This is a genomic window from Pseudomonas baetica (assembly GCF_019733355.1).
Taxonomy (GTDB): Bacteria; Pseudomonadota; Gammaproteobacteria; order Pseudomonadales; family Pseudomonadaceae; genus Aquipseudomonas; species Aquipseudomonas baetica_A.
The window spans coordinates 171,694-226,810 of the sequence record NZ_JAIHLQ010000005.1 but is presented as its reverse complement, the minus strand read 5'-3'; the positions used below and the strand labels follow the sequence as shown (position 1 = coordinate 226,810).

At 59.3% G+C, this 55,117-nt stretch carries 60 protein-coding genes (1 of these 60 cut by a window edge); 37 read left to right on the top strand and 23 right to left on the bottom strand.

Features of this window, described 5'->3' with window-relative positions; genetic code table 11:
- Positions 1 to 46 precede the first annotated feature (46 nt).
- Positions 47 to 703, bottom strand: a complete 657-nt coding sequence (locus K5E40_RS07035) for a methyltransferase (RefSeq protein ID WP_221730250.1) — start codon at positions 701 to 703, stop codon at positions 47 to 49.
- Positions 700 to 1,164 (bottom strand): YbaY family lipoprotein, encoded by a 465-nt coding sequence (locus tag K5E40_RS07030; protein ID WP_221730249.1) that lies wholly within the window; start codon positions 1,162 to 1,164, stop codon positions 700 to 702. The genes K5E40_RS07035 and K5E40_RS07030 overlap by 4 nt, the downstream gene beginning before the upstream one ends.
- A gap of 128 nt (positions 1,165 to 1,292) precedes the next feature.
- On the opposite strand from K5E40_RS07030, the gene nrdR reads away from it, so the two are divergent.
- From nrdR to K5E40_RS06970, 12 genes are all read left to right on the top strand, one after another.
- Positions 1,293 to 1,757 (top strand): transcriptional regulator NrdR, encoded by a 465-nt coding sequence (gene nrdR, locus K5E40_RS07025; protein WP_007910946.1) that lies wholly within the window; start codon positions 1,293 to 1,295, stop codon positions 1,755 to 1,757.
- The gene (ribD, locus tag K5E40_RS07020) at positions 1,754 to 2,887 is read left to right on the top strand and encodes a bifunctional diaminohydroxyphosphoribosylaminopyrimidine deaminase/5-amino-6-(5-phosphoribosylamino)uracil reductase RibD (RefSeq protein ID WP_221730248.1); all 1,134 of its coding nucleotides are present in this window, start codon (positions 1,754 to 1,756) and stop codon (positions 2,885 to 2,887) included. The genes nrdR and ribD overlap by 4 nt, the downstream gene beginning before the upstream one ends.
- A gap of 47 nt (positions 2,888 to 2,934) precedes the next feature.
- Entirely contained in the window at positions 2,935 to 3,600 is a 666-nt protein-coding gene (locus tag K5E40_RS07015) for a riboflavin synthase (RefSeq protein WP_221730247.1), read from the top strand.
- Positions 3,601 to 3,632: 32 nt separating this feature from the next.
- The gene (gene ribBA / locus K5E40_RS07010; RefSeq protein ID WP_221730246.1) at positions 3,633 to 4,724 is read left to right on the top strand and encodes a bifunctional 3,4-dihydroxy-2-butanone-4-phosphate synthase/GTP cyclohydrolase II; all 1,092 of its coding nucleotides are present in this window, start codon (positions 3,633 to 3,635) and stop codon (positions 4,722 to 4,724) included.
- Positions 4,725 to 4,815: 91 nt separating this feature from the next.
- Positions 4,816 to 5,292, top strand: a complete 477-nt coding sequence (gene ribE, locus K5E40_RS07005) for a 6,7-dimethyl-8-ribityllumazine synthase (protein ID WP_003228649.1) — start codon at positions 4,816 to 4,818, stop codon at positions 5,290 to 5,292.
- Positions 5,289 to 5,789, top strand: a complete 501-nt coding sequence (nusB, locus tag K5E40_RS07000; protein WP_221730245.1) for a transcription antitermination factor NusB — start codon at positions 5,289 to 5,291, stop codon at positions 5,787 to 5,789. Before ribE ends, nusB begins: the two co-directional genes overlap by 4 nt.
- Before the next feature lie 18 nt (positions 5,790 to 5,807).
- Complete coding sequence (thiL, locus tag K5E40_RS06995) at positions 5,808 to 6,773, top strand: thiamine-phosphate kinase (protein WP_221730244.1); 966 nt, start codon at positions 5,808 to 5,810, stop codon at positions 6,771 to 6,773.
- Positions 6,770 to 7,273: a phosphatidylglycerophosphatase A gene (locus K5E40_RS06990; RefSeq protein WP_221730243.1), complete on the top strand. Its 504-nt coding sequence runs from the start codon at positions 6,770 to 6,772 to the stop codon at positions 7,271 to 7,273. Before thiL ends, K5E40_RS06990 begins: the two co-directional genes overlap by 4 nt.
- Positions 7,274 to 7,309: 36 nt before the next feature.
- On the top strand, positions 7,310 to 8,047 hold the full coding sequence (locus K5E40_RS06985; protein ID WP_221730242.1) for an ABC transporter substrate-binding protein: 738 nt from the start codon (positions 7,310 to 7,312) through the stop codon (positions 8,045 to 8,047).
- Positions 8,048 to 8,301: 254 nt separating this feature from the next.
- Positions 8,302 to 8,919, top strand: coding sequence for a GTP cyclohydrolase II (gene ribA / locus K5E40_RS06980; protein ID WP_221730241.1), 618 nt, complete (start codon positions 8,302 to 8,304; stop codon positions 8,917 to 8,919).
- Complete coding sequence (locus K5E40_RS06975; protein ID WP_221730240.1) at positions 8,916 to 9,335, top strand: MFS transporter; 420 nt, start codon at positions 8,916 to 8,918, stop codon at positions 9,333 to 9,335. The genes ribA and K5E40_RS06975 overlap by 4 nt, the downstream gene beginning before the upstream one ends.
- Entirely contained in the window at positions 9,335 to 10,135 is an 801-nt protein-coding gene (locus tag K5E40_RS06970; RefSeq protein ID WP_221730239.1) for a cobalamin-binding protein, read from the top strand. Before K5E40_RS06975 ends, K5E40_RS06970 begins: the two co-directional genes overlap by 1 nt.
- A gap of 109 nt (positions 10,136 to 10,244) precedes the next feature.
- Here K5E40_RS06970 and K5E40_RS06965 read toward each other — a convergent pair whose 3' ends face one another.
- From K5E40_RS06965 to K5E40_RS06945, 5 genes are all read right to left on the bottom strand, one after another.
- Positions 10,245 to 12,128 (bottom strand): TonB-dependent receptor domain-containing protein, encoded by a 1,884-nt coding sequence (locus tag K5E40_RS06965; RefSeq protein ID WP_221730238.1) that lies wholly within the window; start codon positions 12,126 to 12,128, stop codon positions 10,245 to 10,247.
- A gap of 139 nt (positions 12,129 to 12,267) precedes the next feature.
- Positions 12,268 to 14,166 carry a 1-deoxy-D-xylulose-5-phosphate synthase gene (dxs, locus tag K5E40_RS06960; protein ID WP_221730237.1) on the bottom strand — a complete coding sequence of 633 codons (1,899 nt, stop codon included), beginning with the start codon at positions 14,164 to 14,166 and terminating at the stop codon, positions 12,268 to 12,270.
- Positions 14,167 to 14,257: 91 nt separating this feature from the next.
- Positions 14,258 to 15,145 carry a (2E,6E)-farnesyl diphosphate synthase gene (gene ispA / locus K5E40_RS06955; RefSeq protein ID WP_221730236.1) on the bottom strand — a complete coding sequence of 296 codons (888 nt, stop codon included), beginning with the start codon at positions 15,143 to 15,145 and terminating at the stop codon, positions 14,258 to 14,260.
- Entirely contained in the window at positions 15,142 to 15,384 is a 243-nt protein-coding gene (locus K5E40_RS06950) for an exodeoxyribonuclease VII small subunit (RefSeq protein ID WP_003228627.1), read from the bottom strand. The genes ispA and K5E40_RS06950 overlap by 4 nt, the downstream gene beginning before the upstream one ends.
- Before the next feature lie 112 nt (positions 15,385 to 15,496).
- Complete coding sequence (locus tag K5E40_RS06945) at positions 15,497 to 16,642, bottom strand: Fic family protein (RefSeq protein ID WP_221730235.1); 1,146 nt, start codon at positions 16,640 to 16,642, stop codon at positions 15,497 to 15,499.
- 281 nt (positions 16,643 to 16,923) lie between these two features.
- Between K5E40_RS06945 and K5E40_RS06940 the strand changes: the two genes are divergently transcribed.
- The 6 genes from K5E40_RS06940 to K5E40_RS06915 are packed head-to-tail and all read left to right on the top strand — an operon-like array spanning position 16,924 to position 27,109.
- On the top strand, positions 16,924 to 17,715 hold the full coding sequence (locus K5E40_RS06940) for a YfaP family protein (protein ID WP_221730234.1): 792 nt from the start codon (positions 16,924 to 16,926) through the stop codon (positions 17,713 to 17,715).
- Positions 17,716 to 17,753: 38 nt separating this feature from the next.
- Positions 17,754 to 19,466 (top strand): DUF2138 domain-containing protein, encoded by a 1,713-nt coding sequence (locus K5E40_RS06935; protein ID WP_221730233.1) that lies wholly within the window; start codon positions 17,754 to 17,756, stop codon positions 19,464 to 19,466.
- Positions 19,451 to 20,101, top strand: coding sequence for a DUF1175 domain-containing protein (locus K5E40_RS06930; protein WP_221730285.1), 651 nt, complete (start codon positions 19,451 to 19,453; stop codon positions 20,099 to 20,101). The genes K5E40_RS06935 and K5E40_RS06930 overlap by 16 nt, the downstream gene beginning before the upstream one ends.
- Positions 20,098 to 24,672: an alpha-2-macroglobulin gene (locus K5E40_RS06925; protein ID WP_221730286.1), complete on the top strand. Its 4,575-nt coding sequence runs from the start codon at positions 20,098 to 20,100 to the stop codon at positions 24,670 to 24,672. The genes K5E40_RS06930 and K5E40_RS06925 overlap by 4 nt, the downstream gene beginning before the upstream one ends.
- Before the next feature lies 1 nt (position 24,673).
- Positions 24,674 to 26,293, top strand: coding sequence for a DUF2300 domain-containing protein (locus K5E40_RS06920; RefSeq protein ID WP_221730232.1), 1,620 nt, complete (start codon positions 24,674 to 24,676; stop codon positions 26,291 to 26,293).
- 3 nt (positions 26,294 to 26,296) lie between these two features.
- Entirely contained in the window at positions 26,297 to 27,109 is an 813-nt protein-coding gene (locus tag K5E40_RS06915; RefSeq protein ID WP_221730231.1) for a YfaP family protein, read from the top strand.
- A gap of 44 nt (positions 27,110 to 27,153) precedes the next feature.
- On the opposite strand, the gene K5E40_RS06910 is transcribed toward K5E40_RS06915, so the two are convergent.
- From K5E40_RS06910 to K5E40_RS06895, 4 genes are all read right to left on the bottom strand, one after another.
- On the bottom strand, positions 27,154 to 28,239 hold the full coding sequence (locus tag K5E40_RS06910; protein ID WP_221730230.1) for a macro domain-containing protein: 1,086 nt from the start codon (positions 28,237 to 28,239) through the stop codon (positions 27,154 to 27,156).
- Entirely contained in the window at positions 28,236 to 28,880 is a 645-nt protein-coding gene (locus K5E40_RS06905) for a DUF4433 domain-containing protein (RefSeq protein WP_221730229.1), read from the bottom strand. Before K5E40_RS06905 ends, K5E40_RS06910 begins: the two co-directional genes overlap by 4 nt.
- The gene (locus tag K5E40_RS06900; RefSeq protein WP_221730228.1) at positions 28,881 to 29,456 is read right to left on the bottom strand and encodes a DarT ssDNA thymidine ADP-ribosyltransferase family protein; all 576 of its coding nucleotides are present in this window, start codon (positions 29,454 to 29,456) and stop codon (positions 28,881 to 28,883) included.
- A gap of 186 nt (positions 29,457 to 29,642) precedes the next feature.
- Positions 29,643 to 30,563 (bottom strand): restriction endonuclease, encoded by a 921-nt coding sequence (locus tag K5E40_RS06895; RefSeq protein WP_221730227.1) that lies wholly within the window; start codon positions 30,561 to 30,563, stop codon positions 29,643 to 29,645.
- A gap of 317 nt (positions 30,564 to 30,880) precedes the next feature.
- Between K5E40_RS06895 and K5E40_RS06890 the strand changes: the two genes are divergently transcribed.
- The 18 genes from K5E40_RS06890 (at position 30,881) to K5E40_RS06805 (ending at position 44,546) form a co-directional block, all read left to right on the top strand.
- Positions 30,881 to 32,131, top strand: a complete 1,251-nt coding sequence (locus tag K5E40_RS06890; RefSeq protein WP_221730226.1) for a site-specific integrase — start codon at positions 30,881 to 30,883, stop codon at positions 32,129 to 32,131.
- A gap of 107 nt (positions 32,132 to 32,238) precedes the next feature.
- The gene (locus K5E40_RS06885; RefSeq protein ID WP_221730225.1) at positions 32,239 to 33,102 is read left to right on the top strand and encodes a hypothetical protein; all 864 of its coding nucleotides are present in this window, start codon (positions 32,239 to 32,241) and stop codon (positions 33,100 to 33,102) included.
- 130 nt (positions 33,103 to 33,232) lie between these two features.
- Positions 33,233 to 33,460 (top strand): AlpA family transcriptional regulator, encoded by a 228-nt coding sequence (locus K5E40_RS06880; protein WP_153367449.1) that lies wholly within the window; start codon positions 33,233 to 33,235, stop codon positions 33,458 to 33,460.
- A 1-nt stretch (position 33,461) separates the two neighbouring features.
- Positions 33,462 to 33,836 carry a hypothetical protein gene (locus K5E40_RS06875; RefSeq protein ID WP_311775942.1) on the top strand — a complete coding sequence of 125 codons (375 nt, stop codon included), beginning with the start codon at positions 33,462 to 33,464 and terminating at the stop codon, positions 33,834 to 33,836.
- A gap of 281 nt (positions 33,837 to 34,117) precedes the next feature.
- Complete coding sequence (locus K5E40_RS06870; protein ID WP_194287925.1) at positions 34,118 to 34,291, top strand: hypothetical protein; 174 nt, start codon at positions 34,118 to 34,120, stop codon at positions 34,289 to 34,291.
- Positions 34,288 to 34,575: a hypothetical protein gene (locus K5E40_RS06865; protein WP_153367453.1), complete on the top strand. Its 288-nt coding sequence runs from the start codon at positions 34,288 to 34,290 to the stop codon at positions 34,573 to 34,575. The genes K5E40_RS06870 and K5E40_RS06865 overlap by 4 nt, the downstream gene beginning before the upstream one ends.
- The gene (locus tag K5E40_RS06860; protein WP_153367455.1) at positions 34,575 to 34,796 is read left to right on the top strand and encodes a hypothetical protein; all 222 of its coding nucleotides are present in this window, start codon (positions 34,575 to 34,577) and stop codon (positions 34,794 to 34,796) included. Before K5E40_RS06865 ends, K5E40_RS06860 begins: the two co-directional genes overlap by 1 nt.
- A gap of 6 nt (positions 34,797 to 34,802) precedes the next feature.
- Positions 34,803 to 35,090: a hypothetical protein gene (locus K5E40_RS06855; protein ID WP_153367457.1), complete on the top strand. Its 288-nt coding sequence runs from the start codon at positions 34,803 to 34,805 to the stop codon at positions 35,088 to 35,090.
- The gene (locus K5E40_RS06850; protein WP_153438700.1) at positions 35,083 to 35,340 is read left to right on the top strand and encodes a hypothetical protein; all 258 of its coding nucleotides are present in this window, start codon (positions 35,083 to 35,085) and stop codon (positions 35,338 to 35,340) included. Before K5E40_RS06855 ends, K5E40_RS06850 begins: the two co-directional genes overlap by 8 nt.
- A 2-nt stretch (positions 35,341 to 35,342) precedes the next feature.
- On the top strand, positions 35,343 to 36,224 hold the full coding sequence (locus K5E40_RS06845; RefSeq protein WP_194289243.1) for a YdaU family protein: 882 nt from the start codon (positions 35,343 to 35,345) through the stop codon (positions 36,222 to 36,224).
- Positions 36,211 to 37,008 carry an ATP-binding protein gene (locus K5E40_RS35375; protein WP_194289242.1) on the top strand — a complete coding sequence of 266 codons (798 nt, stop codon included), beginning with the start codon at positions 36,211 to 36,213 and terminating at the stop codon, positions 37,006 to 37,008. Before K5E40_RS06845 ends, K5E40_RS35375 begins: the two co-directional genes overlap by 14 nt.
- Entirely contained in the window at positions 37,005 to 38,372 is a 1,368-nt protein-coding gene (locus K5E40_RS06835; RefSeq protein WP_153438697.1) for a DnaB-like helicase C-terminal domain-containing protein, read from the top strand. The genes K5E40_RS35375 and K5E40_RS06835 overlap by 4 nt, the downstream gene beginning before the upstream one ends.
- Positions 38,362 to 39,285, top strand: coding sequence for a hypothetical protein (locus tag K5E40_RS06830; RefSeq protein ID WP_311775941.1), 924 nt, complete (start codon positions 38,362 to 38,364; stop codon positions 39,283 to 39,285). Before K5E40_RS06835 ends, K5E40_RS06830 begins: the two co-directional genes overlap by 11 nt.
- A 99-nt stretch (positions 39,286 to 39,384) precedes the next feature.
- Complete coding sequence (locus tag K5E40_RS06825; RefSeq protein WP_153367465.1) at positions 39,385 to 40,014, top strand: helix-turn-helix domain-containing protein; 630 nt, start codon at positions 39,385 to 39,387, stop codon at positions 40,012 to 40,014.
- A gap of 135 nt (positions 40,015 to 40,149) precedes the next feature.
- A complete protein-coding gene (locus K5E40_RS06820) occupies positions 40,150 to 40,845 on the top strand; it encodes a hypothetical protein (RefSeq protein ID WP_221730224.1) in 696 nt (231 codons plus the stop codon).
- Entirely contained in the window at positions 40,838 to 41,572 is a 735-nt protein-coding gene (locus K5E40_RS06815) for a hypothetical protein (RefSeq protein WP_221730223.1), read from the top strand. Before K5E40_RS06820 ends, K5E40_RS06815 begins: the two co-directional genes overlap by 8 nt.
- Positions 41,573 to 41,994: 422 nt before the next feature.
- Positions 41,995 to 42,180, top strand: coding sequence for a hypothetical protein (locus K5E40_RS06810; RefSeq protein ID WP_221730222.1), 186 nt, complete (start codon positions 41,995 to 41,997; stop codon positions 42,178 to 42,180).
- Positions 42,181 to 42,746: 566 nt separating this feature from the next.
- The gene (locus K5E40_RS06805; RefSeq protein WP_221730221.1) at positions 42,747 to 44,546 is read left to right on the top strand and encodes a hypothetical protein; all 1,800 of its coding nucleotides are present in this window, start codon (positions 42,747 to 42,749) and stop codon (positions 44,544 to 44,546) included.
- 78 nt (positions 44,547 to 44,624) lie between these two features.
- Here the strand turns inward: K5E40_RS06805 and K5E40_RS06800 are convergent, their stop codons facing one another.
- The 7 genes from K5E40_RS06800 to K5E40_RS06770 form a co-directional block, all read right to left on the bottom strand.
- On the bottom strand, positions 44,625 to 45,248 hold the full coding sequence (locus K5E40_RS06800) for a recombinase family protein (protein ID WP_153367476.1): 624 nt from the start codon (positions 45,246 to 45,248) through the stop codon (positions 44,625 to 44,627).
- A 209-nt stretch (positions 45,249 to 45,457) separates the two neighbouring features.
- Positions 45,458 to 46,447 (bottom strand): MobV family relaxase, encoded by a 990-nt coding sequence (gene mobV / locus K5E40_RS06795; RefSeq protein WP_221730220.1) that lies wholly within the window; start codon positions 46,445 to 46,447, stop codon positions 45,458 to 45,460.
- Between the two features lie 154 nt (positions 46,448 to 46,601).
- Positions 46,602 to 47,387 carry a lysozyme inhibitor LprI family protein gene (locus tag K5E40_RS06790; RefSeq protein WP_221730219.1) on the bottom strand — a complete coding sequence of 262 codons (786 nt, stop codon included), beginning with the start codon at positions 47,385 to 47,387 and terminating at the stop codon, positions 46,602 to 46,604.
- A gap of 593 nt (positions 47,388 to 47,980) precedes the next feature.
- Positions 47,981 to 49,003 (bottom strand): hypothetical protein, encoded by a 1,023-nt coding sequence (locus K5E40_RS06785; RefSeq protein WP_221730218.1) that lies wholly within the window; start codon positions 49,001 to 49,003, stop codon positions 47,981 to 47,983.
- The gene (locus tag K5E40_RS06780) at positions 49,003 to 49,587 is read right to left on the bottom strand and encodes a helix-turn-helix transcriptional regulator (protein ID WP_221730217.1); all 585 of its coding nucleotides are present in this window, start codon (positions 49,585 to 49,587) and stop codon (positions 49,003 to 49,005) included. The genes K5E40_RS06785 and K5E40_RS06780 overlap by 1 nt, the downstream gene beginning before the upstream one ends.
- Complete coding sequence (locus tag K5E40_RS06775) at positions 49,584 to 49,784, bottom strand: hypothetical protein (protein WP_260455545.1); 201 nt, start codon at positions 49,782 to 49,784, stop codon at positions 49,584 to 49,586. The genes K5E40_RS06780 and K5E40_RS06775 overlap by 4 nt, the downstream gene beginning before the upstream one ends.
- 66 nt (positions 49,785 to 49,850) lie before the next feature.
- A complete protein-coding gene (locus tag K5E40_RS06770) occupies positions 49,851 to 50,450 on the bottom strand; it encodes a hypothetical protein (protein WP_221730216.1) in 600 nt (199 codons plus the stop codon).
- Positions 50,451 to 50,661: 211 nt separating this feature from the next.
- On the opposite strand from K5E40_RS06770, the gene K5E40_RS06765 reads away from it, so the two are divergent.
- A complete protein-coding gene (locus K5E40_RS06765) occupies positions 50,662 to 51,480 on the top strand; it encodes a hypothetical protein (RefSeq protein ID WP_153438012.1) in 819 nt (272 codons plus the stop codon).
- 17 nt (positions 51,481 to 51,497) lie between these two features.
- Here K5E40_RS06765 and K5E40_RS06760 read toward each other — a convergent pair whose 3' ends face one another.
- The 5 genes from K5E40_RS06760 to K5E40_RS06740 all read right to left on the bottom strand — a co-directional run.
- A complete protein-coding gene (locus K5E40_RS06760) occupies positions 51,498 to 52,046 on the bottom strand; it encodes a hypothetical protein (protein ID WP_153438014.1) in 549 nt (182 codons plus the stop codon).
- Positions 52,047 to 52,556: 510 nt separating this feature from the next.
- The gene (locus K5E40_RS06755) at positions 52,557 to 53,303 is read right to left on the bottom strand and encodes a S24 family peptidase (RefSeq protein WP_221730215.1); all 747 of its coding nucleotides are present in this window, start codon (positions 53,301 to 53,303) and stop codon (positions 52,557 to 52,559) included.
- Positions 53,304 to 53,525: 222 nt separating this feature from the next.
- The gene (ppa, locus tag K5E40_RS06750; RefSeq protein ID WP_003205933.1) at positions 53,526 to 54,053 is read right to left on the bottom strand and encodes an inorganic diphosphatase; all 528 of its coding nucleotides are present in this window, start codon (positions 54,051 to 54,053) and stop codon (positions 53,526 to 53,528) included.
- Between the two features lie 112 nt (positions 54,054 to 54,165).
- Positions 54,166 to 54,978 carry a zinc-dependent peptidase gene (locus tag K5E40_RS06745; protein ID WP_221730214.1) on the bottom strand — a complete coding sequence of 271 codons (813 nt, stop codon included), beginning with the start codon at positions 54,976 to 54,978 and terminating at the stop codon, positions 54,166 to 54,168.
- A 4-nt stretch (positions 54,979 to 54,982) separates the two neighbouring features.
- Positions 54,983 to 55,117, bottom strand: partial view of a DedA family protein gene (locus tag K5E40_RS06740; RefSeq protein WP_221730213.1) — the final stretch only. Its footprint extends 516 nt past the window's final position; only the last 135 of its 651 coding nucleotides appear in the window; its start codon lies beyond the right edge, outside the window — the gene reads right to left on this strand; it ends in the stop codon at positions 54,983 to 54,985.

Genomic DNA, 55,117 nt, shown 5'->3' with positions numbered 1-55,117 from the left:
ACCCTGTGGGAGCGAGCCTGCTCCGGGCGGCGTTCCGACGAAGCCTTTAGTCACGCCGCGCGTGGTACAGGCTGACATGCCGAAATTCCTCAGGTTCGGCCAGATCCGGCAAGGTCATCGCCTCCAGCATTTCAATGCGCTCATACAACGGATGGCGAAAGTCCCGAACCCGCGAATCCGCCACCAGCGCTTCGCGGCCACGGCTGAGAAACGCATCGAGCAACGGCAGATTCGCCCGGTCGTACAACACATCCGCCACCAGAATCAGATCAAAGCGATCCGCCTCGGCAAAGAAATCCGTCGAATAACCCATCTGCACGTCATTGAGTTCGGCATTCGCCCTGCACGCGGCAATCGCCAGCGGATCGAGATCGCAGGCCACCACTTCCAGCGCCCCGGCCTTCACCGCCGCAATCGCGGCAATACCGGAACCGGCGCCGAAATCCAGCACGCGTTTGCCGCGTACCCATTCGGGGAACTCGGCCAGATAACGCGCCACCGCCAGGCCGCTGGCCCAGCAAAAACTCCAGTACGGCGGCTCGTGCAGAATCCGTTGGGTTTCTTCCTGGCTGAATTCGCGCGCCATGTTGTCGCCGTCGATCAGCCACAACTGCAAATCGGTGTCCGGCAACGCACAGGCTTTCAGCCTGGCGTCGCCGAGCAGTTCACCCAATGCCTGTTGCAGGTCGAGCGGTGCATTCATGGTGCTTTGACAAATTGCAGTTGGCCCAGTGCCTGAGTGGTCGCCTGGGTAATGGTTTGTGACGGCAGATGCAAAATCAACTGACCGGACTGGCTGGCGCGGCCACGCAATTCAACCCGCGCCCCGGCCGGGAAAGCCTCGGGGTTGAAGCGCACATGGAACGGAAGAATCTGGTTGTTGCCGATCAGGCTGGAACTGGCGAGCAATTGCTGCGGGCGATCCTTCTCATCGATCACCAGCAGCGCCAGTTCGACTTCAGCACCGGCCGGCACGCCTTGCAGGGTGCCGCTCAGTTCCCGTTGATAAGCCGGCAACGGGCCGAGGTCAGCCGCTTCTTTGGCTTTTTTCTGCGCCTGTTGTGGCGCCGGGCCCGGCGTGGGGGGCTGAGGCTTGGGGGCGTCGCTGCCGCAGGCCACCAGCAGGCTGAAAAGACTGAGCAAAACGAGCGGACGTAACGGCATTGGCAGCTCCGGAAAAATGAAATCCATGGATCAAACGATCATGCCCGTCTGTATACCGCAAACCCTATGGCTTGTCTTGCCACGGGGATGCGCTACCATGGCCCTCCCTTTTTTTGTTGCCAGCCACCATGCACTGTCCCTTCTGCGGTGCCAACGACACCAAGGTCATCGACTCGCGTCTGGTCGCCGAGGGCGAACAGGTGCGCCGCCGGCGTGAATGCCTGGCCTGCGGCGAGCGTTTCACGACATTCGAGACGGCCGAACTGGTGTTGCCGCGCCTGATCAAAACCGATGGCAGCCGCCAACCGTTCGACGAAGAGAAACTCCGCGCCGGCATGCAACGCGCCCTGGAGAAACGTCCGGTGAGCGTCGAGCGCCTCGAATCCTCTTTGGTCCACATCAAGCACAAACTGCGCGCCACCGGCGAGCGCGAGGTCAAATCCCTCGTGGTCGGCGAACTGGTGATGGCCGAATTGCAAAAGCTTGATGAAGTCGCCTACATCCGTTTCGCCTCGGTCTACAAACGCTTCCAGGACCTCAACGAGTTCCGCGAAGAGATCGACCGTCTCGCCCGCGAACCGGTGAAAGAATGACCACCGTCGCCGAGCAGGCCATCCTCGACGCCCACTTCATGGCCCGTGCGCTGGAACTGGCGCGCAAAGGTCACTACACCACGCACCCCAACCCCCGGGTTGGCTGCGTGATCGTGCGGGACGGGCAGATTGTCGGCGAAGGCTGGCACGAACGCGCAGGCGAACCTCACGCTGAAGTCCACGCCTTGCGCGCTGCCGGTGAACTGGCCCGGGGCGCCACCGCTTACGTCACGCTGGAGCCGTGCAGTCACCACGGCCGTACACCGCCGTGCGCCGATGCGCTGGTGAATGCTGGCGTTGGCCGGGTGGTCGCGGCGATGCGTGATCCCAATCCGCAAGTGGCCGGTCGTGGGTTGCAGCGTCTGGCCGATGCCGGGATCGCCACCGCAAGCGGCGTACTGGAAGGCGAGGCACGCCGGCTCAATCAAGGTTTTCTGAAACGCATGGAACACGGCTTGCCGTTCGTGCGAGTCAAACTGGCCATGAGTCTGGACGGCCGCACGGCGATGGAAAGCGGCGAGAGCCAATGGATCACCGGCCCGGCGGCGCGTTCGGCGGTGCAACGGTTGCGCGCCCAGGCGGCGGTGGTGCTGACCGGTGCCGACACGGTACTGGCCGACGGCGCGCGGTTGACCGTACGGGCTGAAGAACTGGGTCTGGATGCCGAGCAAACGGCGCAGGCCATGAGCCGTCCGCCGCTGCGGGTGCTGATCGACGGGCGCCTGCGCGTGCCGCTGGATGCACCGTTCTTCAAGGCCGGCCCTGCTTTGGTCGCCACCTGCATGGCGGTCGAGGAGCAATACGCCAACGGCCCGGAATGTCTGATCGTGCCGGGTGATGACGGTCAGGTCGATCTGCATCAACTGCTGGTCGAACTGGCCAACCGTGGCGTCAACGAAGTATTGGTCGAGGCCGGCCCGCGTCTGGCCGGTGCTTTTGCCCAGCTCGGTCTGGTCGATGAGTTCGTGATTTTCATCGCCGGCAAGTTCCTTGGTTCTACGGCGCGTCCGCTTTTGGATTGGCCGCTGAGCTATATGAAGGACGCTCCCGAACTGAAAATCAGCGAAATCCGCGCGGTGGGCGATGACTGGCGAGTCACTGCGATCCCTGTCGTTGCGGCGAGCGTATAATTCCCGGCCATCGCGTTAGCGCTGGCCCAGTTCTCAAGGAGAACCCCATGTTTACCGGCATCATCGAATCCATCGGCAGCATCTGTGCACTGACCCCAAAGGGCGGCGATGTGCGGGTGCACGTCGCAACCGGCAAGCTTGACCTGAGCGACGTCAAGCTCGGCGACAGCATCGCCGTCAACGGCGTCTGCCTGACCGCCGTTGAGCTGCCGGGCGACGGCTTTGCTGCCGACGTCAGCCGCGAAACGCTGGACTGCACCGCCATGAATGACCTGAAAAGCGGCAGCCCGGTCAACCTGGAAAAAGCCCTGACCCCGACCACCCGTCTTGGCGGGCACTTGGTCAGCGGTCACGTCGACGGTGTCGGCGAAATCGTCTCCCGCGCCGACAATGCCCGCGCCGTGGAATTTCGCATCCGCGCGCCGAAGGAACTGGCCAAGTACATCGCCCATAAAGGCTCGATCACCGTCGACGGCACCAGCCTGACCGTGAACGCGGTCGATGGCGCTGAATTCATGCTGACGATCATTCCGCACACCCTGAGCGAAACCATCATGGCTTCTTACAAGCCAGGTCGTCGGGTGAACCTGGAAGTCGACTTGCTGGCGCGTTATCTGGAGCGCCTGCTGTTGGGTGACAAGGCCGCAGAGCCGAGCGCTGGTGGCACGATCACTGAAAGCTTTCTGGCCCAAAACGGCTACCTCAAATCCTGAAGCTCTTAATTTCGAAAGAAGGGGGGTGCCTTGTGGCGCTCAATAGCATCGAAGAACTGGTTGAAGACATCCGCCAAGGCAAGATGGTCATCCTCATGGATGACGAAGACCGCGAGAACGAAGGCGACCTGATCATGGCCGCCGAATGCTGCAAGGCCGAACACATCAATTTCATGGCCAAGCACGCCCGTGGCCTGATCTGTATGCCGATGAGCCGTGAGCGCTGCGAGCTGCTGAAGCTGCCACTGATGGCGCCACGCAACGGTTCCGGCTTCGGTACCAAGTTCACCGTGTCGATCGAAGCCGCCGAAGGCGTGACCACCGGCATCTCCGCCGCCGACCGTGCGCGCACCGTGCAAGCGGCTGCGGCCAAAGACGCCAAGGCCGAAGACATCGTGAGCCCGGGCCACATCTTCCCGCTGATGGCTCAGGCCGGTGGCACCCTGGCTCGCGCCGGTCACACTGAAGCCGCTTGCGACCTGGCGCGCATGGCCGGTTTCGAGCCGAGCGGCGTGATCTGTGAAGTGATGAACGACGACGGCACCATGTCCCGTCGCACCGAACTGGAAGCGTTCGCCGCCGACCACAACATCAAGATCGGCACCATCGCCGACCTGATTCACTACCGGATGATCCACGAACGTACCGTTCAGCGGATTGCCGAGCAGCCACTGGACAGCGAACTGGGCCAATTCAACCTGGTGACCTATCGTGATTCGGTGGAAGGCGACGTGCACATGGCCCTGACATTGGGCTCTGTTTGCGCCGAAGAGCCAACGCTGGTTCGCGTACACAATATGGACCCGCTGCGCGACCTGCTGATGGTCAAGCAACCGGGCCGCTGGAGCCTGCGCGCCGCCATGACGGCGGTTGCCGAGGCCGGCAGCGGTGTGGTGCTGTTGCTCGGTCATCCGCTGGATGGTGACGTGCTGCTGGCGCACATCCGTGAAACCGCTGATCAGGCTGTGGTGAAAAAACCGACCACTTACAGCATCGTCGGTGCCGGTTCGCAGATCCTGCGTGACCTCGGTGTGCGCAAAATGCGCTTGATGTCGGCACCCATGAAATTTAATGCGATATCCGGTTTCGATCTGGAAGTTGTAGAATACGTGCCCTCCGAATAATGACCGGTTGTTTCCGGCCCTGTATTCGCGGCAAATAAATCACTGAGGGGCGCGTAGAAGACGCGTCCCGGCTCTTTAAGAGATCTGACGAATGACCCTGAAGACCATCGAAGGTACCTTCATCGCCCCTAAAGGCCGCTACGCTTTGGTAGTGGGCCGTTTCAACAGCTTCGTGGTTGAAAGCCTGGTCAGCGGTGCAGTTGATGCCCTGGTTCGCCATGGCGTGAGCGAAAGCGACATCACCATCATCCGCGCACCTGGCGCCTTCGAAATTCCGCTGGTTGCGCAGAAAGTCGCTCAGAAAGGCGAGTTCGCAGCCATCATCGCGCTCGGCGCGGTCATTCGTGGCGGCACTCCGCACTTCGAATACGTGGCGGGCGAGTGCACCAAGGGCCTGGCCCAGGTGTCCATGGAGTTCGGCGTACCGGTTGCTTTCGGCGTCCTGACCGTTGATTCCATCGAGCAAGCCATCGAACGTTCCGGCACCAAGGCCGGTAACAAAGGTGCTGAAGCTGCCCTGTCCGCTCTGGAAATGGTCAGCCTGCTGGCGCAGTTGGAGGCCAAGTGATTAGCGACGAAAGCGATCGTTTCAACCCGCGCGAGCCACGTCCAGCGGACGCCGGCAAGCCTTCGAAAAGCGAGAAGCGCCGGGCTGCCCGTCAGTTGGCGACTCAAGCGCTGTATCAGCGTCACATGGCCAGTACCTCGCTGAACGAAATCGAAGCGCAGTTTCGCGTCGATAACGATTTTACCTTTGCCGATGCCAGCTACTTCCACGACATCCTGCACGGCGTTCCGGCCAGCCTGACCGAAATCGACGCCGCGTTGGCGCCGTGCCTGGACCTGACTATCGAAGAGCTCGACCCGGTTGAACTGTGCGTACTGCGCCTGTCCGCCTGGGAGTTGCTCAAACGCGTCGACGTGCCGTACCGCGTGGTCATCAACGAAGGGATCGAACTGGCGAAAGTCTACGGTTCGACCGACGGCCACAAGTTCGTCAACGGCGTGCTCGACAAGCTGGCCCCGCGCCTGCGTGAAGCTGAAGTGAAGGCGTTCAAGCGCTGATTGGCGTTTGAAACGGCTATGGGCGAGTTTGAGCTGATCCGCAATTTCTTCGCCGCCGCGCCTTGTGCGCAGGGCGGCGAAGGCGTTGCACTGGGAATCGGCGACGACTGTGCCTTGCTGGCGGTTCCTCCCGGGGAACAGCTGGCGATTTCCACCGATACGCTGGTGGCCGGCGTGCATTTTGCCGACCCTTGCGATCCGTTTCTGCTCGGTCAGCGCTCGCTGGCCGTTGCGGTCAGCGATCTGGCCGCCATGGGTGCTACGCCCATCGCTTTTACCCTTGCCCTGACTGTGCCGACGGTGACCGCCGATTGGCTGCAAGCCTATGCCCGTGGTTTGAACCGCATGGCGCAGGATTGCGGCGTGGCGCTGGTCGGCGGTGATACCACGCGCGGGCTGTTGAGCCTGACCGTCACCGTATTCGGTCGCGTCCCGGCAGGGCAGGCCTTGACCCGCAGCGGCGCACAACCGGGCGACTTGCTGTGTGTCGGCGGTGAGCTGGGCAATGCCGCCGGCGCCTTGCCGCTGGTATTGGGCCAGCGTGACGCTGACCCCGCTATCGCCCAGCCCTTGCTCGCTCATTACTGGTCGCCACAACCGCAACTGGCCCTGGGTCAGGCGTTGCGCGGCAAAGCGACTTCAGCGCTGGATATCTCTGACGGTTTGCTGGCCGATTGCGGCCATATCGCCCTGGCGTCGAAGGTGCGGCTTGAGATTGAACGCGAGCGTGTACCGCTGTCGGATGCATTAGTCGCGTTTCTCGGGCAGCGTGGCGCCGAACGTGCGGCATTGAGCGGTGGCGATGATTATGTGCTGGCCTTCACGCTACCGCCCGTCGAGTTGCCGACGCTGCTGGCCAATGGCTGGCCGATCCATGTGATCGGTCGCGTGGCGCAGGGCCAGGGTGTGGTGCTGCTCGATCGCGAAGGACATGACATCACCCCGCAAATCCGGGGCTATCAACATTTTCAGGAGTCACCGTGACAGATCACCCGAAACAGGTTCCGGCCGAATTCGTTCCGCCGTCGGTCTGGCGCAATCCCTGGCATTTCCTCGCGTTCGGCTTCGGTTCGGGCACCTTGCCCAAGGCACCGGGCACGTGGGGCTCGTTGGTTGCGCTACCCTTTATCCCGTTGTGGCAGATGTTGCCTGACTGGGGTTACTGGCTAATGCTCGGCATCACCATGCTGTTCGGCTTCTGGCTGTGCGGCAAAGTGGCCGATGATCTGCGGGTACACGACCACGAAGGCATCGTCTGGGACGAAATGGTCGGGATGTGGATCACCCTGTGGCTGGTGCCGGAAGGCTGGTACTGGCTGCTGGCGGGCTTCTTGATGTTCCGCTTCTTCGACATTCTCAAGCCGTGGCCGATTCGCTGGATCGACCGGCATGTCCATGGCGGCGTCGGCATCATGCTCGACGACGTGTTGGCCGGCGTGTTCGCCTGGCTGTCGATGCAAGGGCTGGTTTGGGTTTTCGCCTGAGCCGAGTGCTTGTCAGGGTTAAGTGAGGGACTAGGGATGGCTCGACGCTGGTTGGCGCTGATGGTTTTTGCTCTGCTGGGCACTGTGGCCAGTGCGCAGGAAGCAGCGCATGCGCCAACGGTCATCCATGTGGCCAGCGAAGACTGGGAAGACTACACCGCCGCCGATGGCCATGGTCTGGCCTGGGACGTGCTGCGCAAGGTGTTCGACCCGGCCGGGGTGCAACTGGATATTCGCAGCGTGCCCTACACCCGTTCGATTGGATTGGTGCAGTTGAAGGAAGTCGACGCGCTGGTCGGCTCCTATCGTGATGAGGCCGAGCAAGTCCTGTATCCGCAGTGGAGTTTCGATTCCGACCACATCTATGCGCTGGGATTGGCAAGCAACCCGTCACCGACCCTGGCGGCGTTAGGCAAATATCGCTTGGCCTGGGTACGGGGTTATCGCTACGAAAATTACTTGCCGAACATCAAGCGCTTCAACCAGATCGAGCGGCGTACCGGCATTTTGTCGATGCTCAAGCAGGGGCGGGCGGATTACTACATCGATGCTCTGACCGAGATTGAAGTGGTGATGCGCAGTGCCGCGGATCCTGCGCAGTACCACTATTCGCATCTGGCAGAGTTGCCGCTGTTCCTCGGTTTTGCCGACACTCCCCAGGCTCGGGCGCTGATGGCGCTGTATGACCAGCGTATGGAGCAGTTGGTGAAAAGCGGCGAGTTGAAGCCGATCTTCGAGAAGTGGAAGCAGCCGTATCCGTTCGAGCCGAACTGACCACAGATCTTGCGTCCAGCACTGTCCCCCTGTGGGAGCAGGCTTGCTCGCGAATGCGGTGGTTCAGCTAGCCTGTTGGTCGACTGACACGACGTCTTCGCGAGCAAGCCCGCTCTCACAGGGATCTGCGCTGGCCCGCAGTTATCAAGCTTTTTGATCGTTATGGCCGATAATTCAGCCTAAGCGTCCACAGGAACCTGCTGTTACAATGCCCGCCTGCGAATTTTCAGACTCTTTAGATCAGGAGCACACCGGTGCCTGTCGTCTTTGTCGCCGCTTCCAAGCTGCCAACGCCTTTTGCGCAATTCACCATGCACGGTTTTCTCGATGAAGCCACCGGCCGCGAGCACGTTGTGCTGAGCCTGGGTGATTTTGCCGACGGAGCCCCGGTACTCGGCCGTTTGCACTCCGAATGCCTGACGGGCGACGCCTTGTTCAGCCAGCGTTGCGACTGCGGCTCGCAACTGGAGGGCGCCCTCAAAGCCATCGCTCGCGAAGGCCGTGGCGTGTTGCTCTACCTGCGTCAGGAAGGGCGTGGCATCGGTCTGTTGAACAAGATCCGCGCCTATGAGTTGCAGGACGGCGGCGCTGATACCGTCGAAGCCAACGAACGTCTGGGCTTCGCCGCCGATCAGCGCGACTACGCCATGTGCCTGCCGATGCTCGAGCATCTGGGCGTGAAATCCCTGCGTCTGATGACCAACAACCCGCGCAAGGTCAAAGCCTTGACCGAAATGGGCATCGACGTCGCCGAACGCGTGCCGTTGCACACCGGCCACAATCCGCACAACAAACTCTACCTGGCAACCAAGGCCAGCAAGCTCGACCACATGATGGGTAACGAGCATCAGGGCGAGGTAGATCGGGCGTGACCCGAGGTCAGGTTCGCCGTCGTCTGAGCGTCGACTGGTGGAAATACCTGTCGCTGGCGCTGGCACCGCTGTTCGTGCTCAACGCGCTGTTTGGTCAGGGCGAGGGCGTTCTGCCGGTGCTGGCGATGCCTTTGTTCATTGCCGGCGTGGCGTCGATGTTTGTCAGCCTGAAGTTTTTCGGCCGCTATAAGCACGCATTGATCGCCACGCAAAAAGCCCTCGATAGCGCCGATGAACCAGCGGCGTGGATCGCTCTGGCAGCGGTTCGCCGTAACGCGTTCCTTGCGGCAGCGTTGCCGGCGTGGATCGGCGCAGTGGCGGTATTCGTTGGCCTTGAGGCGGTACCACTGGTGCTGCTGGCGCTGTCCACTGCGGTGCTGTTCTACCTCTACCGTATCCCGCGTCAACTCGGCTGATGCGCCGTTTCTGGCTGGCGGTTCTGCTGCTGGCCGTCAGCGGCCCGCTGCTGGCGAGCCTGCGGGTCGTCAGCCTCGCACCTTCTCTTTCTGAAATCGTCGTTGAACTGGATTCGGCCGATCTGCTGGTCGGTGTGCTGGATGCCGGCGAGCGGCCGGCTGCGATTGCGAACGTTCCCTCGGTCGGTCGTTACGGCCAACTCGACATGGAGCGCCTGCTCAGCCTCAAGCCCGATTTATTGCTGCTGTGGCCCGGCAGTGTCGGCCCGGCGCAACGCGACCAACTCAAACACCTGAATATCCCGACTTACGTGGCCGAACCGCACAATCTCGAACAGCTGTCTGCACAGATTGAAGCGATTGCCAGTCAATTGGGGCGGCCTGAGCGTGGGCTGAAACTGGCCGCTGAATTGCGCGAGAAACTCAATGACTTGCGCCAGCGCTATCGCCGGGACGCGCCGCTGAAAGTGTTTTACCAGGTCTGGGACAAGCCGCTTTACACCGTCGGTGGCGGGCAGATCATCAGCGCTGCGCTTGAAGTGTGCGGCGCACGCAACGTGTTCGCCGATCTGAGCCTGCCGGCGCCGCAGGTCAGTATCGAGGCGGTGTTGCAGCGCAATCCCGAGGTAATTCTGGCCGGCGATCAGGCCCAGCTTGATGCCTGGAAAGCGTGGCCGCAGGTAGTGGCGGTAGCGCGTGGCCAACTGTTGTCGGTCACTGATAAAGGTTTGGAGCGCCCGAGCGGGCAGATGATCGAGGCAACCGCCAGGCTCTGCCACCTAATCGCGCCTGACCGCTGAGACCGAGGTGAATTCTTCGCGAGCAAGCCCGCTCCCACATTTGGAATGGGTTCCCTGTGGGAGCGGGCTTGCTCGCGAAGAGGCCAGTCAAAGCAGCGCAAATTTCGGCTCAGAGTTCAGGGGTCCAAGTCACTCCGAACATCCACGCCCGTCCTTCCTCGCGATAGCCATACTGACTGCCGTCATAGCTGTAATTCGCCCGGCTATAACCCTTGTCCAACAGGTTATCCACCTTCAGATCCAGTTTGATCTCACGGTTCAGCGCCCAGCTGCTGCGCAGCCCGAGCGTGCCGTAGCCACCCAGTGGCTGAGTGTTGTTCAAGTCGTCGTAACTGGCGCTGACTAATTGCCAACTGGCGCCCACGCCCAATCGGTCGAACTGCCGATCCAGATCCCAACTCAACGTGCGTCGCGCCCGACGTGCCAGGGTGTGCCCGGTTTCGCGATCACGCGGATCGATGATCGCTACGCCGAGATTGCTCTGCCAGCCGAACAGCTCCTGTTTCAACGCCGCTTCAAAACCGTTGATTCGTGCTGAGGCCACGTTCTGCGGCCGCGAGTTGCTGCCGAAAATGATCGCGTCCTCAAGGTCGGTGCGGTACAGCGAGGCTTCCAGGCGGGTGCTGTCGTTCAACTGGCTGCGCCATTGCAGTTCGTAGCTTTTCGAGGTTTCCGGTTTCAGGTTCGGGTTGCTGAAGTCCGGGTAGTACAGGTCATTGAAGGTCGGTGCGCGGAAGCCTTCGCTGTAGCTGAGCAGCAGATCGTTGTCCGGGTTCAGCGGCAGGGTGAACGTGCCGCTCCAGGTGTTCTGGCTGCCGAACTGCTGGTTGTCGTCGTGGCGCAGGCCCAGTTCGGTGGAGAAGCTGTCAGCCTGATAACGATGCTGGATGAACGCGGCGCGGTTCCAGCGGCTGTTCTCGTCGAACGCGGTGCTGCTGTTGACCCGGTCTTCATACCAGTCGCCGCCCAGAATCAGGCTGTTGCGCGCATCCAGGGTCAAGTCGTTCTGCCAGTTCAGCGAGTTGCGGTAGGTGTTGAACACCGTGCGCTCGTCGCTGAGTTTGTCGAGCGTCTTCTCGCGGTTTTCGGCATGGCCGAACTCGACGCGGGTTTTCCAGAGGTCGTTGACCCGTGCGTCCAGGTAACTGCTGAGGCTGCTGACGTTGAAATCGCTGTACGGCTGCTGTTGCACAGACTCAAACGTGTTCATGTCGAAACGGCCGAACGGGTTGTCGAACTCGCTCTTGCCTCGGTTATCCAGCAGGTTCGCGCCGACTTCGACGTCATCGGTCAGTGCATGGCTGAGGCTCAGGCTGACGGATTTGTTGCGGTAAGCGTCGTGATCGCCGTCGCTGGGGTAGGACTCGTGTGTGCGGTCAATCCCGGCGGTTTCATCCAGGCTGGCACCCAGATTGAAGCGGGTTTTGTCATCGCCACCGGACAAGCCAAGGCTGCGCTCCCAGGTCTGATGGCTGCCGAAACCGACGTGCAGTCGTGGCTGCAAGCCTTGCTCAGTGCCGCGTCGGGTGAAGATCTGAATCACTCCGCCAATCGCATCGCTGCCGTAGATCACCGAGCGCGAGCCGCGCAGCACTTCGACGCGTTCGATCTGCTCGATGTTCAAGTGCTGCAGGTTGCTGTCGCCGGAAGTGGAACTGCCGATGCGCTGGCCATCGACCAGCACCAGGCTTTGCGCCGATTGCGTGCCGCGAATGTAAATCCCTGGCAGGCTCCCGCGCCCACCGGCCTGCGCCACTTGCACACCCGGCACCCGACGCAACAGATCCGGCACGTCGCTGGGTTGCAGGCGGTCGATGTCTTCGCGGGTGAACACGGTGTTGGCGGCGCTGCTGTCATTGCGTGCTTGGACCTGACGGTTGGCGCTGATCAGCGTGTCCGGCAGTTTCAGGGCCTGATCGCGCTCGAAGGTGTCAGCGAGGGCGCTGGTGGCCGGAAGCAGCAGGAAGGGCAGGGCGAGGCGCGGGAGGTTCATCGGTGATCCGTAGGTCTTTCAGGTGTACACAAACCAAATGTGGGAGCGGGCTTGCTCGCAAAAACGCAGTGTCAGTCACTTCATCATTTGACTGATCCGACGCTTTCGCGAGCAAGCCCGCTCCCACAGGGTGTTGCGTTTATTTGTTGAGCAGTGCCAGACGCTCGCGAATCGACGCTTCGATCCCGGCCTCATCCAGCCCGCATTCGGCCAGCATCTGCGCCGGTTTCGCGTGCTCGACGTAAATATCCGGCAAGCCCAGGTGCAGCATCGACTTGAGGATATTTTCGCGTGCGAGAAATTCGCTGACTGCACCACCGGCGCCGCCCATGATTGCGTTCTCTTCGATCGTCACCAGCAACTCGTGGCTTGCGGCAATCTCGCGCACCAGTGCTTCATCCAACGGTTTGACGAAGCGCATGTCGACCACGGTGGCATCGAGCTTCTCGGCGACTTTCAGCGCCTCGGCCAACTGCACGCCGAACACCAGCAAGGCAACTTTGCTGCCCTGACGACGGACGATGCCTTTACCGATTTCGATCGGTTCGAGATCTTTCTCGATGGTCGCATTCGGGCCAGTGCCGCGCGGGTAACGTACAGCCGCAGGGCCGTTGTAGAGGTGGCCGGTGGAGAGCATTTTGCGCAGTTCGTTTTCATCGCTCGGGGTCATGATGACCATGCCCGGGATGCAGCGCAGGTACGACAGATCGAAGCTGCCAGCGTGTGTCGGGCCGTCTTCACCCACTAAACCTGCGCGGTCGATGGCGAACAGCACGTCGAGATTCTGCACCGCCACATCGTGAACGAGTTGGTCATAACCGCGCTGAAGGAACGTCGAGTAGATCGCCACCACCGGTTTGGCGCCTTCGCAAGCCATACCGGCAGCGAACGTCACCGCGTGTTGCTCGGCAATGGCCACATCGAAGTAGCGCAGCGGGAAACGTTCGCTGAACGCCACCAGATCCGAACCTTCCTTCATTGCCGGGGTAATCCCGACCAGACGCGGATCCGCGGCCGCCATGTCGCACAGCCATTCGCCAAACACCGCCGAATACTTCGGCCCGCCAGCCTTTTTCGGCGCAGCGGCCGGGGCGTCGACAGGTTCAAGTTTGGTGATCGCGTGATAACCGATCGGGTCGACTTCCGCCGGGGCGAAGCCTTTGCCTTTCTTGGTGACGATGTGCAGGAACTGCGGGCCTTTCAGATCGCGCATGTTGCGCAGGGTGGCGATCAGGGTCGGCAGGTCGTGGCCGTCGATCGGGCCGATGTAGTTCCAGCCCAGCTCTTCGAACAGGGTGCCAGGCACCAGCATGCCTTTGGCGTACTCCTCGGTGCGGCGGGCGATTTCCCAGGCGCCGGGCAGGCGCGACAGCACTTTCTTGCTGCCTTCACGCATGCTCGCGTAAGTGCGGCTGGACAGGATCTTCGCCAGGTAATTCGACAGACCGCCGACGTTGCGCGAGATCGACATGTCGTTGTCGTTGAGGATCACCAGCATGTTGGCGTTCACTTCCGGCGCGTGGTTCAGCGCTTCGAAGGCCATGCCGGCGGTCAACGCGCCGTCGCCAATCACGGCAATCGCCTTGCGATCGCTGTTCTGCAGACGAGCGGCAATCGCCATGCCCAGCGCCGCGCTGATCGAGGTGCTGGAGTGGCCGACGCCGAAGGTGTCGTATTCGCTCTCGGCGCGGCGCGGGAAGGCCGCTATGCCGTCCTTCTGGCGCAGGGTGCCCATGCGCTCGCGACGGCCGGTGAGGATTTTGTGCGGATACGCCTGATGACCAACGTCCCACAGCAACCGGTCGTCCGGCGTGTCGAAGACGTAATGCAACGCGATGGTCAGCTCGATCACGCCCAGGCCTGCACCGAAATGCCCACCGGTCTGACCGACCGTGTAGAGCAATTCCAGGCGCAACTCATCAGCCAGGGTTTCCAGCTCGGCTTCGCCTAACCGGCGCAGGCCGTCCGGCGTGTTCGCGCGGTCGAGCAGGGGCGTGGTCGGGCGCTTGCGGGGAATCTCATGAAACGTCGTGGGCATCAGGCGAATCGTTATAGGTATAGAAGAGGCGGCAGTTTACCTGATGCATCGCCCCCTGCCCACGCGTTGGTCTTCTTTGGCGGATATGCCGTCAGTGGCGGCGCTCGACGATATACCGGGCCAGCTCGCGCAAAGGCTCGGCTGCCGCGTCAAACGGTCGCAGGGCGTGCAGAGCCTGATCGCGCAACTCCAGGGCATAGGCCTTGGCCGCGTCCAGACCCAGCAGGGCCGGGTAGGTCGGCTTGTCACGGGCAATGTCGGCGCCCTGGCGCTTGCCGAGGGTGGCGGTATCGCTTTCGACGTCGAGGATGTCGTCCTGCACCTGAAAAGCCAGACCGATGGCTTGTGCATAAGTCTGCAGGGCCTTGAGTTCATCCGGCTCGGCACGGCTGCTGGCCAGGGCGCCGAGTTTGATGCTGACTTCGATCAGCGCGCCGGTCTTGTGCCGGTGCATTTGTTCGAGGGCTTGCTGATCGAGCTTCAGCCCCACCGAGCCGAGGTCGATGGCTTGGCCACCGACCATGCCCGCCGGGCCTGCGGCGTGAGCCAGCGCAGTGACCATTTGCAGGCGAATGTCGGCACTCAGATCGCTCAGGTGGGGGGCGAGCAGGGCGCTGAACGCCAGGCTTTGCAAGCCGTCACCGGCGAGTATCGCGCAGGCTTCATCGAATTTTTTGTGCGTGGTCGGCTGGCCGCGACGCAGATCGTCATCGTCCATTGCCGGCAAATCGTCGTGCACCAGCGAGTAAGCGTGGATCAGTTCAACGGCGCACGCTGCGCCGTTGGCCTGCTCAGCTTTGCCACCGAGCGCTTCACACGCGGCGTAGGCCAACAGTGGACGCACGCGTTTGCCGCCGTTCATCACGCTGTAGCGCATGGCCTCATAGAGGCGCGCCAGTTCCGGCAACGGGGCGTCGAACAGGCTTTGCAGTGCCGCGTTGACCCGGGCCTGGCTGGTCGCCGAATACGCTGCAATCATTCTGGCTGTTCCGCGTCGAAGGGTTCCTCGGCGAGTTCGCCATCACGCTCCAGCAGCACTTGTACCTTTTGCTCGGCTTGGGCCAGCGCTGCCTGGCAGTCACGGGTCAGCCCGATGCCCTGCTCGAAAGCGGTCAGCGAGTCTTCCAGCGACAATTCACCGTTCTCCAGACGCTCGACCAATGTTTGCAGGTCGGCGAGGGACTGTTCGAAATCCAGTGCAGCTTTTTTGCGGGCCATGGCGGCTATTTCCGGTTGACGTTAAACCGGCGCGACACTAGCAGATAGGGGGTTTATGGGCAAATGAGCGGGGCGCGGCCGACCCTTATCTCCTCACTACAGACGTCAGTGGTCAGTTTGAGGGATTGTCCGGGTAATTGATTTTGTATCGCGTGCTCCGTCCGCCTCCGGGCATACGCTGCAGGCAACCCTTCTCCAGCAGATACGCCAGATGTCGCGTCGCTGTGGCTTTGGAAACCTTGGCCACCGCCTGATACTGCGCCGAGCTGATACCGTGTTCGAACCCGCACTCTCCACCGTCGAGCAAACGATTGAGCACTTTACTCTGTTCCACCGAAAGCTCGGATTCATGGTGTGCCTGCCAGAAGCGTGTTTTGCCCAGCACGCTTTCGATCCGCGCCATGGCTTGTTGCAGACTGCGTAAAAGAGTCTGCAGAAACCAAGTGAGCCATTGGGTAACGTCCAGCGTGTCCTTTTGACTGGCCTCGAGCACTCGATAGTAGCCGTTACGGTCATCGAGAATGCTGGCCGACATCGCGTAAAACCGGATGGCCTGCGCTTCACCTTGCGCCAGCGCCAGATCGGTAAGGGTGCGAGTAAGGCGACCATTGCCGTCATCAAACGGATGCAGCGTGACAAACCAGAAATGAGCGATGCCAGCACGCAGCAATGGATCCAGCGCTGTTTGATGCTGGCTGGCCTCGAACCAAGCGAGAAATTTATCCACTTGCCGCTCAAGACCTTGGCGCGCAGGGGCCTCGAAATGCACAGTGGGGCGGTCGAGACGACCGGAAACTACCTGCATCGGCTCGTCACCGCGAAGCGCACCGACATGCATCGACCTCGTGCTGAAGTCACTTACCTGATCCGGAAACAGCCATTGATGCCATTCCAGTAATCGATCCAGCGTCAGTGGTTCGGCGAAGCGCCGGGTGGCGTCGAACATCAGTTGTGCCAGTCCTTCGCTAAGTTGACTGACTTTATCGCTATCGGGCAACTCCAGCCCCAGGCGTCGAGCCAATGACGAGCGCACCGAGCCGACATTCAACTGCTCACCCTCAATGGCCGAAGAGGTCACGATGTTTTGCAGCAGTGCGTCGAGTTCGGTTTGAGCCGTCAGCGAGTTGCCGACGGATCCGGCCATGCCCATCAATTGGCCTTGTGCCTGTACGCATTCGCGTAAAAGTGGTGCCAGGTGTTCTGCCTGCCAGTTGAAATCGGGCCAATCCGGCTGCTGCCAGATCCATTGAGTCGTCATCGGTTATTGCCTGTAATAGGGACGTGAGCCGAATAGAAATGCTATTCGGCTCATTTAGTGAGCCGAATATGACGGCTATTCGGCTCACCGTCCACCAAGAAGACGTGATTCCCACCGCAAAAGCAGATGTATCCGATTGTTAAAAAACTACTAAATCGCTACTCTTCGCGCCTTCTACGACCTGGCAGTCACGGGTCTTTCAGACGAAACGCAGTTTCCACCGCTGTGAAGTACCGAGGATCGGGTGCAAGGTTTCGTTCAGGCATGGCAGGAGGCGTTACATGCGTTCATTTCTTTGGCTGCTGATCGGGTTGGCCTGTGCGCCTGCGCTGTGGGCTGCGCCGAGTGCCGAGTTGTCGGAACCGGTGGGCGGCTGGCGCTATCACGGGTTGCTTGATCGCAGCGAAAACCCGCAAGTCGCCTATCCGACGCCGCCGATCGATCGCGGTATCCAGCGCAATCGCACGATGATTCAAGGCCAGCTCAAGGCCATCGGTCACATGCGCCCGCCGCACAGTCTCGCCGTGAATGGCAATCCGCTGAATTTGTACACCGATGACCAGGGCCGTTTCGCCCGGCCGTACGCGTTCGGCGCCGGTTCCAACAGTGTCGAAGTGATCAGCGCCGAGGGCCAGTCGCTCAAGCGCGTGCAATTTTATGAAGCAAATAACCTGCGCACGCCGGCGAGAATTCGTCTTGTCTTGGGGTGGGACGATCCGAAAGCCGAACTCGATCTGCACATTGTCACGCCCGACGGCCAACATGCGTTCTGGGCGCGGCCGGCGCTGAGCAATGGCGGCGGTCTGGACCCGGATGGCGTCGATGGCCCCGGCCCGGAAATGTTCACCATGACGGCTCCGTTGCACGGTACCTATCTGGTTTACGTCAACTATTGGGGCAACTTCGGCAACGGCGGCTATAACTTCGAGGAGACCAGCAACCAGAACGAGGTGATCACCTCGCAAATCACGCTGGTACTCAACGAAAACACTGTCGACGAAAAACGCGAGACGTTCATCGTGCCCCTGCGGGCGATCGGTGATCTGCTGCTGGTCAAGACTTTCAACTATTAAGCATCCCGCAACACGGATGAACTTCGGGTTTTGTGAATATGAGTGATAACGCTGCTTCTCCGGCCGTCCCGACACCGGCCGGCAAACCTTCCCGACGCTGGCCGGCGCTGCTGATCGGGCTATGCCTGGTGGCCGGCGTGGCGGGTGGTTTTGGCTGGCTGCTGCTCAAGCCCAAAACACCGCCGGCCGAGCTTGCCAGTGACAAGCTCGGCCTGAGCCGTCCCGATGCGCTGCTGGAAACCCGCTCCCTGAGCCAGTTGCCCAAAGACCTGCTGACGGTGCCGTTCCTCAAAGCCACGCTCACCGAAGATTTCGTCTTCTATTACGAAACCCACGGCGACCGACTCGGGCTGATCGGCAGCCTGCGCCGGATCATCTACGAGCATGATCTGAAATTGCAGGACAGCCTGATCGAACAGCTTTTTGATCAACCGGCAGACGTAGCGCTATGGCGCGGGGCTGATGGCCGGTTGAAGGATTTCCTGTTGGTGATGGATCGCGGCGGGCTGGCGAAAATGCTGGAGCCGCTGGCGAAAGTGGCGCTGGATGACACGCAACTCAGCGTGTTCGGCAAACTTGAAGTCGGCAGCGACGAGGTGCCGCTTTATCAGCTCAGCTACAACGCCAGTAAATCCCTGTTGTTCGCCTCGCACGGCGACAAACTGGTGGTGCTGTCCAACCCTTCGAAATACTACGAGGCAGAAAACGGCCCGTCCGAAGAGTGGGGGCACGTTTCGCCTCAAGCGCTGGCGGCACTGCTCAATGGCGACAAACTGTTCCCGCAAGCGTTCGGCTTGCCGGCCAAGGCGCCAGAGATCAAACAACGCCTGTCGGTGAATTCCAGCGTGCTCGCCATGGGGTATCAGCGCTTTATCCCGAACTTCGCCGGGCTGCGTTTCGACATGGACGACAAGGGCTGGCACAGCTACCTGGCCATGGACGAACTGGACAACCAGCCGGACTTCGATTTCAAACCGGTGTGGCGAGCCATGCCGCTGGGCGCCAGTGCCTGTGTGACCTTGCCGGTGGCGGCCGAACCGCAGAAACCGCTGCTGGTGAAACTCGGCGCCGAAGAGGCGGTAGCGCAGACACTCACCGAGCACGTGGCTGGCGCGGCGGGCCTTTGCTGGTACGCCGATTCGCGGCTGTACACGCCATTGTTGGTCGCCAGTTTGAAGGATGAGGACAACAGCAAACTCGACGGCGATCTCGGCAAACTGTTTGGCTCGATGGTCGGCGCCTTCGAGCCAAACGTCGAAGAAAGTGTCTTCCCGGTGATCGAGAAGCAAGAAGGCCAAAGCCACGTCTGGCGGCGTCAGGTCAGCTCGAATTTCGGCCCATACGCAGCAAAAACCGCCGAGAACCCGGACGCGATCAGTGGCCGGGCGTTCATGAACGTCAGCCTCGCCCGCCACGGTTCGACGCTGCTGTTTTCCCTCGACGACAAACTGGTCGACAAAGCGCTCGGCACCCTCGACAAACGCTTCCCGCCGATGGCCGATGTGCTGCCCAAAGACGTACTGATGCCGATCTATTTCGGCCCTGACTCGATGGCGCAACTGATGCAGCAGGAAACCCTCGACAGCCTGCCGCAGGACATGGAACCGGTGTTCTACAACGCCGCGCAAACCTACCTGATCCCGAAACTGCGCACCCTCGGCGGTTACGGCAAATATGCCCTGACGTTGCCCGAAGGCAGCGAGCCCGACGGCCACTGGCAATGGCTGCCGCTGGAATGGAAAGCGCTGTGACGACACTGATCCGCAGCCTCGGCTTGCTCGCGCTGTTGCTCAGCGCGGGTGCCCGCGCCATGGAGGCACCGGCGCTTGATCCGGCGCAGTCCCAGGTCTTTCGTGCCTGGTTCGTACGCATCGCCCAAGAGCAACTGAGCCAGGGCCCGAGCCCGCGTTGGTACCAGCAGGACTGCGCCGGCCTGGTGCGTTTCGCTGCCAACGAAGCGCTGAAAGTCCATGACAACAAATGGCTGCGCAGCAATGGCCTGTCCAACCGCTATCTGCCGCCGGAGCTGTCGCTGAGCGATGACCAGCGCAAGCTCGCCCAGCAATGGCAACAGGGCGGCGGCAAGGTCGGGCCGTACGTCAACGCGATCAAACTGATTCAGTTCAACAGTCATCTGGTCAGCCGCGACGTGTCACAGGCGCGCCCCGGTGACCTGATGTTTTTCGATCAGGGCGACGATCAGCACCTGATGATCTGGATGGGCCGCTACATCGCCTATCACACTGGCACCACCACCCCCACTGACAACGGCATGCGTTCGGCAAGCCTGCAGCAACTCATGACATGGAAGGACACCCGATGGATACCCGACGCAGCCAACCCCAACTTCATCGGCGTCTATCGACTGAACTTTCTCTCCCAATGACCGGTGCCCGCATGTTGCGACTCTGCGCAAAAATTCCTCTGTTGCTGGCACTGCTGCTGCCGCTGGCGACTGTTAATGCCGACGATTCGGTGGAGCCGAGCGGCTACACGCCGGTGTCCGGTGAAAGCTTCTTCCTGCTGGCCGACAGCAGTTTTGCGGCGGACGAACAGGCGATGGTGCGCCTCGAAGCACCGGGCCGTGACTACCGTCGTTTCCGCATGGAACCCTACGGTGGCGCCGACATTCGCGTGTACCGCATCGACAAGCCACTGGATTTCCTCAAGCGCCAGAAGAACCTGCACCGCGTGGTCAGCGATGGCCAGTTCAAGGGCGAAGGTCTGTCCAATACCCTCGCGTACCTGTGGGACAACTGGTACCGCAAATCGCGGCGGGTGATGCAGCGCGCGTTCTCTTACGAGTCGCGCAAACAGGTCACCGAGGAAGTGCCGGAACTGAAGATGGGCAACGCCATCGCCGCACCGACCCCGTATGACGCGCAACCGCAATTCGCGCTGATTCCGGGTCTGCCGGTGGTCAGCCAGTTCCGTTATCCGCTGTGGCAGGCCAAGCCGATCCAGCCGCCGGCCGGGGTCAATCTGGCCGGGTCTTCGAGCGATTTCGTCAGCGTCGCGCCGGGCAACGTCTACATTCCGCTGGGCAACCTGAAACCCGGTCTGTACTTGGTCGAAGCGCTGATCGGCAAGTACCGCGCGACCACCATGGTTTTCGTCTCCAACACCGTGGCTGTGAGCAAAATTGCCGGTGATGAATTACTGGTCTGGGCTGCGCGCAAACATGAAGGCAGTTCGGTGCCGAAGGTCAATGTGCTGTGGACTGACGGCCTCGGCGTGATGAGCAGCGGTGCTACTGATGCGGATGGTTTGCTGCGCCTGAAACACGTCAGCCCTGAGCGTTCATTCGTGATCGGCGAGGACGAAGAGGGCGGGGTGTTCGTTTCGGAAAACTTCTATTACGACAGCGAAATCTACGACACCAAGCTCTATGCGTTCACCGACCGCCCGTTGTATCGCCCGGGCGACTGGGTGTCGCTGAAGATCGTCGGTCGTGAGTTCAAGAACGCACGGGATTCGGTGCTGCCGGGTGCGGCGGACGTCAATGTCAGCGTGCTCGACGCCACCGGCACCGAACTGCAACGAATGGATCTGAAGCTCGATTCGAAGGCCGGCACTCAGGGCCGTTTCCAGTTGCCGGACAACGCCGTGGCCGGTGGTTATGAACTCCGTTTCAACTACAAGGATCAGGCGTACAGCAGTGCGTTCCGTGTGGCGGAGTACATCAAGCCGCACTTCGAAATCTCGCTGAATCTGGCCAAGCAGGATTACCGCACCGGCGAACCGGTCAAAGGCAGTCTGGTGTTGCTGTACCCGGACGGCAAACCGGTGGCCAACGCCAAACTGACCCTGAGCCTGCGCGCCCAGCAACTGTCGATGGTCGACAACGAACTGCAATACCTGGGGCAATTCCCGGTGGAATTGACCAGCACCGAATTGACCACCGACAGCAAGGGCAACGCCAGCCTCGACCTGCCGGCCGCCGACAAACCGAGCCGCTACATGCTCACCGTGTTTGCCAGCGATGGAGCGGCGTATCGGGTCAAGACCACCAAGGAAATCCTTATCGACCGTGGCGCCGCGAGTTTTCGCTTGAGCGCGCCGCAACGCTTCAGTGCGGTCAACGACAAAGTCGCGTTCAGCTACGCCAACGAAGGTGGCAGCGAGCAAAGCAAAGCCGTGACGCCGAGCACTTATGGCTGGGTGCGTCTGGAGGATCAGAGCACGGGCGAAGGTAAACTGGCGGCCAGCGATAAAGGCTTCAGCCTCGCTTTTGAACGTCCGGGCACCTACAACCTGACCTTGAAAGATCAGCACGGTCGCGTCCTCGGCGCTACTGCGCATTCGGTCACCGGCGACGGCGTCAAAGCCGTGCCGGGCACCGTGGAAATTGTCCTCGATAAACCCGAGTACAAGGCCGGCGATGAAGCGTTGGCGCTGATCACCTTCCCGGAACCGGTCAGCGATGCCTTGCTGTCGCTGGAGCGCGACAAGGTCGAAGCCACCGCGCTGTTGGCCAAGGGCGGCGACTGGCTGAAACTGGAAAAACTCAGCGACACCCAATACCGCGCACGCATCCCGGTGAAGGACAACTTTGCGCCGAACCTGACCTTCTCCGTGCTCTACACCAAGGGCGGTCAGTACAGCTTCCAGAATGCCGGGATCAAAGTGGTCGCGCCGCAAATCGACGTGGCGATCAGCACCGACAAAACGGTGTATCTGCCGGGCGACACCGTCACCGTCGACCTGACCACGCAGTTCGCCGGCAAAGCCGTACCGGCGCACCTGACCGTCAGCGTCGTCGATGAAATGGTCTACGCGCTGCAACCGGAAGTCGCGCCGACCATCGACCAGTTCTTCTACCACCCGCGCCGCAACAACGTGCGCACCAGCGCCAGCCTGTCGTTCATCAGTTACGACGTGGCGTTGCCGGGCAGTCCTGGCGCGCCGGGCAAGGCCAACCGCAGTGAGCGTGGCGTGAAAGTGCTGGAGCGTCCGCGTCGCGAAGACGTCGACACCGCCGCATGGCAACCAGAGTTGCTGACCGGCGCCGACGGCAAAACCCGTTTCACTTTCAAAATGCCGGACTCGCTGACCCGCTGGCGCATCACGGCCCGGGCGATTGCCGATGACGGTCAGGTCGGGCAGAAGAAACAGTTCGTCCGTTCGGAAAAACCGCTGTACCTGAAGTGGAGCGGGCCGAGCAAATTCCGTAAGGGCGATCAGCCGCAACTCGGTGTATTCGCTTTCAGTCAGGCCGAGAAACCGGTCAAGGCTGAGCTGGTGACCCATTACGCCGGCGCCGAACAACGCCTGCCGGTGACCCTGAATAACGGCATCAACTATGTGCCGCTGCCGGCATTTGCGTTGGCTTCGGGCGAGTGGACAGCGGAACTGGTGCAGGACGGCAAAATCGCTGATGCCTTGGCCGTGCGCTTGAGCGCGACCGGCGATGGCTGGCAAGTGACGCAGACGCAAAGCCTTGATGTAGCCAGCGGCGACACGGCGTTGAGCCTGCCGGCGGACGCCACCGATATTCGCCTGCGCCTGGATGACAGCCCGCAAGCGCTGTTCCGTTCCGCCCTCGACGATCTGCTGAGCTACCCGTACGGCGGCGTCGAGCAGACGGCCAGCCGTTTGCTGCCGCTGAGCATCGCCTATCCGTCGCTGGCCTCGAACCCGCAGATCCGTGATCGCTTGCGCCTGATCATGCAGAACAGCCGTCTACGTCTGGTGCAAATGGCCGGGCCGTCAGCGAGCTTCACTTGGTGGGGCTATGCCGGTGAGCCCGATGCATTCCTCACCGCGTACGCCTACTACGCTGACTGGAACGCCAGCCAGGTGCTGGAACTGACCTTGCCGCCAGAGCACTGGCAGCGAGTGTTGGAGGTTTACGCCAAACAGGCGCCGAACACGCCGTTGCTGAAACGGGCGCTGATATTGTCGTTCGCCAAGCAAATGCGCTTGCCGGTCAACACGTTGCTCAGCGGTTTGATGGAGGATCTGGCAAAGGCCGGTGAAGGTAATGCCGAGACGCTGATGGACGACGGCCAGGACAGCCTGGTGATGAGCGATCCGGATTCGGCTTTGGGTCTGGCGGCGGCGCGGGTCTTGACCGCCTCGCTGGCCACGCAATCGAAAGTCTCCTTGCCTGAAACCTTCAGTCGACAGGTGGGTGCGGCACAACAGCGTCTGGCCGTGAGCTCGCAGCCGTTTGCCGAAGCGCTGAACCTGTCGCTGCAAGCGTTTGATCAGGCCCGTGCCACGGCGTTGTTGCAACGTCTGCTGCCACAGCAATCGACCCTCGAACGTGCGCTGGCGCTGAGCTGGTTGCAGCGCAGCATCGCGCAGGCGTCGCCGACCATCGCGCTGATGCCGGGTGAGGGCTGGAAGAAAAACTACGGCGCAACCGGCGAGATGTTCTGGACGTGGCAGGGCGCGACGCCGGTGCCGAGTGTGTTGTCGGTGTCTGGCACTCAAGAGCGTCCGCTGCGTGCGGCGCTGAGCTTCCAGACCCAGCAACCGGCCGTCGATCCGATGGCCGTGACCATCACCCGTCGCCTGTCGCGATTGGTGCCGGGCGACGAAGCGTTCACTTTCAAACTGGAGCCGGTCGGCACTAAACCGCTGTCCAGCGACAGCCTGTATCTGGACGAAGTGATCCTCACCAGCAAAGCCCCCAAACCGCTGCGCTACGGCATGCTCGAAGTGCCGCTGCCACCGGGCGCCGATGTCGAGCGCACCACCTGGGGCATCAAGTTGCAGGGCAAGGACGGCACCGAACCGACCTCGCTGGAGAAGGCGCGTTTCGAGCCGGGACAACTGGCCTACGCGGTGCCAGTGGATGCCCTGAGCGGCGAGTTGCGTCTGCGCCATTTGGTGCGCTTCTCGCAGAAGGGCCGGTTCAACCTGCCGCCGGTGCGTTTCACTCAGGTGTACGCGCCACAGCATCAAGCCCAGGAAGCGAAAGCCGCCCTCGGTCAGGTCACGGTCAACTGACATGACCCGGCCGCTGCTGTGGCTGATGTTGTGGATGATTCCTGCGCTGGCCACGGCGCAGGATGAGCCGCTGCGCGTGGCTTACAAAGGTGAGCTGTTGTCGCTGAGTACGACGCAACTGATTGCTCGTGAACCGTTGCCTTCGACCCTGGATGCGCCGCTGGGCAGTCTTTGGAAGCTGTTTGTCTACGCGTGGCTGGTGGATACCGGCGCTCGGGAGCCGGCATATGAATGTCGCGAGCAGTCGAAAGAGGAAGTCTATTGCTGCTCGGCGGGCGGCAAGATCGAGCGGGATCAGGCGTTGGTGAAGTCGTGTGGGCTGTATTTCGAGCCGGCGCGGTTGGGGATTTCTTCCAGCGGTTGGCGAACCTACTGGCAGGCGCGAAAGGCGCCATTGTGGTTGCTGGATTTGCCGTCGGTGCAACCGGCCACGCGGGTTTCTGTGAGTGAGCTGCTGGGCGTTCTGGCGTTGCTGCCAGCTCAAGAACAGATGCGCCGCGTATTGCTCGACGTGGTGCTCAATGCTGCCGACGGCAATGTCGTCGGTGAGCTCGGCGGGCGCTTGCGGGTGAAAACCTGGAGCTGGCTCGGCGATCATGACCGGCAGTCGCGACAGGGCGGATTTGCCGGATGGACAGCGGACGGCTCGCCGGTTTGGGCCGGTGGGCGCGGCACCAGTCAGATGGTTTTACGGCATTACGGTGCTGCACTGGCGACGGTGTTGCCAGTTGTGTGGCCGGCAGAGACGAGACGTTGTGTCGAAGTCGGACTGTTCTCGCGCTATCCCGTTGTGCGGGTTCTGGCTGGCGAACGGGTCGTGACTTCTGGCCCGTTGCAGGGCGACTACCGCGTTGATTTCGCCAACGGCAACGCGTTGGATATCCACAGCGACGGCGAACTGTTTCTGCTCAATGACAAACTCGTCGCAAGGCTGGATCGCGAAGAATACGTTGCCCGTGTCCTTGATCGCGAAGCCAAACCCGAACCTGGCGAAGCCGCCAAAGCACTGGCCGTGGCGATCCGTACCTATTTGCTGCAAAACGCCACACGCCACGGCGATTGCCTGAGCATCGACGACAGCAGCAATCGCCAGCGGGTCGCCCCGCGCCCGGCATCGGTGCAATCGCGCAACATCGCCGCCTGGACGGCCGATCTGGTGTTGGCCGGCAGCACCGTCACCTATCACTCTGACCAACCTGGCCCGGACAAATTGGCCTGGCAGCAAGCCGTCGAACAAGCCAACGCCGGCCAGCGCTACGACGCAATCCTGCTGCACGCCTATCCCCGCGCCAGCCTCAGCCGCTGGGATAACCCGGTCGCCTCCTGCGAAGCACTGCCCGCCGCGCAAGACTGGCTGCAAAAACAGCGACGCGGCTGGCGCCCGAAGCTGGAAAGCGAAACCGGCTACAACGAAGTCAGCACGTTCGCCGTGTGCAAACTCGCGTTCGGCCGCCCCTTCGTCGACCGCGAACGCCAGCGCATCTATGTGCGCGGCGTACTGACCTTGCAGGACCGCCTCGACCTGACCCACGAATATCTGCACCTGGCCTTTGAAGCGCATCCCAACGGCCAGGATGAAACCTACATCGAAGGGCTCGCCCGTCACCTTTTGCTGGAATAGACCATGACACTCCGTTATCCACAGGTCTTGTTGCTGCTCTGCACGCTGACCGCGTTATCGCCGACTATGGCCGCCGACAGCATCAAACTCGACACCCCGGTTGGCGGCTGGCGCACCGGCGCGCCGGGCGGCGAGGGCGAGAGCTTTCGTCAGACCGTCAACTACCCGGCCTCCTCGGTGAACACCCCGGTCGGCCAAGCCAACACAGCGCGCATCAGCGGCCAGATCAACGCCAGCCCGAAGAGCAATGAACCCGGTCGACTGATCGTCAACGGCGTCAGCATGCCGCTGAAAATCGACGCAGCCGGCCGCTTCGACCGTCCGTTCTCCTTCCCCAACGGCAGCAACAGCGTCGAAGTGCGCAGCCCCGACGGCCAACAACGCCGCCGCACCCAATTCCTCAACACCAGTGGCGGTGCCACCCCGCCAAAACTGCGCGTGCTGCTGGCCTGGGACAGCGACGGCACCGACCTCGACCTGCACCTCGTCACCCCCGACGGCGCCCACATCTGGTACGGCAACCGCGTCGCCCCCAACGGCGGCGCCCTCGACGTCGACGTCACCACCGGCTACGGCCCGGAAATCTTCGCCATGCCGGCGCCGATCAAGGGGCAGTATCTGGTGTATGTGAACTACTACGGTGGCGGGTATCGCAGCGATGAAGATGGCGGGGATGAAGCCGCGCAACCGCTGACGACTGCGCAGGTAACGGTGATCACTGAGGAAGGCACACCAAACGAGAAGATGGAGACGTTTCTGATCCCGATGCGGGCGGTGGGGGAGTTGACGTTGGTGAAGGCGTTTAGTTATCCGTGATGGGGAATTGGGCAGCAGGTTGCTGCCCAATTCCTTTCAATCACTCAGGCCGCCAATTCAGGCCGAAAACTGCTGGAGGTCAGACGCTTGAGCGCAATATCAAGAGCCTGATCATCGAACAGTTTGCTCTTGCGAGCAGCAGCACCAGCGCCACCGTCCCAATGCGTCAACGCCTCACGCACTGCAGGAACGGTCGCAGACACGCCTTCCTGGCTTAGCAGCCAATCGACTGTCGCCAACAACTCCATACCGAATGGCGATTCAAAACCGTCAATCAACTCGGCAGTGCGTTCTAAAGCCTGGGAGTATTCCTTGGCCTCAGTCTTCAGATACGTCTGCAAAAAGGCTTTGCGCTCTTGATCAAACCAGATCACATCGCTAATGCCTGCGTCACTGATGCGTTTGTCACAGTGCAGATAACTGCCATCGAGGTTATCGAGCAGGTGCTCCAGCCGGTTGGCGTACGGCCCATATCTGTGCGCGACAAACTTCAGATTCAGAGGGTTCTCGGTATTCGGCAACTTCTCGATAGCGCGCTCAAGAAACCAGGCCAGCTTCTGGATCTCTAGCAGACTGCACTCCATGCCTAACACCCAGTAGCGACGAACCAGTTCGGCGATAAGCGCGCGGGCTGGCGTGAGCTTTTCTACGCCCGAACGTTTGGCGACGTTCAGATACTGGTTCGAGGGCTCGTATACCAAGACATCAGCGTCCAGATCCCCCAACACTTCGACAATCTGCTCACGGACTTCAGGCCACTTCAAACCGCCGTTACCAGCACCTAGAGGCGGTACGGCGACAGATTTCACGTCGTTCTCAAGCAGAAACCGACGCAGATCATGCAAGCCTTCAGTGATCCACGCCATTTGCGACGGAGAACGCCAATGGCGTTTGGTTGGGAAGTTCACGATCCAGCGAGGGCCATCGAGTTCATTAGTGGCCGTCACATGCATCTTGCCGGTTTCTACTTCCTTCGCTTTACACGCTGCTGCATAGAGGCGGTAATTTTGCGCAAAGCGTTCTTTGAACATCAATGCGATGCCCTTGCCCATCACGCCCACGGTATTCACTGTGTTGACGAGGGCTTCGGTATTGGCTTCCAGCAGGTTGCCTTGGGTGAATCGGATCATTGGAAATACCATTTGGGACGCGCATGGACAGGCAGCGTCAGGCCTCTAGCGGCGACGTCCGCTTCTATGCGTGCTTTCATTGCATCGGTGTGGCACATGATGCCCAGTAGTCCCGTAATCGGTAAGTGATGGTGGATCAGCGCCTCAGCCTGATAACGCTCCATTTTGCGAGGATCATCAGGATCGCGCTTGAAGTCGCGCCGTTGAAGGATAGACCAATCGATCTGGTCGAGATTCGCCAGATCGCTGTAATAGTTTGTCCAACTCGGATAGGCGTGCGCGTTTGTGAAGACAAACGGTAGGCCGAGCTCTTCAACGCGATACAGGCTTGAGACCAGAATCACGATCTCGTCATTGTTGCGTTGCTGAACACTCCACCCAGAATGAATGTTCTGCATCATCACCGAGAAGGGCGTGAAGTAGAAGGGCACGTAATCGGCCAAAACGCCTTCCGGTGCGATAGGCACCTGACGGGAACGGCGCTTATCGATCAAGTCGACGTTACCGATATTCACGTACTGAGGTGCCTGTGCTTCCGAGTTTGCGCAATGCAGACCGTTGTCCAGAACCCAGGGCAGGTTATCGCGGTGGACGATACGCCAAATCAGAGCTTTCTCTGGATTCAGGCTGGTGTAGTTCATTTATAAGAACATTCCGGGATTCACGCTGATGGGAGTCGCAAGCTTTGCCTCGCGCATTTTAGCCTCACAAAGCGAGCTGACTTCATCGTTGGGTGTATAAATCCTGGAAAAGTTTTTGGGGTTTACCACTTCCGGAGATAGGCATTCGGCCATGCAAACGCTTTTGCATTCCGGGTTCTGATAGTCCCGAGTACTCATCAGCTCCCAATTAATTGCTTCAAAACCTGCGTTGTAATCGAGCAGTTGAATCGCATCATCAGCGAGTGGGTGCCGGGGAATAATTTTCCAACCGCTTTGTTTGGCAAATGATCGAAAGACGGAGATGAGGACGAACTTCTCTTTGGGCCGGCTGAGCTGTACCCGTCCATCAAACGGATTCGCGGCGAACCAGTGGAATGGAACATAGCGATCAAGATTGAGCGCTTTGCGCTTCTTGAGGATTTCGCTGTCTGCGACGTCGGTGAAATTTTCCAGACTGGCCCGAGGCTTTAGGCCTTCCTTAAAGATTCCATCCAGATTCTCAACGGAGGTGAGGTGGTAAACGAAGTATTTTTCCCTGATATTTGCGTCCGACATAGTGGTCTCCTTGACCTGCACATCAACCTAAACTGAATTCAGTCCCGGCCTCGCCCCGTGCTGATGTAACCCTCGATCCGTGGGGGTTGGTAGAACAGTCGTGATGATTCTAGTGTGCCATCACTTTTGACCACAAGCCCAATGTGGAGATTTAGCTAGAAGGTTCGAACAGCAGAAACTTCAACGTTATTCCTCATCAAAGTAATCGCGATCCAGCGTCGGCAACCGCAACAAACGGGATGTCACGCCCACCTCATGATCCATCATCAGATGCACCAACCGCGTGCCGTCTACCAACACAATGCCATCCACCGATTTGGCGAAGTCGACAGCGTGCGCAGTAAAGCCAGAGGTGGTAATGAACACGCCACGCTTGGCTTTTTGCCCCGCGAGCGCTCCGTAGAACGCCTGCAGTTCAGGCCGGCCAACCGTGTTCTGCCAGCGCTTGGCCTGAACGTAAACCTTCTCCAGCCCCAATTTATCGAGCGAGATAATGCCGTCGATGCCCGCATCACCGGAACCGCCGACACGTTGCAGATCATTACGACTGGCGCCGTAACCCAGGCGATGAAGCACATCCAGCACGATCACTTCGAAGCGGTTGGGGCTGACTTGCAGCAAGTTGTCCAAAAGGTCGGCCGCCGTGGCATCGCGCAATTCTTTTAGCGCTCGCTCCAGTCGGTCGTCGGGGCTTTCGGTGGCGGAGGCCAGATCTGGCTCCACATTTGGTTGGTCATCCAGTGGCTCGGCATCAGGCGCGACTTTCAGCTTCACATTCATGTAGCCGATTGCTAAGTGCTCCACATCCTTGGCCGACAGTGGAAGTGCATGCTCCTTGGCGTACTGCACGCCTGCATCAGTCAACTTCCAATAACCGCGTTTGGCACTGCTGGAAAGACCGGCACGCTTGAGACGGTCGTGTGCCCAGCCTGACCGGTTCTTGTAGGTGGCCTGACCACTCGCGATCAACTCCTCACGCTGCGCTTCTGTTAACTGCAGCATTTTGGCTGCCGCTTCGTGGGCGTCCCGAGCAATTGCACCGTTTGGTTTTGTGGCGAGAAACCGCAGGATCGGTTCGATAAACTGATCGTAGGTTGGAACGGACATGGGCGCATCCCTGTGCTGATGGGCGTTTTTGAACTGACCGGCGGGCAAGTATAAATTAACCCTCGCTGAGGATGCCTTCGTGAGTTGGCGCTGGGGCCGTGAAAGCGTAAGCCGCTGTTGCTAGGAAGGAATCAGGCATTAAAAAGCCGGCTTGTGGCCGGCATTTCATTCTTTCACTGGTTTTTACTTAATTTCACTGCGCCCTATGCTCTGCATGGCTTTGAACATAGTATTCTTCCACTGAGATTCAGAAATACACACCAAAAACCACGTGTGGCGGTGTGGGTCAGAGTGGGGGTCAGGTGAGGCGAGGGTGAATGTCAAAGCTAACAGTCAAGGGTGTTGAGAGCCTTGTAAAAGGAGGCGTCCCTGGAATGGCCGGGGACGGTAAAGGCCTTTATTTTCAGATCAGCAAGACTGGCGGAACAAGCTGGATCTACCGCTACAAGTTTGTGGGCAAGGAGCGCTATATGGGCCTTGGGAAGTTTCCCGAGATCACCCTGGCCAAGGCCCGGGAATTGGCCGCCGACGCTCGCAAGCTGCTAGCACTAGAAAAGGATCCGCTTGAAACTCGTGATGCCGAACGCGACGCTCAGCGTGATGCTCGACGAGAGCTGGAAGCAAAGCGAATCACATTCGAGACTTTGGCGACTGAGTACCTTGACGCACACGGTGCGGGATGGTCAGAAAAGTGGCGCAAGGGCTGGCTGCGGAAGCTTGAGCTTTACGCCTTCCCTCACATCGGCAAGCTTTCGGCCAGCGGGATTGAGACGGAGCAAATGCTCAAGGTTCTCCAGTCCATCTGGGCCAGTAAGACCCGTACCGCCGATGAAGTCCGTGGGCAGATTGAGCAGGTACTTGATGCTGCAAAGGCACGAGGTCTGCGCTCTGGTGACAATCCCGCTCGCTGGAGAGGGCATCTTGATAATTTTCTGAGCAAGGCTGAAAAGAAGAAAGCAAGAAAGCGTCAGCACTTCTCTGCGATGAAATGGCAGGATGTCCCGGCCCTCATGGTGAAGCTCAAAGCGCTCGGCAACGTCCGCGACGCAACGGCCACACGCTTGATGATCCTGACGGGAGCCCGCTCGCATATGGTGCGATTTGCGTCCTGGAGTGAGTTCGACCTCAATGCAGGCATCTGGTCGCTACCTGCCGATCGTATGAAGATGCGCGAGGCGTTTGATATTCCTCTGGCCCCGCAAGTTGTCCAGCTGCTTGAGGCATTGTCGCGCATTGAGGGTAGTCCGTATCTTTTTCCAGGGCAGGGCAAGACAGGAGTCATACATGCGAATGCGATCCGCAACCTGTTACACGGTCTGGAGCATGCCGATATTACGCGCCATGGATTCCGCTCCACATTTCGAGACTGGGCAGGGGAACGTACCAACTTCCCCCGTGAGGTTTGTGAACTGGCGCTAGCGCATGACGAACGAGACCAGACCGAGGGGGCTTACTCGCGCTCTGATCTGTTTGATAAGCGCCGCAAACTGATGGATGCTTGGGCGAAATACACGACTTCGACACCTGTAGATAAGGTTGTTCAGGTCGAATTCAGCAAAAGGGCTTAACGGTTTTGGTCGGTCTAGGGTAGCTCCCGAAAAGCAGGCTCCCACCTGCGTGGCTGACCATTCTATTTGAAGCATTGGGATACGCCCAGGGAGGCGGAGTGAGCAGTATGCTTGAAGATTACGTAAGAAAGATTTACCGCGAGGATCAAGAGCGCGAGAGAGTTTTTGCCAACACTAATTTCGACAGCATGACCGATGATTATTGGTATCACCTATCTCGTACATCAGTTAATGCTCAGCAAGCAGCCTTTCTGATTGCCAATATCTCGCCTAAAGCCAAGGAGGATTTTCTCAATCAGAAAAAACGAAGCCTGCTCGCAGACGCCAGGATGCTCATTGATACCTGCCAAATCGAAAGTATGTCAGCGCCAGAGTGGCTGCGATGGGCCAATGAGCACTCCGATTCGCCACCTGATCTAATGAAAGAGAAAGAGCGAGTCGAACGGGTGCTCTTGGCCTTCGACCGCAACCCTGGAAAACAGCAGAAGGCCGAGCTGGACGAGTTGCACCAGGCGCTTAAGCGAGAGCAAGCCAAAAACCAAGAGCTGTCCCGTAGGCTAGAAAATACTGAATGCGCTCTTGATGCTGCGCAACAAGGGGAGGCAGAGGCACGATCAGAATATGAAACTGCCGGGCACGTTCACGACGTCATGATGAGGGAATCACGTGAGGCTATTGAATTGGAACTTCTTCCTCCGCTGAAGGCTGAATTGGAAATCGCACGCACTGAGATAGAGCAGTTAAAACTGGAGATTGATAAAGCTAAAGAGCGCGCTTCATACCGCCTTCTTACCGCCGCTCTCCTCAGTCTACTGGAGGAGCCTGGCAGGCAATCAGGGATGACGCGGACAGGGATCCAGGAAATGATTCTGACGCGATTCAGTGCATGGCGGGGACTGAGGAGTCGCACCCTCCAAACTATGTTCGCGGAAGCAAATGATGCAGCCAAAGAAGCTGGCGCCGCATCCTGATCACTGCAGGAACCACCGCAATTGCGGTTCTATTTTCCGCAATTGCGGTGACCACCGCCCACTAGACACCTAGATTCACAGTCATTCACAGAGCCCATAAGGGGCCTCTGTTAGTCGAGAGGAAACGACGATGACTGTAATTAATCAGGCCGCCCAAGCCGCCGCTCCACACACTGGCAACCGGATCATGCGTCTGAAGGACGTCAAGGCTGCGTGCGGGTTTGGCACTACTCATATCTACAACTTGATGAATGCTGGCAAGTTTCCCCGGTCGCGCCGTATTGGCATCCGGGCGGTAGGTTGGGATGGTCGCGCGGTCGATCAATGGATTTTTGATCGCCTGAACGGGGCGGAATAAAGTGACGGACACAAAAAAGGCCGACCAAACGGCCAGCCCCAAAAAAACTCACGTTGATCATACCAGTCAAGAGTCGCTCATCAAAGCGGCCAGCGCATTCAGTAAGCAATCTCGCATCCTGGCTCACCTGCTGGCTGGCGAGTCGCTTAACCGCTTTGATGCTGAGCGTTTGGGTGATCATTGCTTGCCGACCACTATCAGCAGCCTGACAAGTCGCTTCGGTCTGTTGTTCCAGCATGAGCCGGAGCAGGTGCCCAATCGCTTTGGTGGCCTTACTCGCGTGGTACGTCACAGCCTGCCGGAAAGCCAGCATGGCAGCGCGCGCAGCGTCCTGGTGCGGATGTTGGAAGGTAAAAACCTGAAGGTGGCGGCATGATCGCTCTTGCTAACACTCCTACCTGCATGTATCGTTTCTCTGTCGCTGCAAATTCAGCGAACGGGTTTGGTAGCCCGATCAGTAAACGGCGCAACAGCGCCCCCATCACGATTGCAGGCGCTTTTTTTACGCCTGCTATTCAGTGTTATGGCGGCTGTGCGTGGAAGGGCTTCGGCCCTGCCGGGTTCCGTTTACTCCGGTCTACCAATCCGCGTACAGCTGTCACCCATTCGTTTGGTAGCGAACGTGGCAGCTCCAGCCAAGTAAACGGAGCTCCACCCATGCAATTATCCCCTACTCGCAATCCGTCCACCCCCAGCACCCGCGCCGCGGCGTTCCGCGCCATGGCCTTCGCCGCTCTGCATGCTGACTCGTCCCTGGCCGTGCGCCTGACCCGATACAACGCCCACATGGCCCGCGCTCGCCAACTGGAAGCACAGGAGGCGACCCAATGAGCTCCGTTGCCCAACTGAATAAAAAATCACCCGCTAAACCGGTCGTGGACTTCCGAGCACATGCCGAAAGCGATGCCACCCTTATGCGCCGCTCCGGCCGTGCCATGGGGGCAATCGCGGGGTTGATTGGCGAGAACCTAAGCCGTCTTGATATCGAAGACGACAGCGACTTCCTGACCCCCTCCGCCTTGAGCGGCCTTCTGGAAGCCGTACAGCTCCTTGCAGATCAACTGGCAGAGCGCGGTGAAGATCTTGGCGAAATTATTGCCGCAGGGAGTGTGTAATGAGCGCACCACTCACGGCAGTGCAAATCATCAAGAGCACTCACGACGGTATTAACAGTGCCTCAACCGTATTCGAACTCGATAGCGCGATGAACGCGGGCGATGGCTGCCTGAACACGTTGCGCCAGCTTGAGTTGATCGATAACGGCCAGTGGATCCGAGAAACCAACGATCTTTGCTCTCGCACGGAACGTCGTCGCACCGAACTGTTGGGGAACTAACTGAACATGAATAACCAAACCTGCAACACAGTGGGTGCGCTCCCGGCTTGCTCGAAGAAAGCCACCGAACTCTGGTACGTCACCCATCCGAAAGCCCCCAAGGCACTTCTGGGGCCGTTCTTGAGCCACGCCGACGCCGAGTGCGGGCGCGTAGTAATGCGAAGTGCTGACGCTGTTGTAACCGCCTGCCTCGTGGGTTCAATCGACGACATTGCCCACGGACACGGGGTTAACAACGGTCGAGTATGCCGTGCCTTTGCTGGCGCTGATCGCTCGGGGGTGAACCATGAGTAAGACAACCTATCTCACACCTCAGCAGCTCTTCGAGGAATCGATGCGCAATATCGCCCGGTCGACTAGCCCTGCCGAAGTTGATCGGGCTGGGAATAAGGCCATGGATCGCTTCGACGCACTCCTGCTCATCGGCGAGATTGACCTGGCTCAAGCAGGAGATTGGGCCATGCAAGCCTGCCACAAGGCTACCGATATGTTGCTGCTGATCCGCGAAGCCGATCAGCGTGCTGCTGACGGGCTGGAGATCTAAGTATGAACTTCTATCCGTTCCATCCGGGCGATTACACGCTCAGAACGGGGCACCTGGATCTTATTGAGGATCTCGCGTATCGCCGGTTGATCGACCTGTACTACCTCAACGAAGCACCTCTCAAGGGAGATATTGAAAGCATCGCCAGAGTGATTCGCATGCGGTCGAACTCCGCAGAAGTTGGTTCTGTGCTTGGTGAGTTCTTCACTGAAACCCCGGATGGTTGGCGCCACCCGCATTGCGATGGGTTGATTGCCAAGTACCACGCAAAGGCCAAGCAGGCGGCTGAAAACGGAAAGCTGGGGGGGCGCCCAAAGAAACCCAGCAACAACCCGGACGGTTCTAAATCAAAACCCAGCAATAACCCAGAAGAAACCCAGCCGGTTATTTCCGCTAACCCAGAGGAAACCGGATCGAAAACTAACCAAGAACCAAGAACCAATAACCAGAACCAAGTAGATCAAGAGCAGGTCACCGCTGTCGCGTTGCACTCTGCTGCTGTACAGGTCGAGCAGGATGTAAATGGCGAGGACTCAGCCCAAACCAAGCCGCAACGAGCCAAGCGCCTGCCGCCCAACTGGACGCTTCCCCCTGACTGGATGGCATGGGCTGCGACTGATCGCCCTGAGTTCACCAGCGACCTGCTGGCACGGGAGGGTGAGAAGTTCGCCGATCACTGGCACTCGCTGTCTGGCAGCAAGGCGACAAAGCTGGATTGGTTCGCCACCTGGCGTAACTGGATCCGCAACGCTCGGCTGCCAGTCAATGTTCACCAGCTACCGCAGCGGTCGAGCTTTGTGAACCTGTCGCCAGTAAACGCTGAAGAGATCCGCGCCAAGACCGAAGAAAACGCAAAACTGGGGGTGTGTCGTGCAAATTTCTAAATTTGGCGCCAAGCCACGTGTAAAAACCCGCATCGACATCTGTCCGACCCATGGCGAGTACGATCACAAGCTGGTCGAGGCCTTCGATGGACAGAACTTGGTGCTGACCTGCCCACGCTGCCGCTGGGAGGCCATCAATATTGCTGACACCTGTAGCGAGGCTCATACCGCGGCGGTGGCCAATAAGCGCGGGGAAGCTCTGAACGCCGCTCTATTCGCCACCGGTATTGCTCCGCGCTTTCGCAGCTGCTCGCTGGGTAACTACCTGACCCGGCTGGAGGGCCAGAAGATTGCCGTGGGCACCTGCCAGGCATATGTCGACCAGTTCGAAGAGAATTTGGCCGCCGGCCGCTGCTTACTGCTACTCGGCAACTTCGGCAACGGTAAGACGCATTTGGGTTGTGCGATCCTTAAGGAAGTAGTGACCCGCTACGGCGTCTCCGCGCTGTACGCCCCTACCCCCGACATCATTGCCGCGCTCAAGGCCAGCTTTGTGCGCGACTCGTGCCCTACCGAGCAGAGCATCCTGACCGAACTAACTAAGGTCGACCTGCTGCTGATCGACGAGCTGGGCGCGCAGGGCGGAACTGAGTTCGAGCGCCAATCCCTGCACCAGATCATCGATACCCGGTACCGAAATATGCTGCCAACGATCGTCACCTCGAACTTGCCCAGCGCCAAGCTGTCTGCCTACATCGGCGATCGCGCCCTAGATCGTCTGCGCGAGAATGGTGGCCAGGCCATTGCCTTCGACTGGGAATCTTCCCGTGGAGGAGAGCAATGAGCCGCGAACTATTCAGCCTCGAGGCTGAGCACGGCGTCCTAGGTGCGATGATGAAGGACACCAGCCTGCTTGATTCCATTAGCAACAAGGTCACTGCAGCCGACTTCTACTACCTGAAAACCGCTGCGATGTACCAGGTGATTTTGGACTGTCACGCCTCCGGCGAGCCTATCGACCCGGTAACTGTCGGCACATTCCGCGAACGCTTGCCGAACGGCGAATCGACCCTCGCCTACGCCGTCGAGATCGCTATGAATGTGCCAAGCGCCGCCAACTGGGCCAGCTACGCCAGGACTGTTCGGGAGCGCGCTGTGTTGCGGCGACTGGTGGATGCGGCTGATTCAGTCCGCGACTCGGCCACCGAGAACCTGCCGCTAGCTCAGATCATCGCAAGCGCTCAGCAGGCCATGGCGGATCTGCGCGATCTGGATGACGGGGAGCCGGATTACAAGCGAATCGATGAAATCATCGAGAAGAACATCGATACCATCGACGCCAAGCACAACGGCAGGCAGGAAAGCGGACTATCCAGCGGGTTGCCGGATCTGGACAAGCTGACCCGTGGCCTACGTCCGCGCACCGTCACCGTCGTGGCTGGCTTGCCCGGTAGCGGCAAGACCACCTTGGGCTTGCAGATTGCCCAGCACATAGCCATAAGCGGCGCCGGCACTGCGTTGGTATTCAGCCTGGAGATGCCCGAAGAAGAACTTGGTCAGCGCGTGCTGGCATCGCTTGGTTCGGTCGATATCGGCCGGCTGGATAGCGGAACCGACATGCAGGACGGCGACTGGGCCGGGCTGACTGCGGCGGTGGCCAAGATCAAAGGCAAGCCGTTGTACGTCTGTGACCGCCCCGGCATGACTCCGGCGCGCATTCGCTCCGTTGCTAGGCAGGTACAGCGCGACCACGGGCTGGACGTACTCATGGTGGATTATCTCGGTCTGGTACCTGGTGACGCCAAGGGTCGAAGCCGTGCGGAAGAAGTCGGGAAGATAACTAAGGCTATGGTCAATCTCGCCAAAGAGCTTGGCGTGCCAGTGATCTTGCTGTCACAGCTCAATCGCGAGTCGACCAAACGTGTCGGAAAGAAGCCAGTATCCTCCGACCTGCGCGACTCCGGCGAGATCGAGGCAGACGCCCATTGCATCCTGATGGTTCATCGGGACATGGATACCGAGCAAGGCCAGAACGGCGTCACCGAGATTCTGATGACAAAATGCAGGCACGCGCCGGTCGGGTCATGCCTCGTACAGCAACAGGGCCTGTTCTCCCGGTTCGTGAGCTTCGCTGGCACCCGCGAGGCCAATCAGGACGAATACGACGCCGGGCGCGACTTCTCGGGGAAATTCAGCCGTGGATTCTAAAAAGATAACGGTGAAACAGCCTGTTTCAGAGGAGCAACGCCGCCAGGTACTCGACCTACGCCGCCGTCACTCGCTGCGCGAAGTGGCCGAGGCTACCGGCCTTCCGCTGGGGACAGTGAAGACCCTAGTTTCACGCTCAGGGGCATTCCGCGACAACGACCAGCACCGTAACCTGTTCACTCTGCCGCCGATCAAGGTCAGCAGCGAAACCGTGCCCAGCGTGCCCGAACTGCCGCCGCAAGAGGTCGTTACCGGCGACAAGGAAGTGGACGCCGTGCTGTGGCTGCGCTCGATCATCAACACCGGCCAGGCCGCGCTGATCGAACTGGCCATGGAAGCGGCCAAGCGGATCAAGACGTCGCATGATGTGCTGGAGAGGCGGTACCGGGATTACCTGACTGCTACCAATCCCGGCAACCCGTTCGCCGCGATGTCATCGTTTGGCTTCGCTGACCTTGAGTTGCTGGTAAGTCGGGCAATCGAGCAGCACCAGCTACGACTGGAGGGTGTCGCCCGCTTTGATGGCGATCTGTTGGCTGATACCGAGGCTGACACTTTCTGTATAGACGCACTGCGAGGCCTGGAGGCATCAGGCCAGTTTGGAGACTTCGACAAGAGCGAAGTAGCCGCCCGCTTCAGCGCCCACCCGGAGCTACTGCCGCACACCCTGGCGGATTGTCTTTACGAGCTGGACTATTGGAATCAGCTCTACCGGCTACGCAATGCGGTAGACAGGGACGCCAGCGACGGGCCAGCCGAAGCGACGGCGCGAGATTGGTTTGTGTTCAGCCTACTGGCAGAGATCCGGCCACGGAACAAAGCGGAAGCGCTGGCAGTGTTCCGCTACCTGATCGCCAGTCAACGCGACGATATGACAGAAAGCGAAGCCATTCTCTGCAACCTGATTGGTTGATGCTGATTTCGAATCACCTGAGCTCACCTTGTTGATCAGAGCGCAGCCTTGCTAGGTTAGAAGTGACCACGTCCTTGACCCTCAAGTAGGATCGCACCAATGAACACGGATCAAACCACGCAAGAAACACAGCATGCCGATTTGTGTCAGCCCAAACCAATCAGCCCCATTGGTTCGGCGGCTCCGTGTATCCGCCATCTTGCGCAGGTCAACAGGTTGGTCGGGGAGCGCGTGCGGGAGGCAAGGGGTCTGGCAGGTATCCCCCGAGATGAATTGGCTGACAAGATAGGGATTACAGCTGGTCATTTGGCCACGTTAGAAAATGGCCAAGACTCGCTGCAGGCTTGGCAAATTCGGCGTGTTGCTACTGTTTGTAAAGTTACAACTGATTTTCTATTGGGTCACTCCGAAGAGTCAGAGCTTGGCGAGCGGAGTGATACCGTCAGAGAGCTCTTAATTCAGATGGGTATCGCTTCAGAAGAAGTCCGAGCGCAAGACGTAGTAGAGAATATCCGCATCAAGTACGCACTGAGCGCCGCAAAATCATTGTCCGATATGCAGATCAGTGTCATTCAGGAGTTGGAGGAAGCTATGCAGCGAGTGATAGCACTTGATCCGCTCGGCTGGGCCAAAACTCGCGGCGGACTGCGTCTCGTAAACGCCATCGAAGAGAACTCACTTAAGGCTCGCCAGCTCCACTACCGGCTAAAAGGGGTTGCCCGGGGCTGATCAGATCCTGATTCACCTCACCAGCTATGCCGCACCCCCTACTTAAGCCTACCCGCGGGAAACCCAGACAATATGGGGGAAAAAGCAGGCGATTACGTTTGATGATTACTCCGAAATAAACACTCGGAGCAATGTATGGATCAGCCACCTGTTATCACATTCAACCTCAAAGACCGGGGGCGAGAGCACACCGGCGTCAAACGCTACTTCGACATTCCACGCATCGTCGCGGCGATCAACTCGCCCAAGTGTCAGGAGCGCGTGCGCAATCGCGAAATGCTTGGGTACCTCGGCCATTGGCCTCGAAACCACTTCGGCGCGATTCCAGCTCTGGGTGTGATTGCAGCTGGCAATTCTTTCCCATTAGAAGCTGCATTGGTCACAGTGATGCTACGCGCCTACCCAGACGGCACGATCGAGCACAAGACCGAGTTCCTGCTGAATAACGAGATGGGCAAGATCGCGGCGCGCGCCTTTGCGGGGAAGATTGGCGGTTTCTCCAGCGTCATCGACAACGACATTCCCGAGTTCTACGGCTTCGACTGGGTGAACGACCCGAACTTTTCTACCAACCGCGGCTATGGGTTGTCCATGGATAGCGCCACAGGTAGCCAGGTAAGTGCGGCAGCCGGCCATGCAGAGCAAATGTCCTTGATGCGTTCTCTGCTAGACACGGCGGAAGGCAAGATCTGCAAGCTGCTTGCCGAAAACGACGAGCTGCTGAATATCATCGCCATACGCCAGCCAGACAAAAGACCAGCGCGTAAAGTTTTGACTGAAAGTACGCCTGGGTACGAACAGCTGGCAGGGCGGTTTTTTAATCATGTTTGAGCCAGTGAAAGTAGGCCTGGGTGAGTTCCTGCAAGGCTTCTATGCCGAGCTGGTGCCCACCACCAAGGCTATGCACGAGTTCGTGGGTCGCGGCTATTCCTACTGTGTCGCCTCGGCGCCGTCGCGCATGATTGACCAGGTGAGCGAGATGCTTGAAGCGTGGCAGAAGAACGATACGGATCAGGCCACGACCAAGCCTCACAAGCTGCCAATAATCATCGTAGCGACCTCGAAGGACTACACCCCGGTCATGCACGACTTCGGTGTTCAGATATCTGACCCGATAGACGTCCAGTTCCCCGAGGATCCCAAGGGGCGCTACTTCCAGATGAAGATGATTGCAGGCGACATTCGAGCGCAGATAGTGATCATTGCCAGCGACGAGCCGACGGCCAAGAGCATCGCGGCTCAATTCTCGCTGTACTTGGATTCGCCAAGCCGTCGAGCATTCTACGGCCTGTACCCATTCGCGGGGATACAGCACGCCTATCCAATACAGATCGAGGCTCCCGACAATCCGGCGTCGAGCATCGACATTGGCTCGAAGAACATTACCTGCCTGGCCGTAGACATGACCTTGAAAGCATCTGTGCCCATGTTCATTGCGCCCAAGGCTGGCGAGCCAAACGACGGCAAGGGCGTGCCTGGCACCGACGATCCTGCCGGGTTTCAGTTGCTGCGGGAGTTCTCCGTTAACACCGTAGGCCTGGCGAAGGTGACCCAATGATTAAGATTCCGGCCAATATCAGTGGCTATCAGGGCTCGCACACGCGATGTGTCAGTACGCTCAAACAGCCGCAAATCTCGCCAACCCACACTGACACATTGAAGAGGCCCTGATGGACATTAGACACGACTCCGACGGGTTTTTGCTGGGCGCCAAGATTGAATCGCTGGGCGGTCAGCTCGACGATATCCACAACGAACTGCGAGCCATCAAAGGGACTCTCGCCGACTCGGTGCGAGCTCCGACTGTCGATACTCCGCCTTCGCGAGACGCCAACTCGAATGCGCCGCCGACCCCGAGCCCGGGTCGAGGATCTCGCTCGGATACACCACCTCCAACGGTTGTTCCGCCTTCGCGCGGCGATCGCGCAGCGCCCGGGCCCACACCGCCCGCCTCTCCGCCAGCCTCGCCTGGTGGACGGGATGAGCGTGGCCGATTCCGGAGAACCGGCGGCGGCGATCCGGGCGGTGAAAATGGCGGCGGGGGCAGTAGCTCTGGTGGTGATTCTGATAGTCGATCCGCTCGAGCTCTCGGAGGTATTGGCGAACGGCTGGTCGGAGCGGTTCGTGAAGTTGGTCAGGGAAGCGGAGAAGCTGATCCGTCAGTAAAAGCGTTCAACGAAATAGCAGAGCCCCTCTCCCGAGGGTTCGGCAAGATCTTCGGAGGCGGCGAGGACAAGAAGCAAGACCGTTGGTATAGAAGATTTTGGCGGGAGATGACCCAAAAGCGCCGTGACGATGAGGTTAATAACCGCGCCACACGACGCAGCCTACGCGACCTTCTGCTGGCTGGTCGTGGCGGTGAATCTGGCGGCGGCATCATGGGCATCCTGGCTCTGCTTTTTGGCCCACTGCTTGCGATGTTTGCGAAGTTCTTCTCGGGTTTCAGCAAGATATTCAAGCTTCTAGGCGCTATACCGGGGGTTAAAGCGCTTTCAAGCCTGATTCCAGGCAGAACGAGAGGCGGCGGTGGCGACCCGGCTCGTGGTGGATCAGGGAATCCAGGAGGCGGACGAGGTTCAAGGAACCCGCCAGGTGCTGGCGACCCAGGCGAGCGAGTACGGCGCGGAAGTCGAGGCCCGGCCCCGTCACCGATTCCACCAGGCGCTGGCGGAGCTGGTCGCGGGCTGCTTAAGCGCCTTCCCTTAATAGGATCGCTGCTCAGTCTTGGCTTTATGGCCAGCGACGTCATGTCCAGCGAGGGTGGAGAAGGCACTCGGGAAGAGAAGGACAGGTCTACCGGGTCGGCTGTTGGTCGCGGCCTTGGCAGTCTTGGCGGCATGGCGGCCGGCGCTGCTGCTGGAGCTTTGTTAGGGCCTGTCGGCGCAATTGTTGGTGGCATTGTCGGCGGCTTCATGGGCGACAAGGCCGGCGATATCATCGGCGACACGGTAGGCGGCTGGGTTAGCGATCTGCGCAACTCAGATATCGGTGGCGCCATAACCGAAAAGTGGGCCTATACGACTGAATTCATGGGCAGCCTGTGGAGTCAGTCTACAGCTGGAATTTCCGATCGATGGGCGGCCGTTAGTGACACTGTATCCAGCATGTGGACGACGGTGTCTGATTCGGCTAGCGCGGCGTGGGGCGCTGTTTCAGCGGGAGCAACGGCACTGTGGGATGGGGTCTCTTCGTCCCTGACAAGCGCTTGGACTACAGCCGTCGACAAAATGCAAGCGGGTTGGTCTAGCGCGGTAGATCTCGCCTCGAAAGGATGGGAAGCGCTGTCCGGCCTTGCTGGATCAGCCAAAGACTGGCTAAAGGAAAAGACCGGCGTAGATTTGGATAAGGTCTACGAGACAGTCAGCACCAGAGCAAGCGAGATTGTCGGCGGGGCTGGCGAGGTAGTAACAAGCGCCTGGGACAAAGCGGTCGATATTGCTGCCAGCGCAAAGGATGCGGTCAAGGCTGGCGCCGGTAAGGTGGCCGACGCTACAGGAATGACCAACGTTGTGAATGCAGTCAAGACTGCCGGGAAGGCGGCAGACAATAAGGTGAGCGGGCTCCGCGCGGGCAACAACTGGGCTGGCGCGAGAGATGACATTGTCGAGGCTTCGGAGGCGGCTGGCGTGGATCCCGGAGTCTTGGCGAAAATTGCGAAGTACGAAAGCAACTTCGATTCGGGTGCCACGCCTACCCGCAAAGACGGCACAAAGATCTCTAGCGCCCACGGCTATGGTCAATTTCTCGACGGCACTTGGACGGATTCAATAAACAAGCACGGCGCAAAATATGGGGTTGAGGGCGCGGGCAAACTGAATACAGAACAAGCGGCCAAATATCGAAACGACCCCAAGATACAAGCCGCGATGCTGGCCGAGTTCACAAAGGAAAACATCGATCAAGGCCGCAAGTATGGCGGACGGGACGACGATGCAAACGTGTATGCATTTCACAACCTCGGCGGCGGTGACGCGAAGAAGATGCTGAGCGGCATGAATGCTGGCATGGATGTTCGCCAGTCGCTCATGCAGGGGGTTAACACAGACAAGGGGCGGGCTCGGGTCGAGCAAGTCATTGCTGGAAACAAGGATCTATACGGTGACGGCAGCCGATCAGCCAAGGACGCTTACAAGGTAATGGGCGATCGCATGCGTGCTGGTGAATCATATGCCGAGGATGCTAGAAGTCATTTGCTCGCTAAAAACCAAGCGGCCTCAGCACCAGCAGAGATGGTCGCTTCGACAGCCCTGCCGTCGCCCACGGTCGCCTCCCCAGCGCTGTCTTCACCGACTGTGGCGGCTTCCAGCATGGCCCCCGCGGCTATTGCTGTCGTTCCGTCTGCGCCTTCTATTTCGATTGCGCCAGCGCCCGCCATCGCCGCCGTTGCCGAAGCACCAGAAATTGAGCGCATCTCCATGGGAGGCGGACGACGACAGGCCACAGCGCCGGCCGCTCCTACGCAAATCCCGCGTGACCTGGAAGATCGCCGAATCGCTCATATCGTCACGGGCGCCTACAGCGGCGCAGTCTGACGGGAAAAGACGCCCGGTAGCGCAATGCTACCGGGCGTGGCATGGCTAAAATGAAGTATCGAAGACAACTGCACGGCTTCACATGTGCTCGGTCAACTGATCGCGAATTCTCATCACCGTGGTAGTTGAGCATTGAGCATGCCTTGCTGCCGCTCGAATCCCCAAGCCCGCGGCGAGCAGTTCGCGCACGCGCTTATGCAGGCCATCGTCAGTTGGACGGCCCTTATAGGCGCCATCGGCTTTAGCCTTTGCAATGCCCTGCGCTTGTCGCTCCCGGCGTTGCTCGTAATCCTTACGTGCGATTGCGGCCATCATTTCCACCAGCATTGAGTTGATGGCACCCAGCATGCGGTTGGTGAATTCGTCGCCACCGCTGTCTTTGATGCCTTGATGGCTGGTCGGCAGATCGAGCGCGACAATGCGCAAGCCCCTGGAATCAATCGCCGTCTTGAGACGCTTCCAGTCGCTTTCTGGCAGCCGTGACAACCGGTCAATACTCTCTACCAGCAGCACGTCACCTTCTCGTGCGTCGGCCAGCAGGCGCAGCAGCTCTGGCCGATCTGCTTTGGCGCCGCTCTCGTTCTCTACGTATTCGCAAGCGATCCGCTGGCTATGCTCGGCCGCAAACCGTTCTAGGGCGCCACTGGCGCGTGTCGCGTCCTGGCCGGCGGTGGAGGCGCGAAGGTATGCGCGAATGAACATGGCGGTTACTCTCCCTGTATCAGTTTAGGCGTTACCTTAATAACGTATCACTTTGAGTGTCACTAAACAATGAGGCTACGCCTTACGGGAGGTGAATAGGCCGTGCCACTTTATCTACACCCTATTGTGACGGAGAGATGGCCCCCGATTTGCGCCATCCTGCAATGCAGGTTGGGAAATAACGCCCTTGGCAGCCAGGCGTGAAACCGTCATGGCATGAACTCTTCCAGCCCAAGATGCCGACTCAGCGCCTTGAGTTTTTGAGCAAGCCCGTCGGCCCGCTTCCGCGCTGTCTCGGCCTCCCGATTGGCTTTCTCTGCTGTTGCCTGGGCCTTTGCCAGCTCTCGGTCGAACTCGCCCAACTGATCAACTTGGGCTTCTAGCCTGGCCTCGAGGTTATCCAAGGCGCGGCGCTTATGCTTTAGCTCGGAGTCCTGTTGATCAAGTGCGGCCCGCCGATCCGCCAGGGCTTTGGTGGTTACTCGCTCTTGGGCACGCATCACCGTGGCCGTCTCGGCAGCGGCCTTCACCGCACGGAAGTTAGCCGTCCAGATCCCCGTTGCAGCTGCGGCGCAGTCGGATCGGGTCAGTGTTGGCACGGTCGCAGCCGCCTCCAGACCTTGGTAGTAGCGACTGACGCTCTGGTGGGTGGCTTTCGAGCCCTCAATGCCCCGCTTCAGGCCGAGGGGCTTGCCACATTGCTGGTGGAAGTCGGTTTGCATCTTTCGGAGCTTGGCCGCGCCGCCGAGATACTCTCGGGCAGAGAGTCGTCCATCCCGGGTGACAGGCACGATGTAGGCCACCAGGTGCGGCGTTCGCTCATCGAGGTGAATGGTGGCGCAGACGATGTTCTGTCCACCGTGCCGTGCCTTCAGCCAAGCCATGGCTCGGTCAAAGTAGCCTGCTCTGGTACTGGGAAGCCTGCCGTTGTCGTCGAGGTGGCCGCCATGCCTGGCAAACGCTTCAGGGCTGGCCGTCACCAGGTATTCGATACACAGAACAGCATCCCTTCGGCGCTTCTCCGGTAGCTTGGCGCGCACAGCATCTGCTAGCTCGCCAGAGCTCGTGGCACCGATCAGATGCCGGTTCAGTGAGCCATTAGAGTTTGGGGTAGGAGTTTCCCGGAATGTGTGGCGACCAGATCCGAAAACCCCGGCCATGCTCTTCAGCTTTTTTGTTCTTAGTATCGCGAATGGCATATAAGCCTCCCCCGCGCTGAATGTGTCTATCTTCAGCGTGCGGGTGGAGCAAATGAGTGCACAAGCCCCACCCCAAGCCTTTAGGGCTTGTGTACTCACTACACCTTGTTCCAAGGTTGTTCGGCCTCCGGCGGCAAGGCAACCGCTATACCGCCTACCGGAACTCGGCCGGCTTGGACAGGTAAGCCAGGGTGTTTTCCATGTCCTGAGCACGGTCGCTATAGGAGGCCGCGAGACACTCTGTCGAGCGACAAGCATTTCGCTCTTTTAGCCAGGCCTGTTGATCCTTCTTGACCCCTTCCTTGTCTTCCGCGCTGGAGCGCAGCGCCTTGTAGGCGGCAGCCACCCGAACATCCAGCGCCGCAAGCTCTTCATTGCCGCAAATCATCCCCTCCACGGCGGTGGAAGCCTTGGAACAGTTGAAGCTTGCCGCTATAGGGCTCGCCTTCTTGGTTGACGCTGGCTGAGCGGTGACGATCTCTGGCTCCGGCTCCGATGCAGGTGCTACCTGCTGCCGTGCTGCGACGGGCGCGACCGTTTTGCCGATCGCCGCGTAGTCCATGTCGGTAAGCTTGCGAATAAAGCTTAGGTGTATTTTCACCCCGCTCGCCGTGGTCATGGTGCCTTGCCCAAAGCGAACGGATAGCGTGGTCAAACTACCGGAGTCATCCAGCAGATTGACAGTGCCATTAGCTGGATCCGTCGAGTGGATTGGCATCATGTTGCTCTTTCCGCCCTGCTCCATCACCAAGTTGTCGCCGTCAGCGTAATCGATCCGCATTGGTGCCTGACGCCCCTGTCCAGCCCCGAACATGATGACGGAATAGACGCCAGACACGTCCTTGCGGATGTAGTCCTCCGGCTCGGCTGCGAAAGAAAGCGAGGCCGATAGCGCTAAAAATACGCCTGCAATGAGAGTTCCGCTTATAGCTTTGAACATGATCTCAATCCTTGATGGTGTTAACTGGATGTTGGTGGCACTTTGCCCCGGCTTCCTTATATCAGAGATCAGTTCGCCAATAGCCAGAACCGAGTGCTGTTGGAATCGTGGGCCACCGCATAGACATTGTCGTCCCGCGCATGGACTCCACTCCCCTGTTTCGGGGTAGTGGTTTGCCTGGGTGTCGGGGCGGAAGCGCTCGGGATCAGCGTTGTTTGGGTCGAGGGGGGGGCAACGAATCGTTACACCCTGCAGGACGCGACGCTTTGCATTGATCGGTAACGGCCTTGGCTACAATCGAAGCGCGTCGCCAGGTGATGATGTATTGGGGTGGTAGCGGCCTGCTGATCCAGGGTAGGCGAAATGCCCACCCAACCGAACGATATGACTTTCATCTGCCGACCTGACCCGTCATTTCAACGGGGCAGGTTTTGGGCGCTTTGCAATGATCAACAAAGGCCTTGGCCGCAAACGAAGTGCTTCGCCAGGTGTAAATGCGCTTGGAGTGGTCGCTGTCTGCGGATCAAGGGTGTGAATCGGATTCACTCCCGTCGGCCAGCGGGCCTTGCACTGCGTGGCTCAAAACGGGGCCATCAGTCGTCGTCCAGCTCGGCATCCATCACAAGGCCCAAGCGCTCGGCGCGCCCGCTCATGCGCGCCTGAATCGTCGCAGCCTCCTCAAGCACGGCCTGGTACATATCCCGCATGGCCTCCTTGTCCACCAGAGCAATGGTCGGCTTCTCGATGATCTCGACCTTCTCTTTCCACAACTCAGGCTGGCGGTTTTTGAGCCAAAAGGTGGCCAAGTGTGGGTTGGGTGGGTAATGCTTCATTGTGGGCACCCGGACGACCTCCTCACCAATCACTTTGATTTCCTCGTGATTGTGCGAATAGCCGACGGCGCCACGGTAAACGGAGTTGGCCACGTTAGCATCCGCTAGAGCCATACCGGCCTTGAGGGCAGTTTTGAAGCCGGCGTGGCACCCCTGCCATTCATAGAACGTGCTCTCCGATATTTCGAGAATCCCAGCTATCTGCTGATGCGGAATGCCGAGTTGCGCCAGCTTGTAGGCCAGCTCGGCATACTTGGGCCTGTACTTGCCTGGCCCGTCGGAAGGGAACAATCCGTGCAGGGCCGTATCGTCAAAAATATAGCCCCCGGCAGCGTCATAAATCACCCCCTCGATGGTTTCTCCCTCGCGTGCGCGCGCGTTGGCCTCCGATTCTGGCGCTACCGATCCTTTCCCCGCCCGCTCTACATCTCCATCAAACTTGCCGTTACCCCCGCCAGCATTGGCCTTTGCCTTGTTTTTCGAGCCACTAGCCATGGTTTCGCTGATGGTTTCTCCCATGGTTTCTATGGTTTCGCTAACGAGCTTCGGCCCAGTACCTTGCTTTGCCTTCGGAGCGCCTACGTATTCAACGCCGGCTGGGTTCTTGCCGGATGCTTTTCGTTTCTCCCACCCCTGCTTTGCGGCTGTCTTGCGAACGCCAGGGGCTGATACAGATAGCCCCAGTTCTTTGACCAACCAAGTGTAACCGTCGCGCGGGTCTTGTTCCCATGCGTCGCGAACCTCTTCCCACTGGTTTGGGGTTAGCTTGGGTGCCTGGGCCATTACGCAAATGCTCGCCGTGGCTCTTTGGTGCGCCGCTGGCCATGCTTCGCAGCAGCAACAGCCCGCTCTACGGCGCTCAGCAGGCGCGTGCCTCCACGCAACTTGCGCCACCCATAAGGGTTAAGGATCTCAATCCGAGCAAGAGCCTCTAACGCCTCCTGGGTCGCCATTTCAACGTCTGTCAAAGCCCCCTCAAGAAGTGCAGTGCGCCCCAGAATCGCTTGCACAGCAATAACGTCACGGTTAGTCATGCGAGCCCACTCGGTTTTCATGGCCTCCACCATTTCCTCCATCACAGTGCTCGGCACCCCATCACCCTGCATGCGATCGCTAGTGCACATCAGATAATCGACAGATACACCGTAGATGCTGGCGGCTTTTTTAAGCATCCAGATTGGTATCTGGGCTGAGTACAGGCCGTGCTCAATCTTTGCTAGCCTCGAGCTGGTGGCATATCCCAACTGTTTTGCAGCGGTGAGCTGGTTCAGGCCGGCAGCGAGACGGGCCTCACGCAAACGTAAACCGATAGCCTTTACAAGGGCGATTTGCTCGTCTTTAGATGGGATAACATTTGCGGCGGTCATGGTTTCACCTGGCTGTAATGCTCTGGCACCAGCAGTCGGCCCTCTGACAGAGCAATGAGCAGGGCCTTGGCCAGATAGTCGCCATTATCAGCCGCCGTGCGCAGATCAAGCCAATAGCTCCTCACTGTCGCCACGCTTGGCCGAATGCTCTTCTGACCTAGAACTCTCTGCGGAGTCGATTTAATAGCCGTGTTCAAGGTTCACTCCCTTCCTGTTCAGTAAACAGCAGCCCGCGATGGGGCTGCGTAAAAACGACGAGTGCGTTACTCAGTAGGGGGAAGTGGGTAGAGGTATTTGACCTTATCTACGGATGAAATGGTGGCCGCTTTGAGCTCAGAAATCTTTCCAGGAATAGCCTTGGCTTCATCTTGCTTGGTCTTGATCTCTGCCAGCGAAGGCTTGGCGATCGACAACGCTGTAGCTTCTGGAACGCCATCCTCAATAAGACTTGCGACCTTTGCATTGCGCATGTCTTGCATACTGTTGGCGGCCATTGCTGCTGCTTCCACACTGCCGAGCTGCTCGAACAGACCCGCCAGCCTGTCGCCCCCCAGACTGACAAGTAAGGCCTTGCGCGCCTGTCCAATCTCGCTAGCGGCATCATGCAGCTGTTCGTGCTGGCGGTGGGCTTCGGCGCGGCCCCGCTGGGCGGCCTCGACGGCCTGCGTTGGGCTGCCGTGTTTCCGAATCGCTAACAGCCACCTGGCACGCATGCGGGCACGTTTTAAGGTTTCAAAAAGACGGTCGGCCTCGGTAGTCAGTCTTGAAAACTCACCAAATCCACCGCTGTCGATCAAATCAGCCAGTTTGGCGTGAGCCAGCAATTCTTCACGTTGTTCTGGGGTGATGTTCGTGTTGTTCATGTCTATTCCTTGATTGGTTTTAGACATGGTGGCAATCGGTGCTGAAGGTTCTGAGCTGAATTTTCTTATTTCGGCCAGTTACGTGAATTTGGGCAAATTTGGGCAAGTTTGGGTAAATCAGGTCTAACACCTTTGCGGGAAAACCAGCCCCGGCAACTATAGCGGCGGCACCAACAATACGGAGACATTAGGTCAATACCAGGTATCCAATATGTCCACTGTTCCAGTCCTCGGACAGCGCAGCAGCAACGCTGCCTCCGAAAACCCTCTGAACGAGATAACTTCCATTTGGGACGGACTGAATCCGCACCTGGTCGCCAGGTTTTATGAGGTGGATCATCTAGGGCGCACAGTCGATGACATCGTGGTCAAGGCCGCAGTGACCGAAGAAGCCGACATTCAGATGACGTTCAATTGGCAGTCACCCTTTGAGGGCTCCGGCCCCGAGAGTCGAGCCCCGGCGTTGATGGGCATGCTCCAGTCTGGCGCTTTGAAACCACTGATCGAGTCTATCGGTGCGGCAGCTGGGCGCACAGTCGGCAGTGATATTGGTGACAAGATCAAATCGGCCGCCGGCAACCTCGACGAAGCTCGAGGCCGCAACGGGATGACCAAACTAAACTCTACGCAGATTTTTAGCGGGTCAGCGCCACACAAGATTAGCGTCACACTGCTTTTTCGTGCTTGGCGTGATCCTAATGCCGAGGTTGAAAGGCCTTTGGAACAGTTCCTGAACTGGGCCCACCCTCAGAAACTGGCACCCGAGGGCACCATGCTGACTGGCGCCCTGAGTTTTCTGTCTGGCGAGAAGGGATTGATTGACGCCATGCTGCCCTCGTTTAGCCCGTGCATGATTGCCATGGTCTATAAGGGCCGACGGTATGCGCCGCTGGTGATCGAATCTGTCGGCATGCCCTTGAGCGCGCCCATCGACGGCCTCGGCCGCTTTGTTCAAATGACCCTGCAGGTCACCATGAGCACTCACCAGTCTTGGGACAAGAGCGATTGGCAGGCCACCCGGCGCATTTGAAAATTGCTTGGGGGCGGTCAGACCAAGGTTAGGTTTGGCCGCATTGTGAGGCACCGTTGATTCAAGCACATGCAAGCCAGGTGCAAGGGGCCCAGCCCGGCGGGAGTCGGGAGGGCCCTGTAACTATCAGCGCAATCCTCGGCGCCAGCAAGCACCAGCTCCGCCAGGCTGGCAGCACTTTGATACTCGGCACGGCGGGTCGGGTTTACGTTGAGCACATCGCATAGCGCATCAAAGCCAAATGCTTCGATGGTGCCATGCTCACCGACCATAGTGTCCCAGGCATAGTTGGCCAAGGCTTCTAGCATCGCCTGCTCTTCGACCTTCAGGTTCAGGTCGGCGGCCAGGTCGAGCATCTCCACTTTACGAGCTGTAAACGGGAGGCCTTGCTTGGCGATCGTGCTGGCCCGTCGATAATTTGTCCGGCTCTCCTCGATCCATGCCAAATCGCCCGCGTAGATCCGGCATATGCGCCTAATGCAAATCAGGCGTGCCCTTGGCGTTGCTTCGGGCTTGTTGGCCAGGCGACACAGTTCGCTAACCACCTTCATTCTGCTCAGCTTCATTCTGGAACCTAGTCCGTTTCAATAAGCAGCGAGTAAAGCCCATTGAAAGATATGCACATGATCAGAATTTCCCCGGCTTTGTTCAGATGGAACCAGATGAGGCCAACACCGCGCGGTAGTGGGGGTCAGAGTGGGGGTCAGATGCGGCGATCTTCTTAAGGCCTTGCTATACGTGGATTTCGGGCATTAAAAAGCCGGCTTGTGGCCGGCTTCTCGGGGACTGGCTTGGTTTATTTTTGGTAAACCGCGCCAGCCTTCAAAACGTACACCCGGATCTGCGTCCGGCTGTGGGACTTGGTAGACGTTGGTCTGCCGCGTCGGGCGTCATCTGAGCCGCGGGAGCGGGTCGATGCGCGAATGTGGGGCGCAGGATACTGAGTTTTGCTTTGGATTCCCAGTGGGAAGTGCGAGTTAGAGCGATCTGACTGACCAAAATCCGAGATTTGTACTGTCTATCCGGGCCTCATCGCGAGCAGGCTCACTCCTACAGGGGAGGAGCAAGCCTTCGGTTTAGAGAAACGGTACCACCGGCCGGCGTTTGCTCAGCATCGACCACCAGAACACCCAGCCCAATATATGAATCCGTTGCTCTTCTATCTGCGCGGGGCGGAACACTTCGTCCGGGTATTCGGCGCTGTTGTGGCTGCGCATTCGCAGGCCGTTGCCGGGCATGCGGTGCAGGTATTTGATGCGCAGCATGCCGTCGTGTTCGATGGCGTAGATCTCGCCATCCACCACTTGAGTGAGGCCGCGGTCGATGGCGACGATGGAGCCGTCTTCGATGCGGTCGGCCATGCTGTTGCCGATCATGTGCGCGCAGATGGCGTCGGAGTGACGGATTTCCAGTTGATCGAGGTGCGCGCGCAGCAGGCGGATGGATTGGTCCGTGTCGTGGATGACGTGGGTTTTGCCGGAGCCGTCGGTGAGGGGCGTTTCCTTGAAGAACACCAGGTCGATGTCGTTGGGATCGATGACGGTGTAGACGCCGCGGATGGCATGGGCGTCGAAGGTGTCGCCATTGCTGGCGGGCGGCGTCAGGCTCGGCAACTCCTTTATGCCTTCGCCGGTCTTCAGCCATTCGCTGTTAACGGACAGCAGGCGTGAGACTTCTTCCATGCGATACGCCGGGACGCCCCGGGTGTACCAGTTGTGGACATTTTGGGCTTCCGTGCCCCAGAACTTTGCGAATCCCGTGGTGGTGATGTTCGCTGCTTCCAGGAGTGCCTTGAATCTTGGACCGCTAGTGTTCTTTCTCATAAACACGGAGTCTACGGCCGTGCTAGAGCGGTTTGAATAAACTTTGCGTTCAAAAAAAGGCTGAATTTTGCGACGGGATGTAAGCCCGTCTTGTGGGAAATTAAACAGGTTAAAACTTTGTTACGTCTGCTTTAAACGTTGCGTTTAAGCAGGATGTTCTCGCGCATAAAAAACCCCGTATCAAACGGGGTCTTCTTCAAGCATCACGCAGGTTGCAGGCGCTTAGCCTTTGTAGGCAGCAACCGACTTGGTGATCGCTTCGCGGGCGGCGTCTGCACCGGCCCAGCCTTCGATCTTGACCCATTTGCCTTTTTCGAGATCTTTGTAGTTCGCGAAGAAGTGCTCGATCTGCTGGATCAGCAGTGGCGGCAGGTCGGTGTATTCCTTCACGTCCACGTACAACTGGGACAGTTTGTCGTGTGGGACTGCGATGACTTTGGCATCGCCGCCGCCGTCGTCGGTCATGTTCAGGATGCCGACTGGACGGGCGCGGATCACCGAGCCTGGAGCAACCGGGTAAGGGGTCACGACCAGCACGTCGAGGGGGTCACCGTCGTCAGCCAGGGTGTTCGGGATGTAACCGTAGTTGGCCGGGTAGAACATTGGGGTGGCCATGAAACGGTCAACGAACAGGCAATCGCTGTCTTTGTCGATTTCGTATTTGATCGGCGCGTGGTTGGCCGGGATCTCGATCGCGACGTAGATGTCGTTCGGCAGGTCTTTGCCAGCCGGAATCTTGCTGTAGCTCATTGGGCGTTGCCCCCGTAGTTGACCAAAAACACTTGGCCGGATTGACCAAAAAGTGGCGGCGATTATAGGCATATTCCGCCGCCGATGCCACGCACCGAAAGTCGTGCAGACCTTAGTCGTGAGCCTGATAGACCGGGTCTTGGGCCTGAAGTTGTCGCAGCCTGCCCAGTGGATCCTGCCGGTAGAAAAGCTTCAGTTGCAAGTAGACCTGTGGATAAGCCTTGTGCAGCAGATCGGGTGCGCTGAAGAAGTATTCGCTGGTGACGGCGAAGAACTCGGCAGGATTTTCGGCCGCGTAGGGGTCGATGGCGGTTTCGGCGTCCGGATTGCGGTCTAGTTGGCGGTTGAGGTCGTCGTAGGCCTTTTGCATCACCTCGGCCCAGTCGCTGACGCGCATGTCGGCGTGCAGCGGCGGCAGGCCGTTGGCATCGCCGTTGAGCATGTCGAGTTTGTGCGCCAGTTCGTGGATGACCAGGTTGTAACCTTCCCAGCCACCACTGGCCATTACGCCCGGCCAGGCCAGGATGATCGGCCCCTGTTGCCAGGCCTCGCCGCTGTGTTCGCCATCCCATTCATGTTCGACGCCGCTGGCATCGCGATGGCGCTGCGGGCTGAGGAAGTCATCGGGATAGAGGACGATCTCGTGAAAACCCTGGTACCAGTTCAGATCGCCCAGATTGAGCAATGGCAACTGGGCTTGAGCGGCAAGCAGCAGGCGTTGTTCCTGGTGCAGTTCAACGCCGGGCAGGGCGGTCAGGTGTTTTTCTTCGAGAAACAGCACGCAGGCTTCACGCAGCCATTGGTCTTGGGCTGCACTGATGCCGTCGAGAAAGCTCAGGTGATGGCGCACCCGTTGCCACAGGTCGTCGGCAATCGGGTGCCTGGCCAGGATGCGCCGGCGACGCCAGGCGCTCAGTGACCACATCGGCTTAGTGCGATTGGGCTTTGGCGCTGCCGAGTCGGCTGCGTACCACGCCAATGATCATCGGCACCAGCGACAGCAGGATGATGCCGAGCACCAGCAACGACAGGTTTTTCTTGATGAATGGCACGTTGCCGAAGAA

Coding starts and splice junctions, on each gene's coding strand:
- K5E40_RS06935 (WP_221730233.1), top strand. CDS start 17,754: ATGAGTGATAACGCTGCTTCTCCGGCCGTCCCGACACCGGCCGGCAAA.
- ppa (WP_003205933.1), bottom strand. CDS start 54,053: ATGAGCTACAGCAAGATTCCGGCTGGCAAAGACCTGCCGAACGACATC.
- K5E40_RS06810 (WP_221730222.1), top strand. CDS start 41,995: ATGAGCGTGGCCGATTCCGGAGAACCGGCGGCGGCGATCCGGGCGGTG.
- K5E40_RS06950 (WP_003228627.1), bottom strand. CDS start 15,384: ATGGCCCGCAAAAAAGCTGCACTGGATTTCGAACAGTCCCTCGCCGAC.
- K5E40_RS06945 (WP_221730235.1), bottom strand. CDS start 16,642: ATGACGACTCAATGGATCTGGCAGCAGCCGGATTGGCCCGATTTCAAC.
- K5E40_RS06755 (WP_221730215.1), bottom strand. CDS start 53,303: ATGAGAAAGAACACTAGCGGTCCAAGATTCAAGGCACTCCTGGAAGCA.
- K5E40_RS06900 (WP_221730228.1), bottom strand. CDS start 29,456: ATGTCGGACGCAAATATCAGGGAAAAATACTTCGTTTACCACCTCACC.
- K5E40_RS06925 (WP_221730286.1), top strand. CDS start 20,098: ATGACCGGTGCCCGCATGTTGCGACTCTGCGCAAAAATTCCTCTGTTG.
- K5E40_RS06820 (WP_221730224.1), top strand. CDS start 40,150: ATGGATCAGCCACCTGTTATCACATTCAACCTCAAAGACCGGGGGCGA.
- K5E40_RS06790 (WP_221730219.1), bottom strand. CDS start 47,387: ATGTTCAAAGCTATAAGCGGAACTCTCATTGCAGGCGTATTTTTAGCG.
- K5E40_RS06770 (WP_221730216.1), bottom strand. CDS start 50,450: ATGAACAACACGAACATCACCCCAGAACAACGTGAAGAATTGCTGGCT.
- mobV (WP_221730220.1), bottom strand. CDS start 46,447: ATGCCATTCGCGATACTAAGAACAAAAAAGCTGAAGAGCATGGCCGGG.
- nrdR (WP_007910946.1), top strand. CDS start 1,293: ATGCACTGTCCCTTCTGCGGTGCCAACGACACCAAGGTCATCGACTCG.
- K5E40_RS06815 (WP_221730223.1), top strand. CDS start 40,838: ATGTTTGAGCCAGTGAAAGTAGGCCTGGGTGAGTTCCTGCAAGGCTTC.
- K5E40_RS06905 (WP_221730229.1), bottom strand. CDS start 28,880: ATGAACTACACCAGCCTGAATCCAGAGAAAGCTCTGATTTGGCGTATC.
- K5E40_RS06985 (WP_221730242.1), top strand. CDS start 7,310: ATGGCTCGACGCTGGTTGGCGCTGATGGTTTTTGCTCTGCTGGGCACT.
- K5E40_RS06760 (WP_153438014.1), bottom strand. CDS start 52,046: ATGAAGCTGAGCAGAATGAAGGTGGTTAGCGAACTGTGTCGCCTGGCC.
- K5E40_RS06890 (WP_221730226.1), top strand. CDS start 30,881: ATGTCAAAGCTAACAGTCAAGGGTGTTGAGAGCCTTGTAAAAGGAGGC.
- K5E40_RS06965 (WP_221730238.1), bottom strand. CDS start 12,128: ATGAACCTCCCGCGCCTCGCCCTGCCCTTCCTGCTGCTTCCGGCCACC.
- K5E40_RS06865 (WP_153367453.1), top strand. CDS start 34,288: ATGAGCTCCGTTGCCCAACTGAATAAAAAATCACCCGCTAAACCGGTC.
- K5E40_RS06785 (WP_221730218.1), bottom strand. CDS start 49,003: ATGGCCCAGGCACCCAAGCTAACCCCAAACCAGTGGGAAGAGGTTCGC.
- K5E40_RS06940 (WP_221730234.1), top strand. CDS start 16,924: ATGCGTTCATTTCTTTGGCTGCTGATCGGGTTGGCCTGTGCGCCTGCG.
- K5E40_RS06930 (WP_221730285.1), top strand. CDS start 19,451: ATGGAAAGCGCTGTGACGACACTGATCCGCAGCCTCGGCTTGCTCGCG.
- K5E40_RS06870 (WP_194287925.1), top strand. CDS start 34,118: ATGCAATTATCCCCTACTCGCAATCCGTCCACCCCCAGCACCCGCGCC.
- ispA (WP_221730236.1), bottom strand. CDS start 15,145: ATGATTGCAGCGTATTCGGCGACCAGCCAGGCCCGGGTCAACGCGGCA.
- K5E40_RS06880 (WP_153367449.1), top strand. CDS start 33,233: ATGACTGTAATTAATCAGGCCGCCCAAGCCGCCGCTCCACACACTGGC.
- K5E40_RS07030 (WP_221730249.1), bottom strand. CDS start 1,164: ATGCCGTTACGTCCGCTCGTTTTGCTCAGTCTTTTCAGCCTGCTGGTG.
- K5E40_RS06920 (WP_221730232.1), top strand. CDS start 24,674: ATGACCCGGCCGCTGCTGTGGCTGATGTTGTGGATGATTCCTGCGCTG.
- K5E40_RS06860 (WP_153367455.1), top strand. CDS start 34,575: ATGAGCGCACCACTCACGGCAGTGCAAATCATCAAGAGCACTCACGAC.
- dxs (WP_221730237.1), bottom strand. CDS start 14,166: ATGCCCACGACGTTTCATGAGATTCCCCGCAAGCGCCCGACCACGCCC.
- ribD (WP_221730248.1), top strand. CDS start 1,754: ATGACCACCGTCGCCGAGCAGGCCATCCTCGACGCCCACTTCATGGCC.
- thiL (WP_221730244.1), top strand. CDS start 5,808: ATGGGCGAGTTTGAGCTGATCCGCAATTTCTTCGCCGCCGCGCCTTGT.
- K5E40_RS06910 (WP_221730230.1), bottom strand. CDS start 28,239: ATGATCCGATTCACCCAAGGCAACCTGCTGGAAGCCAATACCGAAGCC.
- K5E40_RS06780 (WP_221730217.1), bottom strand. CDS start 49,587: ATGACCGCCGCAAATGTTATCCCATCTAAAGACGAGCAAATCGCCCTT.
- K5E40_RS06765 (WP_153438012.1), top strand. CDS start 50,662: ATGTCCACTGTTCCAGTCCTCGGACAGCGCAGCAGCAACGCTGCCTCC.
- K5E40_RS06745 (WP_221730214.1), bottom strand. CDS start 54,978: ATGTGGTCACTGAGCGCCTGGCGTCGCCGGCGCATCCTGGCCAGGCAC.
- K5E40_RS06800 (WP_153367476.1), bottom strand. CDS start 45,248: ATGTTCATTCGCGCATACCTTCGCGCCTCCACCGCCGGCCAGGACGCG.
- K5E40_RS06970 (WP_221730239.1), top strand. CDS start 9,335: ATGCGCCGTTTCTGGCTGGCGGTTCTGCTGCTGGCCGTCAGCGGCCCG.
- K5E40_RS06845 (WP_194289243.1), top strand. CDS start 35,343: ATGAACTTCTATCCGTTCCATCCGGGCGATTACACGCTCAGAACGGGG.
- K5E40_RS06895 (WP_221730227.1), bottom strand. CDS start 30,563: ATGTCCGTTCCAACCTACGATCAGTTTATCGAACCGATCCTGCGGTTT.
- K5E40_RS07015 (WP_221730247.1), top strand. CDS start 2,935: ATGTTTACCGGCATCATCGAATCCATCGGCAGCATCTGTGCACTGACC.
- K5E40_RS06855 (WP_153367457.1), top strand. CDS start 34,803: ATGAATAACCAAACCTGCAACACAGTGGGTGCGCTCCCGGCTTGCTCG.
- K5E40_RS07035 (WP_221730250.1), bottom strand. CDS start 703: ATGAATGCACCGCTCGACCTGCAACAGGCATTGGGTGAACTGCTCGGC.
- K5E40_RS06885 (WP_221730225.1), top strand. CDS start 32,239: ATGCTTGAAGATTACGTAAGAAAGATTTACCGCGAGGATCAAGAGCGC.
- ribE (WP_003228649.1), top strand. CDS start 4,816: ATGACCCTGAAGACCATCGAAGGTACCTTCATCGCCCCTAAAGGCCGC.
- K5E40_RS06825 (WP_153367465.1), top strand. CDS start 39,385: ATGAACACGGATCAAACCACGCAAGAAACACAGCATGCCGATTTGTGT.
- K5E40_RS06850 (WP_153438700.1), top strand. CDS start 35,083: ATGAGTAAGACAACCTATCTCACACCTCAGCAGCTCTTCGAGGAATCG.
- K5E40_RS06805 (WP_221730221.1), top strand. CDS start 42,747: ATGGCCAGCGACGTCATGTCCAGCGAGGGTGGAGAAGGCACTCGGGAA.
- K5E40_RS06915 (WP_221730231.1), top strand. CDS start 26,297: ATGACACTCCGTTATCCACAGGTCTTGTTGCTGCTCTGCACGCTGACC.
- K5E40_RS06835 (WP_153438697.1), top strand. CDS start 37,005: ATGAGCCGCGAACTATTCAGCCTCGAGGCTGAGCACGGCGTCCTAGGT.